This window comes from uncultured Bacteroides sp., from assembly GCF_910586915.1.
GTDB lineage: Bacteria > Bacteroidota > Bacteroidia > Bacteroidales > Bacteroidaceae > Bacteroides.
Window position 1 is genome coordinate 57672 of the sequence record NZ_CAJULN010000009.1, and the last position, 49612, is coordinate 107283.

Genomic DNA, 49612 nt, shown 5'->3' on the forward strand with positions numbered 1-49612 from the left:
TTTAAGGAAAAATGACTAAAGCAGATATTGTAAACGAGATTACAAAGAAAACTGGGATTGACAAACAGACAGTTCTTACAACAGTTGAAGCATTCATGGACGCTGTTAAAGATTCTTTGTCCAATGACGAGAACGTGTATTTACGCGGATTCGGTAGTTTCGTTGTAAAGAAAAGAGCGCAGAAAACCGCTCGTAATATTTCAAAGAACACTACTATTATTATCCCCGAGCACAATATTCCGGCTTTCAAACCGGCTAAGACATTTACAATTTCAGTAAAGAAATAATAAACAAGAGTATTAACCCATAAAATGTGAAGCTATGCCAAGCGGAAAAAAGAAAAAAAGACACAAAATGTCTACGCACAAGCGTAAAAAAAGACTGAGAAAGAACAGACATAAAAGCAAAAAATAATTTTTAAGTCTGATTCACACAGAAACAAAGAACAAACTTGCGAAGCCAATGTCTTTCAAGTTTGTTCTTTGTTTAAGTAGCTAACCCAAGATGAACAATTTGTCAATAATGTTGTTCATAGGAATAAGGTTCAATCAATAATAAGGAAACAAACCAGTGACAAGTGAATTAGTAGTTGACGTACAGCCCAAAGAGGTCTCCATTGCTCTTCTCGAAGACAAGAGTCTGGTGGAACTTCAAAGCGAAGGAAGAAACATTTCTTTTTCAGTGGGCAATATGTATTTGGGACGCATCAAGAAATTGATGCCCGGACTGAACGCCTGCTTCGTAGACGTCGGTTACGAGAAAGACGCTTTCCTTCATTATCTTGACCTGGGTCCTCAATTTAACTCACTCGAAAAGTTTGTAAAGCAGACTTTAAGCGACAAAAAGAGGCTGAACTCCATCAGCAAAGCAACCCTGCTTCCCGATCTTGACAAGGACGGCACTGTATCCAACACACTCAAGGTAGGACAAGAAGTTGTGGTGCAAATCGTAAAGGAACCTATCTCCACGAAGGGACCTCGACTGACGTCCGAAATATCATTTGCAGGACGCTATCTCGTGCTCATCCCTTTCAACGATAAAGTTTCCGTATCACAAAAAATTAAATCGAGCGAAGAACGCGCCCGCCTGAAACAACTGCTGATGAGCATCAAGCCGAAAAACTTCGGTGTAATCGTCCGCACAGTGGCCGAAGGCAAACGCGTAGCCGAACTCGACGGAGAGCTTAAAGTCCTGATCAAGCATTGGGAAGATGCAATGGCGAAAGTACAGAAAGCCACCAAGTATCCGACGTTGATTTATGAAGAAACCAGCCGCGCCGTAGGCTTGTTGCGCGACCTCTTCAACCCTTCTTTTGAAAATATTCACGTCAATGATGAGGCTGTGTACAATGAAATCAAAGACTATGTATCACTGATTGCACCCGAACGCGCCAACATCGTGAAACTATACAAAGGCCAACTTCCCATTTACGACAATTTCGGCATCACCAAGCAGATTAAATCATCGTTTGGAAAAACCATCTCTTACAAGAGCGGTGCTTATCTGATTATTGAGCACACAGAAGCACTTCACGTAGTGGATGTGAACAGTGGAAACCGCACCAAAAACGCCAACGGACAGGAAGGCAACGCACTCGAAGTAAATTTGGGGGCTGCCGACGAGCTGGCACGCCAACTGCGATTAAGAGATATGGGTGGTATCATCGTCGTAGACTTCATCGACATGAACGAAGCCGAAAACCGTCAGAAACTTTACGAACGGATGTGTGCCAATATGCAGAAAGACAGGGCACGGCATAACATTCTGCCGCTCAGCAAATTCGGGCTGATGCAGATTACACGCCAGCGTGTGCGTCCGGCAATGGATGTCAACACAAGTGAAATCTGCCCTACCTGCTTCGGCAAAGGCACTATCAAGTCGTCCATTCTCTTTACGGACACTTTGGAGAGTAAAATTGATTATCTGGTCAACAAACTGAAGATTAAGAAATTCTCGTTACACGTCCATCCATATGTGGCCGCTTATATCAATCAAGGACTCGTTTCCCTGAAACGGAAGTGGCAGATGAAATACGGATTAGGTATCAAGGTTATTCCAAGCCAAAAACTCGCATTTCTACAATATGTGTTCTATGATATACATGGAGAAGAAATCGACATGAAGGAGGAATTCGAAATCAAATAGACAGAAAAGGCGGCTCGTCAAAAAGAACAAGCCGCCTTTTTGTTTTTCATATCACCGCTTATCGGAACTTCTCTGCAGAACCCAACAAGAAATCATCCCTCATTCCTCGTAGAAACGAAACACTTGCGAAACACAAACGTATCTGCCAAAAAGTAATTAAGTAATCCGGAGATAAGCAATGCTGCAAAGTTGCACCATATCACACCCCATCCGAACATCTTCTCGAAAATCAGCAGGAATAGCATCTTCACTAAAAAAGCCACTACGGAAGAGAGGTTAAACACAAAGAAGCGAAGCCAAAAGTCACGCGTACACCTGCCGCTTATGCGGTCTTTCCATATCCAGCAATACGAACAGAGAAAGTTGCTCATCACTGCGAACTCGAACGAAATGATAGGTGAAACAACATAAACTCCCCAATATCCTTCGAAAAGGAAATGGGAACATATCCACAATACAAACGTATCGACTCCTGTGCCGAACAGACGGCTTACTACAAACTCTAAATAGGTACGCAAACTATCAATCCTCCTTTTTTTCGGGGTTATAGGGCTTTAACGGATCGCGTTCGGCAAGAATACGGCGGTCTACAAGGAATTGGCTGAGCCATGCTCCGAAAAGGAAAAGAGCAATCAGCAAACCGGCAATATCAAATACACCCAACGTTTGTCCGCCAACCGTATAGGAAATTGCAGACAAAGGAGTGTACATAAACACGGTATTGATAAGTATGACTACCAAACGGAATTCCGTAGGGCCGAAACTGCCGTAAGTCAATCTGAATTCGTCTTTAATAATCGTGGAAATATATGTATAAATGGAAAGCACGAGATATCCTGCCAACACCAACATGGCTACATCGAGCCTAAACATAGGAGAAATGCCTGCTCCGATGCACATGATGCAGATAGTCACCGCATCCAACGTATGGTCGATAAAAAAGCCGTAAATCGGGCGTTGCGTATGACGCACACGTGCCAACGTTCCGTCAAGGCTGTCGCCATACCAGTTTATCACCAGCCCTAATGATGAAATCCACAAATAATTCTTGTCAATATGAGCCAAAGCAAACCCCAGTCCGCAGACAACGGCACCCAGCAGCCCGATGTATGTCAACATATCCGAAGTCATCCACGACGGCTGTCTTTCCGCCAGCCATATCAATGCTTTTTTCTCCATTGCGTTAAGCAATGAAGTCTGTATTCTATTTGACGATTCTTTACCCATTCCTAAATTTTTCAGCAAAAGTATATCTTATTTCAACAAATGTGTACATATAGAGATGTCTTTTTGAGGCTATTTAACACTTAAAAGTATCATCAAGGAAAAATAATCCGAAATTTAGTCCATCCGTCGGAATATGTACGCAAGGAGAATGTACATCCGTGCCGCATCAGCACTTCACGGATAAAGATAAGTCCGATACCTTGTCCGTTGGGTTTGGTCGAAAAGAAAGGGCTGAATAATTTAGCTTCCGTTTCTTTGTTGATACCGCCGCCATTGTCCAATACTTCAATGATAGCGGGCGAAAGAGTACGGAAGATGATTTCGCCATCCGTTCCAATGCTTTCGGCAGAGTTTTTAATGATATTCACAAGCACTTGTTCCAACAGAACGGCGTCCAACATCACTTCTTTCAGGTTTTCATCCATTTCCATACGGAGCTTGATACGGCGGTCGTTGCACATTCCCTCCATAAAACGTGTGCAGGTGAGCACAAGATCGTTCAGGCAAACGGGCGATAGTGTAGGTTCGGGTATTTTCACCACATCGGCAAAGCGGGTGATAAACCGACTCATTGAAAAACAACGTTCGGTACAGATACGCATCACATCGCAGATGTCGCTCCGACCTTCTTCACAAGCAAGTGCCTGCTCCACGGTATCCAGTGTGGAAACGATGCCGGCAGTGGTGTTATTCACTTCATGCGCTATCATACGTATTACTTTTCCATAGGCTTTCTTTTCGGCTTTCATCACCTCGTCCGTCAGGCTTTCTATCAGAAAGAAAGGGTGCTGGAATCCACGGTCGATAAAAGAAGAGTGGACGCAACGATAGATATTGGAGTTGTTCAAGCGCACGGTTATTGTCTCTCCCTTCGGCACGCTTGCCAGTTCTGCCGCCAAAGGAGAGTCTATTTCTTTCAGAAACTTGCCCTTTACTTCGTCCTGGCGGACATCCAGCATTTTCAGTGCCATCGGGTTAAGTTGCGATAGATGTCCGTCGAGCGTAGTGATAATCACTCCCATTGGAGAGGCGTTAATCAGCAAATCAAGAAAGTGGTTCTGTTCGCGCAGGCGGAGACGTTCGTTCTTGAGTTGCTCCATCATACGGTTGAATACATTGACAAGGCGGTCGGCTTCGTATTGCCCTACCGGACTGAGACGACTGCTGAAATCCTGTTCGCGCAACAAATCCATACCGTTTCCTATGGTATTGAGCGGCTTTAGAAGTTTCCGGTAGAAAAAGACAAGATAGACAAGGATAAAAAGTATCAATCCCTGCCCCATGTAGAAAAAGGTAGGATTCAGTTGGCTGGAAAGGAACAGCAAAAGGCCGCCCAATGAAAGCAACAAAAAGACAAGTATGTAAAAAAATCCTTTTATACGCACGTTATACGGTAATGTTATATTTTTCAAGACGGCGATAAAGCGCGGCACGGCTGATGCCCAATGCGGTTGCCACCTGACTCAGATTTCCCCGACAGCGTTCGAGCGCTTGAAGGATGGTCTGCCGTTCCACCTCATCCAAAGTCATGCCTGCCAGCGATGTAGCGGTTCTTGCATCGTCGCGACGGATATACTGTGCATCGAAGTCGGACGCGTCAAGCATCGTTTTCCCACTTACCAAGATGGTGCGTTCTACGAGATTCTTCAGCTCACGAATGTTTCCGGGGAAAGGCAGACGGCTTAGAAACTGTAAGGACTCAGCAGTAAATTCTGTACGCGGCAATCCGTTCGCAGCAGCTTGGCAGTCGGCAAAATGACGTACCAGCAACGGAATGTCTTCGCGACGTTCGCGCAAAGAAGGCAATTGTACGGTTATCAGATTGATGCGGTAGAACAAATCTTCGCGGAAAGTACGCTCGTTTACCATCTGGCGCAAATCGGCATTCGTTGCAGAGACTACGCGAATGTCCGTTTTGCGGGGACGACTGTCGCCAAGCACTTCAAACGTCTGGTCTTGCAACACACGTAGCAGTTTCACTTGGCAGGAAGGGTCGAGGTCACCGATTTCATCTAAAAAGATAGTCCCTTTGTCTGCCATTTCAAAACGGCCTATGCGGTCGGAAGAGGCATCGGTAAAAGCCCCTTTCTTATGGCCAAACATTTCGCTCTCGAACAGGCTTTGGGAAATTCCACCTAAATTGACTTTGACAAACGGATGCTTTGCACGCCGGCTGTTCATATGAATAGCTTCGGCTATCAACTCCTTGCCTGTGCCGCTTTCGCCTGTAATCAGCACGGATGCATTGGTCTTTGCTATGCGGGCGACGGTATTCAGCACATCCGTCAGTGCTCGGCTGCGACCGATGATGTGAGTGCGGTCGAAAGCAGTGCTTTGTTCCTGTATTGCAGTACTTTCGGGAGCAGCAGAAAGCTGCAAAACGGTTTCGATACGCTGCAACAGGGCGGCATTGTTCCACGGTTTAGTAATAAAATCGAAAGCTCCCGCCTGCATTCCCTGTACAGCAAGCCGGATACTTCCCCAGGCAGTCATCAATATCACCGGAGTTTCGGGGCGGAATATCTTCACTTGCCTAAGCAGCGTCAACCCCTCTTCGCCCGTAGTGGAAAGGGTGAAGTTCATATCCATCAATATCAAATCGGGAGCTTCGGCACGCACTGCATCCATTGCTTCCCGAGGACCGGGAACTGCCTGCACCTCATATCCCGCCCGCTTGAGCATAAAGCTAAGCGATGAGCGCACAATACTATCGTCGTCAATTATCAGAATCATGTTGCAAAACTACAAAAAATAACAACTCTCTCTTCTTCGTTCTTCACTTTATTGATGTATAATCTCATCAAAATCAGCTTCCAACTCCGTATTGGTACGAAAATCCCAAAGCGTAAGGCTGCGAATCTGATAAAAGTAATACCAATAATAATATAGTTCGGAAATATGCTTCTGCCTTGCCGCATCTTTCGAATTTTGTGCATCGTTGAGGTCGAGTGTATTAATCTTACCTATCAGAAAGGTCTCAATGCTGGTTTTATAGCGTTGCTGGGCAATAAGGTCGGCTTCTTTGGCGATTGCCAACTGTTGTGCCTGATTGTTGAAATGCTCCACCAACAAAAAGATGTCCTGATTGAAATTCATCTGTTCCTGGCGGATTCTTGAAAGCACCACATCGCGGTTGCTCTTGGCTACGCGCACCTTGCCCCGCCGTTTGCCCCAGTCCAAAATAGGTATTTTAACACCCACCTGCACAATCTGGTTGTCTTGGAGATTCTCGTAAACGGTAGGGAAGTTACGGTTTTCTCCGGTATATCCCACGCTGGCAAAAAGGTCGATGCTGCGCAACTTGCCCCGCGCGGCAGCTACTTCATAATCAGCTTCCAACTGCCGGCGGCGGATATTCTGTGCAAATGAGTTGCGTTCGAGCGCTTTGCTCAGTACCTTATTATATTCCATCCCTCCGATGTCTACGGATTCGGGAATGACGGGGCGTAGCATTTCTTCCTCCCCCATCCCCAAGAAGGAGCGAAGTTGGAACATCTTGGCGTTAAGACCGCTCTCGGCTTCGGTCACGGCGGCTTTTGCATTCAAGGCAGAGAGTTTGAGTTGCAGAAGTTCGTTTTCGGAAATCTGTCCCATCTTCCGTTTGGCAAGTGCCACTTCGTAGAGATGGTCGGCGTTCTTGCGGTTCTGCCGGGCAGTGCTCAGATTCTCACGTGCCAGCAGCAAATTGAAGTAATAAGTGATGGTTCGCATCGTCACTCCTTCGGTAGCGGTAATAAAGGCTGCCTTTGCTTCGGCATAGCGCACCGGCTCAATACGTCTGTTCCACTTGATGTTGTTTACGCCAAAAATAGGTTGAACAAGTTTCAAGGTCACCGGCACGGACATAAACTGGCGACGACCGCCGGAACCGAGTTGTTTCAAATAGTCGAGCGAAGAGGTCAGAGAGAGTTTTCCTCCGGTCAGCCAAATGTTTTGGTCGATGGAAAGCTCTCCTGAAAGCCCCAACGCGCTGTTGCGGACAAAACTGTAGGAACCGTCAGCATTCTGATAAGAGCTGTACGACTTGTTGTAATTGGGCAATGTACCGGAAAGATTGACTTCGGGCAACAGGTCGGCACGGAAAGTACGATATTCCCAATAAGCAGTTTTCAATTCGTTCAAGGCAACCGCCGCATCGACCGATTGCAAACGTGCCAGCGTAATGGCTTCACTGAGGGTTATCTCCCTTTCTTTCCGTGTCTCTTCCGTTTGTGCCGGCAGTGCCGACGGAAGAGAGGAGATGGCTACGGTAAGGATTAACAATATCTTTTTCATGCTCATTCTACATTTATTTGGTACATATATGGAATTTGTATTTATTCATCGTGCAAGGCTTCGGCAGGAAGAGTACGGCTTATTCTGTAAGCAGGAATAAAAACTCCAAGCAAGACAACGGCGAGAATGACAACATAGACAATGAAGGAGACGGCTATATAATGTAGCCAGAAATTATTAATCCAAAGCGAAGGAACTAAAGAACCACGTTCATACCAGTTTCCTACCGACAGCCCGTATTGCAAATAAATCAGACAGCCGACCAACCAGGCAAACGAAGCCAATAAAGCAGCTTCACCCATCAACAGCCTACGTATGTTGCCGGGCGTTGCCCCATAGCTCAGCATGATTCCCACTTCCCCGCGGCGGCTATTGGTCTGAAGCCAAAAGGCACCGGTAACCCCTAACGCCAAATTGATAAGGAAGAAAAGAGCCAATATCAGATTCATCCGATATTTATTGGTGACACCCGAACGGTATTCCAGCATTTCCAACTGTTGCCGGTAATTAGAAACGTTACGGACATACAGATTGCCGGCTTTCAGATGACTGCTTGCCCATGTACGAAAATCATGCAGGAACAGTTGTTCGGAAACATCGGGACGCAGGCGAATCAGAAAATAACCGTCGCGCAATACATCTTCCGAACAAATGGATAGTTGCGGCTCGAAAAACGAATACATCCCCTGTTCGTAAGTGCGGAAACGTACTTTCCCTACCACCCCCTTTATCGGGCAGACGGTGGTATCCTCCGCATTGAAGTAGTTTTGATACAACCGCTTTCCGGTCAGCCTGCCCATCTTCGGCAACTCGTGTAAAAGGTCGGCAGACACTACAAGGTCATTGTTCTGATAGTCGGCTTCGTCCAACTCCTTCAATGTCTTTCCTTCATACGCCTTGAAACCAAATGTCTCAAAAAATCCGGTATGGGGTATAAAATAAGAGAGAGAGGCATTCAAAGAGAGTGTGTCGTACTTATAAGTATTGGAACAGCTTCCACCCGAACCCGGAAAGGCAAAAGTAACGAGCGGCGCCGCACTCCGCACACCTGGGTAATCACGCAATTTGTGCAGCATACGAAACATATTTTCCATTGTATGAAGAGAGTCCGACTCCTCTTCGCTATAACCGGGATCGGAGGAGGGCAAACTGCCGATAGAGGCAATCAGCAATCCGTCGGGGTCGTATCCTAAAGGCAACGCCCGGTTGTAACTTAATACAAAGAGAGGATCGGTGATGTACCAAGTCAAGACGGTAACCAATATCAGTTCGGCAAGCAACCATGCATTCCGCACTCTCCGCGCCCAAAGATTTTTTCGTATAAGTTTCAGCATCATAATCTAAATTTTTACATACTTATTTCTGTTCATTCAGCGATTCAACAATCGGATGGTTTAAGGCATTCCATGCAGGTATCAGTGCTGATATCAAATTCAGCAACAGGCAGAACAAGGCCGCCACTGCAAAGACCGTCGGAGCAAACAACATATCTACTCCCATTCCCAAATCCGCTCCTTCGGGTGGAATGAGGGGAAATGGTTCAAACAGGCTGAATATCGTATGTCCAGCCCAAGTCAGTACAATCCAAGCTATTATCAGCCCGAAAGCTGTCCCCAAGCCGGTAAGCAGCAGATTCTCGCCGATAATCTGCACCAGCAACCGGCTGCGGGAAGCTCCGAAGGCCTTGCATACTCCCAGGTCGGGCAACTGGCGTTGCACGCGGGCGGAAATCATACCACCCAAATTGAAAGCCGGAACGAATAGCAAGACCATGAAGACACCGACAAACGTCCATATGACCTTGCCCCAATCGATACTGGTATCTCTTTCATACCGAAACACTCTCTGCCAATAAGGTTCGGGCTGTTCCGTCAAATCCAACTTCCAGCCCTCACCCGTATCCGATGCATTGAATTTGCGGACAAGTTCCTGCACTTCGTCTCGCACATCGGCCGTGCTTGCCGACTCTTTCAGCAACAGATAAACACTATAATGTCCCAGGGCCCAGTGCATCCCTGCCTTATCATATCCGTCGCGGCAACTGTAAGGAAGATATACCTGCGCATAGGAGTCGGGCGTAAGAAAACTGCCGCTCCTTACCACTCCCGCCACTTTCACATCGGTATAGTCCAACAAGAAGGTTCGGCCTACCACCCCTTTGGCTGTCCCGAAAAGTTGTTGCGCATAAGTGTCGGTCAGTACTACATTGGGGAGGCCACTGCGGCGATCGGCTTCGGTAAACGGTTTTCCTTCGAGAAAGACCAAAGGAAAGACACGGAAAAAATGTTCGTCCGTATATCTTGCATACGTGGGCAGTTCTTCCTTGCCGTTTGTCACCCGTGCATAGCGCGTGCCGCTTACGCCCGTACACGCCTCCACACTCTTCAATGAATAAAACCATTCTTTCAACATTGCATAACTAACGCCGGAAGAATGCAACATATCTTCCTGTCTCATTTTCACGGACTTCACCACTAAGGTACGCATCCTGTTCGTCTCCGGATAAACAGGTGCCAAGCGTACATAATAGACAATGGCGATAATCATTGTCATGACGATGGAAGTCCCTGTTCCTACAATATAAAGCGTGCTGAAAAGCGGATGCTGTTTCAACAGATTCCACGCTTGTTTCCAATATACTCTGATAGTCATTGCTTTACTTTATTTGTTTTTAAATGATTATCCGTTATCTTTCTCCATCCGCCACACGCCGTTTTTTTAATACTAATAATCAAGCAGTTACAGCGCATATATGCGCTAAGTACAGGAGATATAGATGCTGGAGATAGGATATATAGATGCTGCAAGTAGGACATATATCCCGTAGAAATGGGATATATATGTGCTGCGATTCGGTGATACATCAGGCAAAAATGGCCGATAATCATCGCTTGCTATCATTATCTTTAAAATGGAGAATACCTGTGTTCATTGCACTTGCCGTCCGTCAAAGAAACGGATGGTACGTGAGGTCTGCTTCGCCTGTTCTTCGTTGTGGGTCACCATTACGATGGTACGCCCGTCTTCTTTGTTCAAGCGGTGAAGAAGTTCCATTACTTCGGCTCCCATCCTCGAGTCCAAGTTGCCCGTCGGTTCATCGGCAAGGATTATTTCCGGATTGCCGATAACGGCACGGGCGACAGCTACGCGCTGGCATTGACCGCCTGAAAGCTGTGCCGGAAAGTGGTTCATCCGGTGGCTCAGCCCCACCTTCTCAAGCACTTCGCGAGCCAGCCGCCGGCGTTCGCTGCCGCTGCAACGACGATAAAGCAGAGGTAACTCTACGTTGTCAATCACATTGAGCGAGTTTATCAGGTGAAAAGACTGAAAGACAAAGCCGAGTGTCTTGTTGCGAAACGCTGCCAGTTCTTTGTCTTTCATCCCTTCCGTACAGGTTCCGTTTATGGTGATTGTGCCCGTTGTAGGTTTGTCGAGCAGCCCCATCATGTTCAGCAAAGTAGATTTTCCGCATCCCGAAGGCCCCATCACACTCAAGAATTCGCCGCGCCTTACTATCAGATTCACATTCTCCAACGCTACAGTTTCAATCTCGTCTGTACGGTAAATTTTGGAAAGAGAGGTTAATGTTATCATAATTTGTTCGTATTTGGTCTATTTCAATTTCAGTTTGCCTTTATTCCGATAAGTACTCATATCGCTCACCACCACCCGGTCGCCCGGTTTCAGTCCGCTCACCACTTCTATGTAATCAAAGTTCGAATCGCCCAACTGTACTTTGCGCTTCACCAGTTCGCTCTCCGAATCGCAGACAAACAGTTCGTATTCGCCACGACCCACATAGAAAGAGCCGTTGGCAATGCGCATCACGTCCTCTTTTACGGCGTTCATCACGTAGACGTCCGTCTTCAATCCCGACCGCAGCCGGTGGTGGTTGTCCTCTTTCAACTGTATGCCGAACGAGATAACGCCATTCTTTGAAAGCGGCGTCACACTGCTGATGGTTCCTTCTAACTTATCGCCGCCCATCTTCACCAACGCCCTTCCGCCTGCCGACACACGGTCGCCATAGGTATCGGCAATCTCGCCCTCCACCTTGAAGTGGCTCAGGTCGGAGATAACCGCCACCTGTTCGCCTTGCGAAATCTGTGCGCCAATCTGATTATTAATATAGGTAAGGATAGCCTTGCGGGGAGAGCGGATTTGCGCATCTTCAAACGTACGCTTCATCTCGGCAAGACTCTTGCGGAAGATGTTGAAGTCGAGTTCCTGCACTTTCAGTTCGGCAGCCGCCACTTCCTGTTCGTTTTTATATCGCTGGCAGAGTTGTTCGTATTCCAACCGTGCCACATCATAGCTCAGTTCTGCCTGGCGCACTTTATCCGTTGTGCCTGCCCCGAGACTGTCAAGATAATGTTCGTTGCGCAGTTCCACTTTCATCCGGTCGAGCTTCATGGCAGATACTTTTATCTGCATCGCCATATCAGAAAGTTTGGTCTGGCTGTTGACGCGGAGCTGGTCGAGCTTATAGCGGCGCATCTGCTCTTCGTCCAGCAGTTTCCGATATTGCGTCTCCGTACTTTGGAGGTCGAGCTTGAGGATGGGTGTGCCTACGCCTACACTGTCGCCTCCTTTTTTGTAGATTTCAAGGATGCGCGAGTGGATGGGCGAATTGATGATTTCTTCGAAAGCGGGAACCACTCTTCCCGATGCGCCGATGCTGACTTCAATCACTCCTTTGTCTACCGTGGAGAGCACAAGGTCTTTTTCGGCCACTCCTGTCCGCGTCAGGGAGATAAGCACGCCGACAACTACGACTACCGCCACTCCCACAAGAGAGTAACGAATGATTTTCATGTTACGCTCTTTCTGACGAACTTGCTTGGGTATTTCTCTATCCATATACGATTGCTTCTAATTTTATCATACAAGTAGTTTATTCGGGAAACATTCATACCAAATCCGTGCCAAAAGCATAAACAACTGAAAACAAGGGAACAAAGAAAAAGAAAGGGTGTCCGATATCGGACACCCTGTACGAATTTGTCATCTACCCGCCGCAACAGCTTACCGCAGGCGCAACCTGTCTCCTATCTCGGGAACGTAGTCGGCGTCCTTGCGGTTCATCTTATACAAGCTACTGAGACGGATACCGTATTTCTGAGAAATGCCGTGCATGGAGTCGCCGTCTTTCACGATATACACGGTATGGGGCTTCGAAGCCCGTTTCTTTTTCGTTTTAAGATAGATGACATCCCCCGCACGTAGCGTATATTCACGGTGAAGGTCGTTGTACTTCACCAGTTTCTTCCAGCCGATGCCCAACTCCTTGCCCAAGTTCTGGAAGGTATCGCCGCTACGGGCAACGACATAGGCGATATCGTTGGCTATGTAAATGCGGTGGGGATTGAGCAGCCAGGGGTTCTTTTTCAGTTTGCGTTCGGAGTAAGCACCTTTACGGTCGTATTTATAGAGGTCGTAATCTTCGATAATCGTTATCAGACGGTTGGCGTATGAAGGGTCGGTAGCATAGCCCGCCTTTTTCAATCCGCGCGCCCAGCCTTTGTAATCGGTAATATCGAGCTTGAAGAGAAAAGCATAGCGCGCCCCGCTTCTGAGAAAGGCGGAATGGTCTTCGTATGAATCGCGCGGATGCTTGTAGGCACGGAAACATTCGTTGCGTGCATCGTCGTCGTGATGCACCGTACGTCCGCGCCAACTACTGCCGCATTTGATACCGAAATGATTATTGCTCTTTCGTGCCAGTTGGCTGTATCCGGCGCCACTTTCCAAAAGCCCTTGTGCCAGAGTGATACTGGCGGGAATCTTATGAAGTTTCATCTGTTCGACAGCCAAGTCGTTATACCTATTTATATATTCGATGTAACGGGCGTTCCGTTTCTGCGCCTGCACTCCTGCAGCAAAAAAGAATACGAGTATTAAAAAGAAAATCTTATGCAATCTGTTCTCCATTTTCATTCAAATGTGGATTATGGGGCACAAAAATCTGAAAAATAATTGGGATTATCAATCTCTTTCCTAACTTTGTGACATTTATTAATAGAAACAAATACCTCTACGCATATGAAAGACCTCATAATTACAGCAGTTATTAAAGTATATCAGTATGACGAATTGGATGAGGCCGACCGGGCACTCATGAAAGCCGCCACGGATGCAACAACACGCAGTTATGCTCCTTATTCACATTTTTCGGTAGGCGCTGCCGCACTGCTGGCCGACGGAACCGTAGTGACGGGAACCAATCAGGAAAACGCCGCTTATCCGTCGGGGCTTTGCGCGGAACGAACGACTCTGTTCTACGCCAACTCGCAATATCCCGAACAGCCGGTGGTTGCTCTCGCCATTGCCGCAAGAACGGAGAAGGACTTTATAGACTCGCCCATTCCGCCCTGCGGTGCTTGCCGCCAAGTGATTCTGGAGACGGAGAAACGATATGGGCAGCCCATCCGCATCTTGCTTTACGGCAAGACGTGCATCTACGAGATAAAGAGCATAGGCGATTTGTTGCCACTCTCCTTTGACGCTTCAGCCATGGAGGAATAACCATGCTGCAACAGTATCACACCAAACTGAAAGGAACGCTTGCACTCACGGATTCCTATGCGACTGAGACTGCTTTGCAGAAGGAAAAAGGACTTTACAAATTCATATGGGTACGCGACGGGAACATCACAGTCGACATAGACCATCAGGAGACGGCGCTCAACAAAGATGAAGTGATTTCACTGACTCCCCTGCAATATCTCGACTTCAAATCAATCGACGGAGAATACCTGACTTTGCTGTTCAACAGCAATTTCTACTGCATCTACGGCAACGACCATGAGGTATCGTGCAGCGGGTTCCTGTTCAACGGCTCGTCGCATCTTATCCGTTTCACGCTGAACGAAAACGAACGCAGTGAACTGAAGGCAATCGTCGCAGCACTGGCAAACGAGTTCACCGTTGCCGACAACTTGCAGGAAGAGATGCTGCGCATATTGCTGAAGCGGTTCATCATCCAATGTACGCGGATTGCGCGCAACCGCATGAATATCACCCGCGAAAAAGAGTCGGGGTTTGAGATTGTACGCCGATACTACAATCTCGTTGACGAGCATTACCGGAGGAAGAAGCAGGTGCAGGATTATGCGGATATGCTGCACAAGTCGCCCAAAACCCTGTCAAACATCTTTTCAGCCTGCAAACTGCCCTCCCCGCTCCGCGTGATTCACGAACGGGTGGAAGCAGAAGCCAAACGCCTCCTGCTCTACAGCAACAAAAGCGCCAAAGAGATTGCCGACATCTTAGGGTTTGAAGACCAGGCTTCTTTCAGCCGTTTCTTTAAAAATATGACCGGACAAAGTGCCTTACAGTTCAGGAATATATGTGCTAAGAACACATTGTAAATAGAAAAGGCTTTCAATCGTTGCATTGAAAGCCTTTTTTCATACAGCCAACCGCAATTCAAGAGTCAATCCACCCGCAACAAACTTCCTGTCGTCTAATAACAAACTTGTCCGCAACCAATAACCAACTTCCGATTTTCCAACAACAAACTATAAATGAAGCCTTTGTTTTTATAAACGAAGGCTTCATTTATAAAAACGAAAGTTGCATTTATATAAACGAAGGCTTCGTTTATAGATTGCAAACGGTGCAACAGAACTTTACCAGCCGTTGACCGGAACTTCTCCATCAATAGAAAAGAACTTTTCCCTTGACATTCTGTGCATCATTTGCGGTCGGTCGGGCCAGCGATTGCCGGCGGCTGACCGGGAGCATCCGAAGCGCTGAAAAAATATTTCCGCCAAGACTGTATGAGATTCCACCGGAAAGTGTTACCTTTGCGCCCGAATTGAAACCCTTATACATACTTACTCCAATGAGAATATCTAAGTAAGACAACACTTTTCTGTATAAACATCACTTTCTCAATATACTTTTTCCATCTCGTTAAGCATCACGGAATCCGTGTTGTTTAGTCGGTATTGTGTTTGTCCTCCCGCCTTTCCTGCGATTATCACTTACTTTTTTTTAAATCTTCACACCCCAAAAACAACAAGACAGCCATGCCTATAAGTATTCAACAAATCAGCTATATCCATCCGGACAAAGAAACACTGTTCGACAACCTCAACTTTGCCATCGGCAAAGGACAGAAATTAGGATTGGTCGGAAACAACGGCTGCGGCAAATCGACCTTGCTGCAAATCATTGCCGGACAATTATCACCGTCTTCCGGTGTCATCGTCCGGCCGGACGACCTTTATTACATTCCGCAGCATTTCGGACAATACGATTCGCTGACCATCGCCCAAGCCTTGCACATAGACACGAAGCAACAAGCACTGCACGCCATCTTGGCAGGAGACGCCTCAACGAAGAATTTCACACTCCTAAATGACGACTGGAACATCGAAGAACGCTCCGCAGCCGCCCTCGATTCGTGGGGAATAGGACGCTTCACACTCTCCTACCCGATGCATCTGCTCAGTGGTGGCGAAAAGACGCGTGTCTTTTTAGCGGGCATGGACATCCACGCCCCCTCTGCCATCCTTATGGACGAACCGACAAACCATCTCGACATTGCGGGCAGGCAGCGCTTGTATGATTGGGTGGAGAAGTACCGTTCGACTCTGTTGGTAGTGAGCCACGACCGTACGCTGCTCAATCTGCTTCCCGAAATCTGCGAACTGGAGAAGCATCAAATCATGTATTACGGCGGCAACTACGAATTCTACAAAGAGCAGAAAGCCTTGATGCAGGAAGCCCTGCAACAGCGCATCGAAGAAAAAGAGAAAGCCTTGCGCATAGCCCGTAAAGTAGCACGCGAAACGGCCGAGCGAAGGGACAAACAGAATGTGCGTGGCGAGAAAGCCAATATAAAAAGAGGAGTCCCACGCATCGTACTGAACGGATTGCAAAGCAAATCGGAGAAAAGCACCGGCAAACTGACCGCCGTCCATCAGGAGAAAGCCGAAAAGCTGACCGACGAACGCAACCGTCTCCGTGGTTCGCTCTCGCCAACGGCTACGCTAAAGACCGACTTCAACAGTTCTTCACTGCACACGGGCAAAACGTTAGTTACAGCCAAAGAGATAAACTTCGGTTATCCTGCCGATGCGGACGGCAACAACCTGCCGGAACAACGCCTTTGGCAGACTCCCGTCAGCTTCCAACTAAAGAGTGGCGACCGCCTCCGCATAGAAGGAACCAACGGCAGTGGAAAGACGACTCTGCTGAAAATCATCACCGGACAACTCCATCCGCAAGAGGGGACTCTCACACGGGCAGATTTCTCTTACGTCTATCTCAACCAGGAGTATTCCATCATCGACAACCGGAACAGTATTCTCGGACAGGCTTACGCTTTCAACAGCCGGAACCTGCCGGAACACGAGATAAAAATCATTCTGAACCGTTACCTGTTTCCCGCTTCCGAATGGGATAAATCCTGTAGGAAGTTAAGCGGCGGCGAGAAGATGCGGCTCGCTTTCTGCTGTCTGATGATTGGCAACAATACGCCGGATATGTTTATCCTGGACGAGCCGACTAACAATCTGGATATACAGAGCATTGAAATCATCACCAAGACTATCAAGAATTATACGGGTACGGTCGTTGCCATTTCGCACGATAACTATTTCATTCGGGAGATAGGTATCGGGCAATCCATCGCACTCAGTTAATCTGTTGATATTTTATCTGATAAAGTCTCAAATATCAATACGGTTTTTTATAACTTCGCAGCGCGAAGAAAAAGAATAAAAATAAAATGAGTCAAACAACGCAATCATGGTGGTTTGTCTTTTATAAAGACCAACTACTTCTTGAAAAGAAAGGGAACGGCACATTTGCCCTTCCTTGCGGAAAAATTCCGCCTATCGTTATCAAAGAAAAAACTACGGTACATACTATCACAACATTGGAGGGAAAGAATTGCAAATCTTTCTCTCTGCCCGCACCTATCGAAGAATCAGAGCGATATATAATGATCGGACTTCGTGCTTCTTATGAGTATCTCCCGTTGACTCATTACCAGACAGCAGGAAAAGCGCACGAGATTCTGCATTGGGACAGAAACAGCCAGTTCTGCTCTGCCTGCGGCACTCCTATGGAGCAGAAAGAGAACATCATGAAACGTTGCCCGAAGTGCGGAAGGGAAGTATATCCGTCCATTTCAACCGCAGTCCTCGTCTTGGTGAGAAAAGAAGATTCACTACTCCTGGTCCATGCCCGCAACTTCAAAGGAACATTCAACAGTCTCGTTGCCGGATTTTTGGAAACCGGAGAGACACTGGAAGAATGTGTAGCGCGTGAAGTGAAAGAGGAAACCGGACTGGACGTGAAGAATATCACTTATTTCGGCAATCAGCCTTGGCCGTATCCCAGCGGGTTGATGGTCGGTTTTATTGCAGATTATGCCGGAGGGGAAATAAAACTCCAGGATGAAGAATTAAGTTCGGGCGACTTCTACACAAGAGATAATTTGCCGGAACTTCCCCGAAAACTGAGCCTTGCACGGAAGATGATTGACTGGTGGATAGAAAGTAACAATGAATAATCCAAACATGGAAAACATTATCAAGCCGTTTACGTTCTGAATCTTAAATACTTTTTTAATCTATGTGAATTTTTTTATCGGAGAAAAGCCGTACTTTTGCAGGCAAAAGTAAAAACGACTTATACCGTGATTCACACACTGACTTCTCTACGTATATTTTTTGCCTTGATGGTATTCGGGGCTCATTGCTATGTTTTAGACTCCAGCTTTGATGCCCATTTCTTCAAAGAGGGGTTTGTCGGAGTGAGTTTCTTCTTCGTTCTTAGCGGATTTATCATTGCCTACAACTATCAGGAAAAACTACTGGTAAAAAGTACTGCCAAACGTACTTTTTGGATAGCACGCATTGCCCGTATCTACCCACTGCATCTGCTGACTCTCTTAATAGCCGTATGTATAGGAGGATACGTACAATACAGAGACACGGTGGACTGGCTCAAGCACTTTGTAGCTTCCACCTTCCTATTACAGCCTTTTTCCCGTCCGCCGACTATTTCTTTTCTTTCAACAGTCCTTCATGGAGTTTGGGATGCGAACAGTTATTCTATTTTTGTTTTCCGCTTGTTATCCCCTTTTTGAATAACAAACGAAATTTGCTTATCACTCTTTTTATCTGCCTTCTCCTTATGCTGGCAGGCATGTATATGACACCTGATGAACAAATCAAGGCATACTGGTATGTAAATCCGATAACCCGTCTGCCGGATTTTCTTGTGGGAGTTTTACTCTACCAGTTATACAAGTCGATACGCAATAAAAAGATTTCTTATTCTACCGGAACATTATTGGAAACAGGAGTGATCGCTTTCTTTCTTCTTTTCTATTTCAGTGCCGCATTTATTCCCAAAGTATATCGTTATTCCTGTTATTACTGGTTGCCCATCTCCTTATTGATACTCATTTTCGCTCTACAAAAAGGAGGTATTTCCCGGCTGTTGTCTAACCGTTTCTTAATTATAGGCGGAGAAATCAGTTACAGTTTCTACCTGATACATCTTTTCATCATACTTACATACTCTAAAATGGCAGCTCTTTATCAATGGCCTACACAATGGATGATAAGTGTTCCTATTATCCTTTATACCACTATTGCACTTAGCCTGTTATCCTACTATTATTTTGAAAAGCCCGCCAACAAATGGGTAAAACGAATATTCACTAAAAAACAATTATAAATCAACACCATGGAATTATCAACGAAAACACCACGAATTGAGGTAGTAGACGCTCTTAGAGGTTTTGCCGTTATGGCTATCCTCCTGGTACATAACCTGGAGCATTTTATTTTTCCGGTTTATCCGGAGTATTCTCCCAAGTGGCTAACCATTTTAGACAATGGAGTATTCAATGCAGTATTCTCTCTGTTTGCGGGAAAATCTTATGCCATATTCGCTCTGCTCTTTGGATTTACTTTCTATATTCAATCGCATAATCAGAAACTGAAAGGAAAAGATTTCGGTTATCGTTTTTTATGGAGAATGGTTTTACTGGTTGGATTCGCAACATTGAATGCAGTCTTTTTCCCGGCGGGAGACGTACTTCTTCTATTTGCAATAGTCGGCCTCATATTGTTCACCGTACGCAAATGGAGCGACAAAGCCATTTTGATTACTGCTATTATATTCTTGTTGCAACCTATTGAATGGTATCACTACATTGCCAGTCTTTTCAATCCTGCCTATACGTTACCCGACTTGAAAGTCGGAGCCATGTATGCCGAAGTAGCCGAATACACGAAAGGTGGAAACTTTTGGGATTTCTTTATAGGTAATATCACATTAGGACAGAAAGCCAGTTTGCTGTGGGCTGTTGGCGCCGGACGCTTCTTACAAACGGCCGGATTATTCCTGGTCGGTTTGTATATCGGACGCAAAGAATTATTCGTCACTACCGAATCTCATCTGAAATTCTGGATAAAAGCACTTATCATTGCGGCGATCAGTTTCGCTCCGCTCTACTCGCTGAAAGAACAGATTATGCAAAGTGACAGTAGCCTGATTCAAAATACAGTAGGCACCGCTTTTGATATGTGGCAAAAATTCGCGTTTACTATTGTACTGGTAGCTTCTTTCATCCTGCTTTACCAGAAAGACAAGTTCAAGAAAGCGGTTTCCAATTTACGTTTTTACGGAAAGATGAGTTTGACAAACTACATCTCCCAGTCTATCTTGGGAGCTATCATCTATTTCCCATTCGGATTCTACCTGGCTCCCTATTGCGGATATAGCATCAGCTTACTAATCGGTATTATTCTTCTTATACTGCAAGTACAGTTCTGCAAATGGTGGTTGTCCAAACATAAACAAGGGCCGCTGGAAACGATATGGCACAAATGGACTTGGATAGGAAACAAGAAATAACGGAGAGATACCTATAAAAATAAAGAAAGCAGGCCACGAAATACACTCAAACCACAAACGAACAATTTATGAATATGAAACTGAACGTATCACTCTAAAGCATCAACAAAACATGTGTATCCGCAGCCTGCGGGTTGAAATTGAGATGATGCCAATACAACAAGATTTCCCCAAGAATGATTAGAAAGTCGGCTTAAAGAATGCAAAGGAATCGAAAGAACTGTGCTAAACCGGGCTAAATGCCCAAAAACAGGGGAAATCAAGACGATACACAGATAAAAAGAAGCGCCCCTATACTCTTCAAAAAGACTATAGAAGCGCTATTTTATGATTGTCCTATTCTGAAACTATCAGCAGAAACTGAATCAGATGCCCAATGACTTCTTCACTGCTTCAATCTTTTCCATTGCGGCAGATTCGGCAGAAGCATAACAATTGCGGCAACCCATTTCGCCCTGAACTTCCATATAGAACTTAATCTTAGGTTCTGTACCTGAAGGACGGACAGAAACTTTGCTACCGTCTTCTGTGAAATACTGAAGAACGTTAGATGATTCCGGCATATCGATTGCAATTACATTTCCTTTGTCATCTGTCTGCTTCAAAGTCTTGTAGTCTTTGCTCAGGATTACTTTAGAACCACCCAATTCTTTCGGAGGATTGGCACGGAAGTTCTCCATCATAGCTTTGATTTCTTCAGCGCCGCTCTTACCCGGTTTCACAACGTTTACAGTAAATTCTTTAGAGAATCCGTATTCTACGTAGATGTCCAGCAACAATTGATACAGCGACTTGCCGTTATCTTTTGCCCATGCAGCAACTTCGGCAATCAAGCAGCAAGCTGATACGGCATCTTTATCGCGAACAAAGTCTTCGGCAAGGAAGCCGTAGCTCTCTTCACCGCCGCCGATGTATTTCTGTTTGCCTTCGCGCAGACGGATTTCACGTGCAATCCATTTGAAGCCGGTGTAGCAGTCGAGCATTTCGATGTTATTCTTATCGGCAATCTTCTTGATAAGCTCGGTAGTAACGATGGTCTTCACGCAGAATTCATTACCTTCAATCTTGCCCAATTGCTTGTACTGAGTCAGGATATAATAAAGGTACATCATACAAGTCTGGTTACCGTTGATAAGTACCCATTCACCTTTGTCGTCCTTGCAAGCAATACCCACACGGTCGGCATCCGGGTCGGAAGCCATAACGAGGTCGGCATCGATTTCCTTAGCCAAGTTCACAGCCATAGAGAGGGCTTCCGCATTTTCCGGATTCGGAGAGATGACAGTCGGAAAGTTACCGTCTTTAATCATCTGCTCGGGAACGGTGGATACGTTTTCAAATCCCCACATCTTCAATGCACGCGGAATCAACATCATACCTGTGCCATGAATCGGAGTATAAACAATCTTCATATCTTTGTGGCGAGCGATAGCTTCCGGATCGATAGAAACGGTTTTCACTTTATCCAAATACACCTTATCGACATCTTCACCGATAATCTGAATCAAATCGGGATTGCCCTCGAACTTGATGTCGGCAGCAGAAGCGATAGCGTTTACTTCGTCAATAATACCCTTATCATGCGGAGCCAGCACTTGCGCACCGTCGTCCCAATAAGCCTTGTAACCATTGTATTCTTTCGGATTGTGAGAAGCAGTCAGGATAATACCGCTCTGGCAACCGAGGTGGCGGATAGCAAAAGACATTTCCGGAGTGGGACGCATATCCTCAAACAGATACACTTTAATACCGTTGGCAGAGAATATATTGGCAGAAGTCTCCGCAAACAGGCGGCTGTTGTTACGGCAGTCGTGTCCGACTACAACGGAAATCTGCGGCAGGTCTTTGAAGTTCTTTTTCAGATAGTTGGAAAGTCCTTGTGTAGCAGCGCCTACCGTATAGATATTCATACGGTTGCTGCCTACGCCCATGATACCGCGCAAACCACCCGTACCAAATTCCAGGTCTTTGTAGAATGCTTCAATCAGTTCAGTTTTATCATCGTTCTCCAACATACGTTTCACTTCCGCCTGAGTTTCGGCGTCGTAAGCCGGGGTCAGCCATTTTTCAGCTTTCTCAGTGACCTGTTTAATAAGTTCCTGATTTTCCATTTCGATTGTTATTTATAGGGTTAATGAATTTATTGCTATATTTCTTAAGCACACAAATGTAAAATAATAAGTTTATAATTCCTATTTATTCCATTCTTATTTTACCAAATATCTGTCGCCGGTCTGTTTCACATATTCCTGCAAGAACTCTTTCGGATAACCGGGACGAACCACTCCAGCAGGTTGTCCGATGGCATTACGTTCAAACTGTCCGTCTTTCACACGCTTCACTATTCCATCATTATATTTCACAATCAAGAAAGTTCCTAATTGTTTCCATGTGTCGAAAGTACTTTGGGCAGTCATATTAGTGTAGTTTGTCAAGAATTCCACCGCTGCTTTTTTATCTTTCTGCAACAGTTTGGCTGCCATCTCTTCAATACCTTGCTGTGCGTTGTTGAAGGTTGTTTCCATCTCCTTCTGCGCTTCGCGCACATCGCCAATCATCAAGTCGTAGCGCGGATAAACCATATTAGCTACCCAGTTGAAAATCCAGAAAGCCGAATTCCAGGAGAAGGTAATATAATCGGCTCCGTCCACACGCGTATAACATACCGGCGCTTTTGTGGCACAACAATAGACGGGAGTAAATACTGCCATATTCGCATCGTCTACACCAAACCAAAGTACGCCTCCTATCGGGTCGGGCATATTAGCGCGCATTTGTGCAACAAATACAAAGCCGCTCTGTTGGGTAGAAATAGGTCGTTCGTTGAAGTATTCTTTTCCGTCCACCTCAAAGTTAAGGGGAGAAAGACGATAGGGAGTTTTGTAAGGACCTGCGCCGAAATCATTGGAAATATCAAGCGGAGTGCCTTCGTAATGGTCGCGCATCATATCCTTTATATCTTGTACGGAGAGCTTCTGTTTCGGTTTTACGAACAGGGGCATCGGAGTGTCTGTTTTTCCTTCGATATAAGGAAGATACTCTTTTCCATAGTCTGTGTATTTATTGAAAAAACTCCATACACGGGCTTCACAGAAACGGCGTGCACCGAAATCGAGGGGTGCATATGCACGCGAAAAACTGAAGTCTTTGTTCACTCCGTCGAAATAACCTTTCTCGCGTGCAAAAGAGATAACGTCGGGAGAATACATACAGTTTTCCTTGTCGTTCATGTCAAACTGATGGATACGGGCCTGGTTGGCATGAGCCGAAATACAATCGTCCGGCACACGTACAGCCACCCATACCGCTCCACGGATACCGGGACCTTTGCCAATCATCTCCATAATCCATATTTCGTTCGGGTCGGCGATGGTGAAAGATTCGCCACTGCTGTAATAGCCGTACCGTTGCACTAAGTCAGTCATTACCTTGATGGCTTCACGGGCAGTACGCGAACGCTGCAACGTGATATAAATCAGGCTTCCGTAGTCAATGATACCTGTAGAATCCGCCAATTCGGGACGACCGCCGAATGTCGTTTCACCAATCGTCAACTGATATTCATTCATATTTCCGGTCACGTTGTAAGTCTGCCGTGCCTGTTCGATTTCTCCCAAATATTTACCCGTATCCCATTCATATACTTTCATCATGGTTCCTTTCGGATAAGTAGCAGCCGGATAATGATAGAGTTCTCCGAACAGTCCATACGAATCGGCGGAATAGGAAACAATGGTCGAACCATCGGCAGAGGCGTTTTTGCCGACTATCAGATTAGTACAAGCGAAGGTATTCGCCACAGCCGCTACCAGTATGGCGGCACACAAAAGCATTCTTTTCTTTATCATATATAATTCACTTTTAATAATTACCACATAAAAGTTTCTTGGGATACGGTCTTATTTCCGCAATTATCGGTCACTGTAAACTCAACGGTATGCTGCCCGCCTTTCTTCACGTGCTTCGAGTCAAGTTTGCACTCCCAATAAGGTTTCACAATATTAGGCCGCCCGAAAAGTGCGTACTTTCCGTCAATCGTACCCCGATAGGAAGCAATACCAGCGCCTTCGTCTTTCAACCGATAGACAACCTTTCCGTTTCTTCCCCACTGATTTTTATTGACAGGAATGATTTCGGGCGGTATCGTATCAACGGCAACAGTGTAAGTCCCCAATTCACGTACAAACGCTTTCATACAACCATCCTGATACTTTCCGCCTACGCTATATTTTTTTCCTTTCACAGTTACGTGCACCATATAATATTTGGTAGTGTCCGCCATCGGTTTTCTGCGTAAACCGATACAGAGTTCGCATCCCGCATGAAGCGGAACAGGCTTATCGTTTATCTGATAAGTAAATGCTACCGCCCCGCTATCAGCCTTCACCTGATAGTTGAGAGGAACATCATCATACAACATCCCTTTCGGAACAACCAGACTCAATCCCGGTTCTTGCAAATAATTCGTCTTATCCCAAGCAAAAAAATACTTCTCCCGATAGTTCAACGGTTCAACCAGCTGATTCCGCCCACGGACGATAAAGCCATATTTGGAAGTATTGCCGAAAGCATCTTTCAGAGTGTACAAGAACCGATAATCCCGCTCTTCGTCAATCGTCACCAAACCACGATTATCATTCGACACTTTCAGCAGACGCAATGTACTGCCCGGGTCAAGAAAAGATTTCATATATTGCCCGCACGTCCAGGAATTTATCATTCTGTTTTCTTCCTGCGAAAAGCGGTCGACCGTACTGCGGAACACCTCATTGCCATCCACCGTAAGCACTACCGAATATACTCCATACCGGTTATTGGTGCCGTCCATATAGTCATACGCTTTGATACCCGTACCTATCACTCCCCATGCTTCTACCGACTGTTCACTGTTCGGAAGTATGGTTTTGGTTTCCTGTTTACCATCCACCACCCCTTTGCCCGGCTGCGGGAAAAACATAATACCCTCGGCTTTGGGGGCACGCGTATCTTTTATCTTTGATTTGAAGAAAGGCATCGGGTCGATATAATCCCCCGATTCGGTTTCAAACACATCCAAGTGAAGATGCGGGCCAAAAGAATAACCTGTATTCCCGCTCCACGCTATCTGCTGACCGCCTTTCACCGGATATTCGCCCGGTTCGGGAACAATCTCCACTTCCCAGCTTTCATTCTCATATTGAAGTTTTTTCACTCTTTCGGCAATAGGGGAAATAAAACCGTTCAAATGCCGGTTGATGGTAGAATAACCGTTATGATAACAAACATCGAGTACATATCCCGAACCGTTAGTGACGCGGATACGTGAAATATAACCGTCGGCAAGCGCACGGACAGGTTTGCCGATTGCTCCACCTGTCTTAAAATCCAACCCGCCGTGAAAGTGATTGGAGCGTATCTCTCCGAAATTTCCGCTCAAGGTAAGAGGAAAGTCAAAAGGTGACACAAAGGTAGCAGGCTTCTTTTCTTGTCCGTAAACTCCGATACAACAAATCAGCATCCAAACAGTGATACATTGTTTAATCATTCCATTCGCTTTTTACTCTCCGCAAATGTACGCTATTCCCACTAAATTACGAAATATCCGGATAGGAATGATGCTTATAAAAGCTCGTTAATAATTCTTTTTATTTTCAATTCCTCGCTTATTTAGAATCATTATGTCATTTATATTTGTACTTTTGCAGCCATTTTATTAATTACAAATTAAAATAGAGTGCTTAATGAGAATGTATGTAAAAGTAATGGCAGCGGTCATTGTATGTCTATTGGGTAGTGAAATATACCCTGTATTTGCAACTTCCCCTGCCACAGAAAGTCAAAGTTGGTTCAAAAAAAGGAAGAAAACCGAAGTAAAAGAAGAAAAAAATAAAAGTGACTACGAGAAATTGCTGGAAGGGAGTCAAACAACCTCAGGTATGTTTACCGTACATCAAAAGAAAAACGATTATTATTTTGAAATTCCCACCTCTCTTTTAAGACGTGATTTACTGGTAGTCAATAAACTGCAAAGAGTACCAGCCGAACTGAACGAAGCTGGTGTAAACCGTGGAGTGAATTACGAAAATCAGATGATTTGCATGGAATGGGACAAATCAAGCGGCAAACTGATGTTCCGCCAGCAACGTCCTCTGCCCCTGGCACCGCAAAATGATGCCATATACCGTTCGGTAAAGGATAATTTTATTTCACCACTCATTGCCGCATTCAAAATCGAGGCTGTCAACGCAGACTCTACGGCGTTGGTCATCAAGGTGAATGATATTTATGACGGTACGGAAACCAGCATCAACAATGTATTTACCAATATCAATTTAGGTACTTCAGCCATCAAGAACTTATCACGTATCCTTTCTATCAAATCTTTCTCAAATAACGTAGTGGCAACTTCCGAGTTGACTACCCGGGTGACAGAAGGAACTACCACTATATATGTAACAGTGGAAGCCAGCTCTTCTCTTCTTCTGTTGCCGGAGACACCAATGACGGGACGTCTCGACAATCAGAAAGTAGGATACTTCACTAACCCGTTGCTAAGTTTCAGCGATGCGCAACAAAGAACGGATAAAACGCAGTATATCACACGCTGGCGCATGGAACCCAAACCAGAAGAACGGGAAGCCTACCTGAAAGGCCAGATAGTAGAGCCAGCTAAACCAATCGTATTCTATATTGATAATTCGACTCCTTACCAGTGGCGCCCATATATCAAAAAAGGAATTGAAGACTGGCAGGTAGCTTTTGAAAAAGCCGGCTTCAAGAATGCGATTATTGCTAAGGAAGTGACAGATAGTATGCATATAGATATGGATGATGTCAATTACTCCGTAGTGACTTATGCTGCATCGGAAAAGAAAAACGCAATGGGACCTTCTCTGTTAGACCCGCGCTCGGGGGAAATACTGGAAGCTGACATTATGTGGTGGCACAATGTACTCTCCATGGTACGCGAATGGATTACAGTGCAGACAGGAACCGTTTGCCCGGAAGCCCGCAACGTACAGTTGCCCGATGCTTTGATGGGTGATGCCATCCGTTTCGTAGCCTGCCACGAAGTAGGTCACTCTTTGGGATTGCGCCATAACATGATGGGGTCATGGGCTTTCCCGACAGATTCGTTACGTTCGGAAGCCTTCACCTCCAGAATGAATTCTACAGCTTCGTCCATTATGGATTATGCACGTTTCAACTATGTCGCCCAGCCGGGAGACGGTGTGAAAGTGCTCTCTCCACATATCGGCCCTTATGATATGTTTGCTATCGAATACGGTTACCGTTGGTATGGAAAGAGTACGCCGGAAGAAGAGAAAGAACTTCTGTATGATTTCCTTAGCAAACATACAGATCGTCTCTACAAATACAGCGAAGCGCAAGATGTACGTGATGCCGTAGACCCGCGTGCACAGAACGAGGACTTAGGAGATGACCCCGTCCGTTCGTCTTTACTCGGTATCGAGAATCTGAAACGTATCGTGCCGCAAATTGTCCAATGGACTACCACCGGAGAAAAGGGACAGACGTATGAAGAAGCATCCCGCCTTTATTATGCCGTTATCAATCAGTGGAACAACTATCTGTATCACGTACTTGCCAATATCGGCGGTATCTACATCGAGAACACAACCGTAGGAGATGGTGTCAAGACTTATACATTCGTAGAAAAAGAGAAACAGCAGGCTTCACTGAAATTCCTGATGGACGAAGTACTGACTTACCCCAAATGGCTGTTTGACACAGAAGTGGGAGAATATACCTATCTGCTCCGCAATACGCCAATCGGTCCGCAGGAGAACGCCCCTACTCAGATATTAAAGAATGCCCAGGCTTATATTCTTTGGGATTTGCTTGGCAACAACCGTCTGATGCGTATGATAGAGAATGAATCCGTCAACGGAAAGAAAGCTTTTACCGTAGTGGAACTGATGGACGGACTGCACAAGAACATTTTCGGCGTTACCGAACGAGGAGGTATCCCCAACGTAATGGAACGTTCGTTGCAAAAGAACTTCCTGGATGCCTTACTTACCGCTGCCGCAGAACCGGAAGCTGTGAAAATCAACAAGAAGATTGCAGACGAGCATTTCTTGCTTGACCATGCCACTCCTTTCTGTAGCTGTCATGCAGCCGAACAACGTGCGCTCCGTCAAGGAGAACGAATGGGTGCTCCGCGTGTACTGAACTTCTACGGTAGCCAGCTCAACCGTATCTCAGATGCCATCTCCGTAAAACGCGGTGAGCTATTACGCATCAAGAAGTTATTGCAGAATCGTCTCGGAACATCCGATACGGCTACACGCTACCATTATGAAGATATGATTTTACGTATTAATACTGCATTGGGAATTAAGTAAACAATTCTATTAATTAAAAAAGATCTTACCATTAATGAGAATCAAATTTTTGTGCATTATTATATGCTTATTTGTGAATGCACTGGCTTTTGCCAGTGCAGCCAACCGTACTATTACCGGTGTCGTAATCTCCGGCGAAGACAATGAACCTCTAATCGGTGCTTCCGTTTATGTCCATGCAGACGATTTGAAGAAAGCCAGAGTATCACAGACTTCTTTAGGCACTATCACCGATATGGACGGCAAGTTCTCCATATCCATTCCGGAAAAGGTGACCCGCATTCATTGCAGTTATATCGGTTTTGAAGAACAGGTTGTTACATTGCAAGGAGACAAAAAGAGCTACCGCATCGTGCTTCAAGCATCGGCTCATGCGTTGGCAGACGTAGTGGTAACGGGTTATCAGACATTGGAACGCAGAAAACTGACTGCCGCCATCTCAAAGGTTGAATTATCAGATGCAATGGTAGGTGCCACCAAAAGCATCGACCAAGCATTGACTGGCCAAATCGCCGGTGTAGCGGTAACAAATACATCCGGTGCTCCGGGAGCTCCGGCAAAAATCCGCATTCGCGGTACCGCTTCATTGAATGGAACGCAAGACCCGTTGTGGGTATTGGACGGAATCCCTTTGGAAGGGACGGATATTCCTAAGATGGACTCCAACTCTTCTGACAATGACATCGTTAACATCGGGCAATCGTCCATTGCGGGAATCAGTCCTAACGACATCGAAAGCATCACCATCCTGAAAGATGCTGCCGCAACAGCCATTTATGGTGCCCGTGCTGCCAATGGGGTAATTGTAGTTACTACCAAACGCGGAAGAATCGGAAAGCCTGTTGTAAACTTCAATACCAAATTGACTTATTCTCCTAATTTGGATACTTCACGGCTCAACTTGCTGAACTCGGAAGAGAAAGTAAATCTGGAACTCCAAATGATGAAAGAACAACCCTTCGACTATGGAGGATGGGGATTCGTATTCTATCCTGTATATCCAGAAAAAGGTGGAGTAGTCAACATTCTACGAAAATATGAGCTGCTGGATACTTACAGACAAAACGGTTGGGAAGGACTTACCCCGGAAGTTCAGAATGAAATCAACCGATTGAAGAGTATTAATACCAACTGGAACGACATACTGTTCAGAGACGCATTTACTCAAGAGTATAATTTAAGTATCTCCGGAGGTAGTGAAAAAGTCACTTATTATAACTCTCTGGGCTATACCAAAGAGAACAGCAATGTGCCCGGCGTGAGTCTGAGCCGTTTCAATTTAACAAGCAAGACCAACTATCAACTCAACAAACTGCTTAAAATAGGTATTTCTATTTTCGCCAACAGACGTAAGAACCAAACCTTCATGACAGACTCTTACGGACTGACCAACCCTGTGTATTACTCACGTATAGCCAATCCCTATTTCGAACCTTTCGACAGCAATCATAACTATTTATATGACTATGATGTAACGGGCAGCGAAACAGATGAAAAGAGAGGGTTCAACATCTTTGAAGAGCGTCAAAACACCAGCAAAGAATCAATTAATACTGCCCTCAATTCCATCTTCGATGCAGAACTGCGATTCAACGATCAATGGAAACTGACCTCTCAAATCGGTATCCAATGGGAACAATTGTCGCAGGAGGAATATGTAGGCCTGAATAGCTTCAATATGCGTAATATGCGCGAAGACAATACCTACTATAAAGACGGAGTACGCACATATGTCATACCGGAAGGCGGAATGCTCAAGACAACCGGCGCCACTACCTCACAAATCACGTGGAAAATGCAAGGAGAATACAAGAATACATTTCGCGATATCCATGACATACAAATAATGGCAGGATCGGAAATCCGCAAGAACTGGTATGAGAACCATGCATCTACAGGATATGGATACGACCCAAAGACACTGAATTTCAGAAACCTGAATTTCAAGAACGAAACACAGGCCAACGAGAGCAGGTGGAAACTGAAGAATGAAATCAGAAGAGAGAATGCTTATGCTTCTTTCTTTGCAAACGGTTCATATTCATTGCTGAATCGTTACACATTGGGAGGAAGTATCCGTATGGACGGTTCCGACCTGTTCGGAGTAGATAAAAAATATCGTTTCCTGCCTATCTATTCGGCCAGTGGTTTATGGCGTTTATCCAACGAACCTTTCATCAACCAAAAATGGATTGACAATTTAGCCCTCCGGTTATCATATGGTATACAAGGCAACATCGACAAGAATACTTCACCGTTTTTAGTAGGAACTTACAAAAATACAAGTATTCTGCCGGGAGAAACATACGAAGATTATATTACCATCGACAGTGCGCCAAACAGCAAATTGCGCTGGGAAAAGACCACATCCTACAACATCGGACTGGATTTCGCTGTTCTGAACCAAGCCATCAACCTGAGTGTGGACTACTACTATAGAAAAGGTACCGACCTTATCGGCTATAAACTGTTACCGTTAGAAAACGGTTTTGAAAGCATGGCCATCAACTGGGCAAGTATGTCTAACAAAGGTATAGAAATCAATCTGCAAACCCGTAACATCACGACCAAAGATTTCTCTTGGTACACTTCCTTTAACTTTGCTTACAATCAGAATAAAGTGCTGAAAGTCATGACCCAAAAGAATCAAGTGACTCCGAGCCTGGAAGGATATCCGGTAGGTGCAATTTTTGTTTTAAAGACCAAAGGAATCAATCCGGAGACAGGACAAGTCATGATTGAAAATAAAAACGGCGAAGCGGTGACAGTAGAGGAGCTTTTCAAGATGACATCCAGTGGTAATAACGACGGACAATACAGCATAGGTGCAGAGACCGAAGAGATACGAGGATTCTACACCTATGCAGGAACGGCCGATGCTCCTTATACCGGTGGTTTTATGAATACATTCAACTATCGCAACTGGGAATTGAACCTAAATCTCTCCTACAACATAGGTGCAAAGGTGCAGACTACTCCTTCTTATTACATAGCCGACTTAGATCCGGGAATCAATATGAACAGGGATGTTTTGGACAGATGGACGCCCGAGAATAAAAACGGAACCTTCCCGGCGTTGGCAACGTATCATACAAACCCTGCCGACTACTACTTATTCGGCAGCCGAAGAGACCTCTATAAATCACTGGATATTTGGACGAAAGAATTAAGTTACATACGTTTGCAGAACATACGTCTTGCCTACCGTATGCCTGCGGAATGGCTGCAAAAAGTAAAGATTAACGGAGCAACAGTAGGTGTGGAAGCCCGCAATTTGTTTGTGTTCGGTTCAAGTTACAAAAACTATATGGACCCGGAATCCATGAGTAATCTCTACTCTACCCCTATTCCCAAATCGGTTACTTTCAATCTTAGTCTCAACTTCTAAAATAGGAAATGAATATGAAGAGAAAAATATATTTAGCTTTTACTTTGCTGGGAAGTATGTTATTGGCGTCCTGTGACAATTATCTGGATATTCAGCCGGTCGGTAAAGTAATACCCAATACTTTAGCAGAGTACAGGGCGTTGCTCACTACTGTTTACAACACCCGGCTCAACGACAAAGCCGTGACCGAATTGCGTACTGATATCGTACAAGTCACGGACAACAGCAGTTCGCAAAACACATACGGCGATATCCAAATCTGGAATGACCTCAACCCGAAAGCCGGAACAAGAGATTTCGTATGGGACAAATACTATACCAATATTTATTATGCCAATGCCATCATCGACAAAAAAGAAGCCATCACGGAAGGGAGCCAGGAAGGGATAAACCAGTTGGTGGGTGAAGCCTATTTACTAAGAGCATATATGCACTTTATCCTCGTAAACCTCTATGGACAACCCTATACCAAAGAAGGAGCACCCGATACGAAAGCCGTGCCCATTAAATGGAACCTTGACTTGGAAGGAGTCCCCACCCGGAATACGGTAAAAGAGGTATATGCCGCCATCCTCTCCGATATCGAGTCGGCGAGAAAGCTGATAAACCAAAAAGAATGGGAAAGCCAGTACTCCTACCGTTTCTCTACGCTTTCGGTCGATGCAATGGAAGCCCGCGTACGGCTTTATATGGGAGATTGGCAGAAAGCATACGAAGCTGCCGAACGTGTATTGGCAGTCAAGTCTTCATTGGAAGATTTAAACGCTCCGGATGCGAAACTTCCTAACGATTACCAGTCGGCAGAGATGATTACTGCCTATGAATTTTACAGTGATGACGTAACTACCGCTTTTATAATCACTCCTTCATTCGTGCAGAATTATGATGCAGATAAAGATTTACGTTTGAACAAATATTACAGCAAGAACGAAGACGACCAATATATATCTGCCAAGAGTGGAAATTCACAATACAATTGTACTTTCCGCAATGGGGAGATGTATTTAATAGCAGCCGAAGCTGCCGCTCATTTGAACCGGTTGCCGGAAGCACGCAAGCGATTGCTGCAATTAATGGAGAAACGCTATACACAAGAGGGATACATAGAAAAGCAGAATGTTGTAGAAACAATGACCTCAACCGCTCTGATAACGGAAATTTTAAACGAAAGAGCACTCGAACTTGCTATCGAAGGCCATCGCTGGTTTGACTTACGCCGCACAACCCGTCCAAGAATCCAGAAAGTAATCAACGGACAAAACTATGTGCTGGAACAGGATGACTCACGTTACACATTACGGATTCCGCAAACAGCCATTGATGCAAATCCCGGATTATTGAACTAAAAGTTCATTGCTCCTTCTCCACCCCCAAAAACAGTCGAAACTCCTCTTGCAAGCTCATTGGCAAGAGGAGTTTTTTACTTTCTTCCATACCTCTCCCCGCTTCTATCATCTTTATTTCCCAAACGTATTGCTATTCATTAAAAAAAATAATATCTTTGTAGGAGATACATAGAGAAAAACAACAAGGAACTACTTCCTTGTCAATAAAAGGTTGATTTTACCGAACCCTTTTATAGCAATATAAACTGAGTGGTACTCTATGGAAAAAGCATACGAACAAGCAACAGGACAGTAAATGTCTATAAACCACCACTCACTCTTTTATTCATCTCAACAAGCGGCATTCTGTTCTAAAAGACATCCCCTTACGAATAACAACGTAGGGGGATTTTCACCACGGAGTACACAGAGTCTCACAGCGTTTCTTCTTTAGGAAGTAAGGCCGTAATGACTGGTATCAACAACAATTAAGATGAGGTTATTTCAATCTCATATTCAGCTTGTTACAGCACATATATATGCTGTGCGCAGGACATATGGATGCTGGATGTAGGATATATAGATGCTGGAGACAGGACATATATGCGGTGGAAGTAGGATATATATGCGCTGCAAATCCCTCATACAGAGAGGGAAAGCAGCCGACAATCATTTAATTCACATGAATTAAAACTCTGTGAGGCTCTGTATCCTCTGTGCTGAAATCTTCGCCTGCCGGCAAGACTCGACCAATTCACTCATCACCTCTGCCACCGACTGCCGACGGGATATCATTGCCGACACTTGTCCTATTTCCAGTTCCCCCTCTTCCAAGTCGCCTTCGAACATTCCCTTCTTGGCACGCCCTTTTCCCAACAAAGTCTGCAATTCTTCGACAGAGGCTCCCCCGGCTTCCGCTTTCTCCACTGCATACCGGAAATTGTTTTTTACCAAACGTGTCGGAGACAGCTTCTTCAATAACAACTTGGTATCTCCCTCATCGAGACTCAGGCAATAATCCTTGAAGGCACGACTTGCAGAACTCTCCTCGGTCAAGGCGAAGCGAGTGCCTATCTGCACGCCCTCGGCTCCCAATATCATGGCGGCCAATATCCCCTCTCCCGTAGCGATACCGCCGGCAGCAATCAAAGGCAATGTTGTCGCTTGGCGTACGGCAGGAATCAGACAGAAAGTGGTGGTCTCTTCACGACCGTTATGTCCGCCGGCTTCAAAGCCTTCGGCTACCACGGCATCCACCCCCGCTTCTTCACACTTCACTGCAAAGCGGGAGGAAGAGACAACATGGACAACCGTGACTCCACGTTCTTTCAGCCACGCTGTCCACGTCTTCGGATTGCCGGCAGAAGTAAAGACTATCTTTACGCCCTCTTCCACCACCAAATTCATTATCTCTTCTATCTGAGGATACATCAAAGGGATATTCACGCCAAAAGGAAGGCGGGTAGCCGCGCGGCATTTACGGATGTGCTCGCGCAAAGTAGCGGGATGCATCGAACCTGCACCGAGCAGGCCCAAGCCGCCTGCATTACTCACTGCGGAAGCAAGCCGCCAACCACTGCACCATACCATCCCACCTTGAATGATGGGATACCGGATTCTCAAAAGAGAAGTTATTCTATTCATGATTCACAATTTATCAGTGCGCCGACAGAACACACTACATTCGTTTATGCTATATAAACGCCGTCAGTGGACAATTTGTTCGACAGGTTGGTTTAGCAATACAGTCGTTGAGTCTCCGTAAGTATGCAGAATGTTCAATGTACGGGCACGGTTATACCGGCCTCTTCTATTCCAGAAATCTTTTGTAAAGACAAGCATCAGGTCGAGCCCGCCGATAGCCGCGCCGTTGCCCGATGTGCCGCGTGCCCGCATCTGGTAGAAAGAATCTCTCCGCCAGGTATCTTTATCCACTCTTATCTTCTTCTGATAAACGGGGTCCCAATCAAAACGGGTATTTGTCTTATACGGCCTCAGGCTAAGCGTCGCTTTCGACTTGGGCAATACTTCGGGCAGCGATTCGTCGGGAAGCATCCACTTCTTCTCCTCTACCATCCGGGGAGTTCCCATCGTGCCACCGAAATCGATTGACTTGACTGCATCCATATTCAAATGCAATTCCCGGTCGCTTTCCAATAGCTTTTTCAGATGCAGTGAATCTTGCGCTGTCCATACCTGCGAATATGCAAGCAAGGTTGTGAAGCACAACGACACAGAAGCGAAAAAACGTTTTATCAATCCACTCATCTTCTTTATTCTTTCATTACCGCTCAACTCTCCATTGGGCGTAGCAAGTCCCTGTCAGCAGTAAAAAGACTACTGATACAAACAGATGTTCTTGTACGAATGTTCTTTGTTTCTTATTCCGGCAACAGTTGTTTTTTTATGTCACCACCAACGGTAGCCCGTCCCGCAAAGCGGTTCGTCATAACACGGGTCAATCGTCCACCGGGTTTTCGGATATTGGCGTCCTTCCCACCAGTTACGATAGCAGGCGACGGCTTTGAGCACCTCTTCGTCGGTCAGGAAATAGGTTGCTTCATAGTTCTCGGCATTCGCCAGCACCATTTTGCAACCCATCGACGGCGGTGTTCCCTGGCGGACATACTCAATCACCCAAAGCATACATTCGCCCAAACGGATTTTACCGTTGTTCGTGTTGTAGACCGACGGAAAAGAAGGGATAATTGTCAGGTCTTCCGCATACTCCAGAAGTTCGGGGATATCTTTTTCCGCAAAATGAGGCACTTCCACCACTCCTTTATCATTCTTCATCTTATAGGTTCCCGACTTCAACTGCTTCACAAAAAGAGCTACATCCGGATTATTGGAATTCATTTCTTCGCTGGCGCATCCACTGAGAGATGCAATCAGGCATAGTGCCATACACAGCATTACAAGTGTCTTTTTCATTTTCATAAGGATTAATACGTCATGCGAAGTCCGCAAAGTAGATTAAAATTAGTGGGCCGCTTGGTGCGCACCGTAGCCAGTTTGGAGTCCGTGCCGAAATGGTGAGAGATACCGGGTTCGGCAAAGAGCTCAAGTCGGTCGTTAATCTTATAGTTGAGTCCAATACCGGCGGTTACCGCCAGTTGTACGGGTTCTTCCTTGAAGCAATTGTCTGGTGCGCCGGCAATGCATTTGTCCGCTATTCCGCCCACAGTAGCATAAAGGTCAACCTTCTTGGCCTCCAACAGCAGTACATTCATCCGGACGGGGATACCTAAATAATGCAATTGCTGTCCTGCCGAACGGAGATTTGAGTAGAGAAGTCCGGTTTCTATTCCTAAATAATCATTCAGTTTCCGCTCTACCGTCACTCCTGCCGAAACGGGCATCTTGTAGGCACCGTCATCTGCCGGAAGTGCCGTGCCAAGTCGGGCTTTCACTGCCCAGCGACGTTTATTCGTCTCTTTTCCGGATACAACGGACGAAGCTGAAGCATCTTCTTGCACGGCAACGGATTCCCCATTGCCGTTTGCTGCCTGCCAAAAGACATTGCGCCTCCGGTTGGCATAACGGCTGCCAGCTGTGACAGCCGACGAAAAAGAGAACGACATGGAGAAAGAGATAGCGAGCGAATCCTCTTCCTCCACACGTTGCGACAACATACCGAACGATTTGGGAGCAGGTTTCGGCAAGACCGATTCCACCGGCAAGGGCAACTGATTGACCCGTATTCCGTCTCCATCCATCTGTCCTCCATTCGCCACGGCTATCTTGAAGGCCTCTTCCATCTCTTCTTTAGGAGAGAAATAGAGGAAAGTGGCGGATGAAGCAGCCAAAACGAGCAACACGGACGCAGCAGTCGCCACACGGAAAAGCAAAATCCGCCGGCGATGCTGGCAAGCCGCAGGAATATTCTGCGATAGTTCTTCCCAAAAGCCGTCGCGGACACTTATCTCCGCATCGGTGAGACGTGTGCGAAACAGGTCGGTTATTTCATCATTTTCTTTCTTCATAGTTCCTATATTCTTTTATTCTCTTTGCTAACAAATATTTGGCGCGATGCAACTGCGATGTAGACGAATGCTCTTTGATATGCAACATCTTGGCTATCTCTTTGTGCGACTTTTCTTCAAACACGTAAAGGTTGAAGACGGTTCGGCAACCATCGGGCAGCTCGGCAATAAAAGCCATCAGCCGCTCTTCGGAGATTCCGCTCCCTGCTCCTCCCGCCTCAGATATATCGGGTATGTCGGGAAGCTGCTCTTCGTGCACTACCAACTGACTGACCCGTTTCTCCCGCCTCAGATAATCGAGCGACTGAGTGACCATCACCCGGGTTATCCATGTGGCGAGCGACGATTCGCCCCGGAAGGAGAAGTTGGTAAAAATCTTGATGAAACCGTCGTGCAGTACATCGTGCGCCGCCTCCATATCGCCCGTGTAGCGAAAACATACCGCCAACATCTGTTTGGAATAGAGAGTGTAAAGTTCCTTTCGGGCTGAATCCTTTCCTGCCCGACAGCCCTTCACCAGTTCTATCTCGTTTTCCAAATCAATTACTTTTTTTTTTTTAAATCGAACGTATGTCTGCGTCGTTTTATCCTTTAGACGTAATAAGTGGGGAAATGCTGCAATGAATTTTGCAAAAAGAAGTTAAATATAAGAAATCACCACCTATTAAGACAGATTCCCACAGATTGGGTTAAATAAACTATCTGTGGAAATCTGTCTTAATAGGTGGTGAGAAAATCAGCAAGCCTTGAAGCTCATGTCCAGCCCTTTCACCGAATGGGTGAGAGCACCTACGGAGATAAAGTCGACACCGCATTCGGCATAGTCGCGGAGCGTATCAAAAGTGATACCGCCCGAAGATTCGGTTTCGTATCTGCCGGCTACCATCTCCACTGCCTTTTTGGTCATTTCGGGAGTGAAGTTGTCGAACATGATGCGGTCTACGCCACCGAGGTCAAGTACCTGTTGGAGTTCGTCGAAGTTGCGGACTTCTATTTCTATCTTGAGGTCTTTGCCCTTTTCTTTGCAGTACTCTTTGGCACGGGTGATGGCTTTGTCAATTCCTCCGGCAAAGTCCACGTGATTGTCTTTCAGAAGAATCATGTCGAACAGTCCGATGCGGTGGTTTACACCGCCGCCTATTTTCACTGCCATCTTTTCGAGGATGCGCAATCCCGGAGTGGTTTTACGTGTGTCCAACACGCGGGTATCGGTTCCTTCCAGTTGCTTTGCATATTTGCGAGTCATGGTGGCGATGCCGCTCATGCGTTGCATGACGTTGAGCATCAGCCGTTCGGTCTGTAGCAACGACTGCACCTTTCCTTCCACTACCATTGCAACGTCGCCCGGCTTCACATCCGTTCCGTCGTTGATAAACACTTCCACCTTCATAGAGGGGTCGAAACGGTTGAAGATTTCCTTAGCCACTTCGATACCTGCCAGCACGCCGGCTTCTTTGATAAGCAATTTTGATTTACCCATTGCCGTAGCGGGAATACACGACAGGGTGGTATGGTCGCCATCGCCTATATCTTCGGCAAAGGCGAGATCGATCAGTTTGTCGATAAGTTCTTTTTCCTTATTCATTGATTTTGTCAATTCTTATTTGGTGTATTAAATATTTGTCCTGTACTTTCTTCAAGAAGCAATTGACGCGAAAGTTCCCTTTTACAGTAGCCAACGTACCGATAACGAAACTCGACCCGTCCCGTTTGCCCTGATGGTTGACGTTGAATGCGCTGACTTTATTCTCCGTAAAGAATTCCTGCATTACGGCGGTGGTTTTCTGTTTGTCAGCATTCGTTGAGCGGCTCTGGAGCACTAAGTTTACCTTGTCCCCCATATACTTGCTCAGTTCTTGCGAACTTCCTTTTTTAAAGGCCGTAATCACTCCTGCCGGTATCTCCTGTGCCATCAGCAACGAGAGGGAAAGAAGCAAAGCGGTCATTCCTACGAGCACTCGTTTTTTCATAATTACAAGCTTTTAAATTGAGGTTTAAAGCATTAAACTCTCAACTAATGATAGGCAAAGGTAAGCATTTATTGCAGAATAACATAAAAAATGCCTATTTTTGTGCATTAATCAGAATTATATCAGGTATGAAGACAACCTTGCTCGTCGTAGGACGCACCGTAGAACAACATTATATTACAGCTATCAACGACTATATCCAGCGTACCAAACGCTATATCGCTTTCGACATGGAAGTGATTCCCGAACTGAAAAACACGAAGAGCCTGCCGATGGAGGTTCAGAAGGAGAAAGAAGGTGAGTTGATTCTGAAGGCTCTCCAGCCGGGCGATGTGGTGGTGCTGCTCGACGAGCACGGGAAGGAGATGCGTTCCATCGAGTTTGCCGACTACATGAAGCGGAAGATGAATACCGTCAACAAGCGGCTGGTCTTCATTATCGGAGGGCCTTACGGTTTCTCGGAAAAGGTGTATCAGACTGCGCACGAGAAGATTTCAATGTCGAAGATGACGTTCTCGCACCAGATGATACGGCTGATATTCGTGGAACAGATTTACCGGGCGATGACGATATTGAACGGAGGGCCGTATCATCACGAATAATAGATGCTTATATCCTGTTAAAAGAGCCGGTCCGTTTGGCTAATCTTAAATGGCGGTGTCAACACCCACCGCCATCTTACAACACATCATTCGCGATTCATCAGCCGATGTTCCGCCATCTGTTCGAACTTTGTTCCCGGACGTCCATAGTTGGCATACGGATAGATGGAAATACCGCCACGGGGAGTAAAGATTCCCGTTACTTCGATGTATTTGGGATTCATCAGTCCGATAAGATCCTTCATGATGATATTCACACAGTCTTCATGGAAAGCGCCGTGATTGCGGAAACTGAAAAGATACAGTTTCAAGCTCTTGCTTTCCACCATCTTCACATCGGGAATGTAACTGATGCGTATCTCCGCGAAGTCGGGCTGCCCGGTGATGGGACACAGACTTGTAAATTCGGGGCAGTTGAAACGTACCCAATAGTCATTCTCAGGATGCTTGTTGTCAAAGGCTTCCAATACTTCCGGAGCATAGTCTTGCTTATACTCGGTTTTTCTTCCCAATAAGGAAAGCTGGTCTTTCAATTCTGTCATTTGTTCTTGTTTACTACACCCTCTACAGAGATAAAAAACAGATTTCCGCCTGTTATGGTACGGCTCGTACGATAGTTTCAGCCATCTCATATAATGGAAACAGGAGTTTCATGCAATAGAAACTATAGTTTCAACCCATAGAAACTAAAGTTTCATGCAATGGAAACTGTAGTTTCAAGGCGTTGGAAACTTCAGTTCATACAAAGGAACCCACCGTTTCATGCAATGATGAAACCGGAATGATGCTTTATCTCTATATAAAAGGTATTATTGATTCTTACTTTTCAAATACTTTTCCAATCCTTCCCGTCGCAACGTACAGGCAGGACAATGCCCGCAACCATCTCCGCGGACCCCGTTATAGCACGTCAACGTTTCGTTGCGAATGAGCTCCAGCACCCCTAATTCGTCTGCCAGCGCCCATGTCTCTGCTTTGTCAATCCACATCAGAGGGGTATGAATCACGAACTGTTCGTCCATAGCGAGGTTGAGTGTGACGTTGAGAGACTTGATGAATGCATCGCGGCAATCGGGATAACCGCTGAAATCGGTTTGTGAAACTCCCGTTATCAGATGGTTGATACCCCGTTCGCGGGCATACACAGCTGCAATACTCAGGAAAAACAGATTGCGTCCGGGGACGAATGTGTTGGGCGCACTGTCTGCCGGCTTCTCCCGGTCCATCACTATGGTCGTATTGGTCAGCGAGTTTCGTCCCAACTGTCCGACGAAGGAGACATCCATCACCTCAAATTCCACTTCCGCCTTACGGGCTATGTCGCGTGCAAGCTCCACTTCTTGCTGGTGTTTCTGACCATACAGGAAACTCAAGGCATATACTTTCCTGAAGTTGCGCTTTGCCCAAAACAGGCAGGTGGTAGAGTCCTGTCCGCCACTGAACACAACCAATGCTGCTTCTCTGTTCATATTAAATATCTTTGATTTTGAGTACGTTGTAGGATATATCCGTGTCGTAGACATCGCTGCCGTCTATTTTCTTAATTGCCTTTACCACACGGATGGTCACGGGAAGAATCACCACCTCGTACATGGATTTCAGTATGATTTGCATTCCCATCATAACGAGCAGTTCCCTCCAGGCAATCATCCCGCCAAAAGCTACGGGAAAGAAGATAAACGAATCGGCAGTCTCTCCTACGACAGTCGACCAGATGGCACGGACGGAAAAGTTGCGCCCGCCACTGGCTATCTTCATCTTACTCATCACGTATGCATTGAGAAACGAACCTGTTAGGAAAGCCATCAGACTGGCGGCCACGATGCGGGGCGCCATACCGAATACAAAATTGAAGTGTTCTTCGCCTTCCCAGAAAGGGGCAGCCGGAATGGCTACGGCTATCAGCCCGAGAGCCACTACGAAGAAGTTCATCACAAAACCGCTCCAGATAATCAGGCGCGCTTTCTTGAATCCCCAAACTTCGGCAATGCAGTCATTGATTATATAAGAAATAGGAAAGACCAATAATCCGGCAGTCACCGTGAGGCTGCCTATCTGGATTACTTTCGTTTCAAGAAGATTGGCTGCAATGAGGCATACATTAAAAAGAATACCAAGCAGCATAAAAGGTACGGATACTTTTTCTTTCATAATTCCTGTTTTTTACGTGGTGTCCTAGAATACACGACCGCTATTCGCGGCATCGAATGTCTTTTTTTATTCTTTTCGGGTGCAAAGGTATAGGAAAAACCAGGATAAACCAATAATTGAATGAATAAAAAAGAATGAAAATTCTCTCTAATTGCGAAATCCTTTTCATGCGGCGGCGTGTTGTATGTCCATGTTTAACTAATAAAGACCAAATCATGGAACATCAATTTAAAAAAGACGTAAAAGAAGCAGCCATGCAGGCAAAAGAAAATGTCCGGCTGGCCAAACAGAGGGCTGAAGAAGCTATGGAAAGAGGTGCCGAAGCAAGTGCGCATTCGGGCGAAAGCCTGAAAAAGAAGGTGGAACACGCCGCACACGTTGCCCAGGAAAAAGCAACGGAAGCAACCAACGCCGTGAAAGAGAAAGCCGCCGAAGCACTTCACGCCGCACAGGAGACTGCCCAAAAGGCTAAACACAGGGTGGAAGAGCTGTTGGACTGACAATGGAAACGGGCGGTAGGCCGTAACTGATTCTCACTGCCAGTTGACACGGATTTTCACAGATTCATTGTTTGGATACTCAATCGTCGCATTCAATAATCTGTGAAAACCGGTGTCAACCGGCAGTGAGTTTTAACGCATCGCCCCCGCTCTCAGGAGAAATCTTTCAATTCTTCCTTCAGCCGCTTGCGGATAAAGAACAAACGGCTCTTCACCGTCCCCATAGGCAATCCTAACTTCTCGGCAATTTCTCTATATTTAAACCCGGCAACGAACATCTGAAAGGGTACTTTCATGTCGTCGGGAATGGAATGCAGGATGCGGTAGAGTTGCTTCATATCATAGGCAAACTCAAACTTGACGCCATCTTCGTCCTCAATCATGTATTGTTGAGCGGCGGGATAGGTATCGTCTATGAGATTCATTTCGCGAATGGTACGGCGGTAGTTGTTCACGAAAATATTGCGCATGAGGGTGTACATCCATCCTTTCAGATTTTTGGTATAGGTAAACTTCTCATGATTATCCAGTGCGTGCAATACACAATCCTGCACCAAATCGTTGGCGGAATCCCGGTTTGCCGTCAGTTTAAATGCAAAACGGTGCAAATCCGGTTGTATATCTAATATTCCTTGAGTAAATTCTGCTTTTCCCATCGGCGTATTTCTTTTATCTGATTAGTACGGTACAAAGATCCGCTCTTTTAGAACGAATATAAATAGCAATTCTTCCGGTTAGTTTGGCTATTTTTCCTTTGGGCTTCCCAATCGTCTCTTTTTGGGGTGCTCTTCCTGTGGTTCTGCCTGCCCGTAGCCGATATGCTCTACACATCAATGGGGGTAAAAGTTTGAAGCCGCCTCCAAACTGCTGTTTGAAGACGGCTTCTGCTATAAAATTTATAAAGGACTATGTGCAATTAGAATCTATTAGAACTTATAATTCAAGCTCACACCAAACACCTTATTGGTACGGCTATAAACGTCTTTATCCATCAAAGCCATCGGTTCATCCAACTGACGTGGATTTGTTTTCGTATAATCACTATATTTAGTCCAAAAATAGGCTACATCCAAACTCAATGCTTGGTTAAAATTAATACGACCACCCAAACCTATCGAATAAGAATCGCAAGAAAAGCTTGTATCTGTTTGGAAAGCGTCACTTAAACCATAATCAGTTTTCTGATAACCACCACTCACGGTAAACAGTTTATTAATATCCCACTCTACACCGGCTAAATATTCATGTGTACCATGTTTCAATGTTTTCTGTTTACCTTCGGCCATACCTGCATTCTTATCATCAAAGAAGTGATATTCGAATGAAGCCCGGAGAGAAGGTAAAAACTCATAACCTGCTGCAACCGAAAGCATAGAAGGGATATCATTAGGCGTATTCACACCATTTTTATAGGGTAACATAAATTCCATAGCTGCATCTGGAGCAGTCAACTCATGAGTGTCATTTTCAATATTCATATTAGCTTTGAACTCGTATTTGGCTGCCAAATTCAACTTACCGAATTTAGCGTCTACACCAATAATCGGTGTCAGCCCCCACCCTGTCTGGTCACAATCCAACTCTAATTTTGTATCGTTCAATTTCTGAAGCATAGGTCCTGATTGTTGTTGTGCCAACTGCTGCGCCTGTTCCAAAGTCAAATCAGGACGAGCATTCATTATTTGTTGCACAATAGCAGCACCAATCTGTTGAGCCACACCATCTTTCAAAGCTATATTCAAATAACCTTTATAACCACCTGTAAAGTAATTCATGCGAGCACCGGCAAAAACCGAGAAGTGTTCATTAATCTTATAACTGGCTCCTAACTGAAAACCATAGATGTACTGACGACCTTCCATCGCCGAATTAATATTGTACATATTAGGCTTCAACATATCACTCTCTTTGTTTACTAAACCAATAGCAGCCGCATCAAACATTGGCAACCCACTGTTGAAAGAAGCTTTTCCGCCACCACCCACTATAGCGAAACTACCAGAAAAAGCCCAGTCACCTTTCTTATAAACAGCGTGTAGGGAAGGAATAACAGGAGCCGATGCTTTTCCCTCATAATTACGCACGGAAGTCTGTCCATCCATAGTCCATAAAGGGCTTGTTGCAGCAATATTACGTGTCTGATACGCACTTTGGATAGTTAATGATACTTGTAAACCGTCTTTGGGAAGAAAAGCTAATCCGGCAGGATTACTATATACTCCATCAATATCAATGGAAGCGCCACGGGCTATCATACGCAGAAAGGCAGCATTCTGATTCGTATTTGTCAGATAATCTCCGGCAAAAGTTGGAATTGAAACGATTAACATTACAAGTCCAATCAAGAAATTTTTTCTCATCTAAATCTTTTTTAAATTATTTCGGGCGCAAAGATACAACATTACTGCACAACAGAGATACAAATGTGCATTTATTTTCATCCATCCGCCCATTTTAATTGAGAAAACAAACTGTTTCTAATGAAACAATCTACAAAAGACTCACATATTCTTTTGATAAAAGCACCTATTTATAATAAAGGTTTGACTGGGAAATCAGCCTCCCTCCTCCCTAATTTCGACGTTTTTTCTTGGCAGCTCCAATCAGAATATGTAATATTGCAGCTATAAAACATTCAGCTTATGATACTGGATTATATCTACCATAGCGGCTTCGCCCTTAAAACAGAGGATGTGACCGTCATTATTGATTTCTACAAAGATTCTTCCGAAGCGGAACATAACCGGGGAATCGTACATGATCATCTTCTGCAAAGACCGGGCAAATTGTACGTATTGGCTACCCACTTCCATCCCGACCATTTCAACCGCGAGATTCTGACGTGGAAAAAGCAACGTCCCGACATTCGATATGTTTTCTCCAAAGATATTCTGAAATCGCACCGTGCCACAGCCGAAGATGCTTTCTATATTAAGAAAGGAGAGACATACGAGGATGATGCTATCCGCATCGACGCGTTCGGTTCGACGGATGTCGGCAGTTCATTCCTGATTCATCTGCAAGACCGCCGTATCTTCCACGCCGGCGACCTGAACAACTGGCACTGGAGCGAAGAGTCTACCGAAGCAGAAATACGAAAAGCCAACGGAGACTTCCTCGCAGAAGTTAAATATCTGAAAGAAAAAGCACCCGACATTGATTTGACACTGTTTCCGGTAGACCGGAGGATGGGAAAAGATTATATGAAAGGGGCAAAACAGTTCATCGAACAAATAAAAACCACTATATTTGTGCCCATGCACTTCAGCGAAGATTACGAAGGCGGCAACGCTTTTCAACGTTTTGCAGAAGATGCAGGATGCCGCTTTATCAGCATCACCCGCCGGGGCGAAAGTTTTGAAATTACCAAATAAACACATTATAATTATGAATAAATTTACAATTCTGTTTCTTACGTTATTCCTTGCATTGCCGGTGGCAATGAAAGCTAATTCTACAAAAGACAAAAAAGACGATACGAGGTATCTTGCAGGAGCCGTTCCCGAAGTAGACGGTAAAGTGGTCTTCTCTAAAGAATTCCAGATTCCCGGAATGAGCCAGGCACAAATTTATAATACAATCATGAAGTGGATGGACGAACGGCTTAAAGAGAACAAAAACCAGGAAAGCCGCATCGTTTTCTCCGACGAAGCCAAAGGTACGATTGCAGGCATCGGAGAAGAATGGATTGTATTCAGCTCAAGCGCACTGTCTTTAGACCGTACATTAATCAACTATCAAATTACTACTACCTGCAAACCCGGAAATTGCCTGATAGAAGTTGAAAAGATACGCTTCACCTACCGCGATACTGAAAAATACAAAGCGGAAGAATGGGTTACCGACAAATATGCGCTCAACAAAGACAAAACCAAACTGATACGCGGATTGGCCAAATGGCGCAGAAAAACGGTGGATTTCGCAGATGACATATTTATGGATGCTGCCGTAGCCTTCGGAGCGCAGGATACACGTCCGAGAGCAGAGATAAAGAAGAAGGAAGAAGAGCAAAAAGTTCCGTCAATCGTCGCTGCCGAAGGACCTATCGTGATTGGTGGTTCAGAAGAAAAAGTTCCTGCCGCAACTCTTACTCCTGCCTTTCCTGCCGGTAAGGCTTCAACAGATATGCCGGGTTACACGGAAGTCAATCTGAAACAGATTCCGGGTGAAGTTTACGCATTAATGGGAAGCGGGAAATTAGTTATCAGCATCGGCAAGGATGAATTTAATATGACAAACATGACTGCCAATGCCGGTGGTGCATTGGGTTACCAGTCGGGCAAAGCTGTAGCTTATTGTACGCTTTCACCCGAACAGCCTTACGACGCGATAGAAAAAGCAGACAGCTACACGCTGAAACTCTACGCCCCGAACCAAACAGTTCCCTCGGCTGTTATCGAATGTAAGAAACTGGCGTCACAAACTACTCCGCAAGCCGGACAACCCCGTACATATGTCGGAGAGATTGTGAAACTCTTAATGAAATAACAAGAAAGATTGTGACTATGGAAATAAAAAGTAAATTCGACCATTTTAATATCAACGTAACCAACCTCGAACGAAGCATCGCTTTTTATGAAAAAGCACTTGGTCTGAAAGAGCATCACCGGAAAGAAGCCTCCGACGGTTCGTTCACTTTGGTTTATCTGACAGACAACGAGACCGGCTTTCTCTTGGAACTGACATATCTGAAAGATCACACAGTTCCGTATGAACTGGGCGAGAATGAAAGCCACCTCTGCTTTCGGATAGCTGGTGATTATGATGCAATCAGGGCTTACCACAAAGAAATGGGTTGCGTATGTTTTGAAAATACCGCAATGGGACTCTATTTCATCAACGACCCGGACGACTATTGGATTGAAATACTTCCACAGAAATAACCGAAAGCGTATAAAGTACGTACCCTAATACAACATTCCCCCTGCGACACATAGCTGTAACAGGGGGAATATTTTTTATTATCACAAATATTATTTCTTATGCCGATTTGCTCTTTTTCTGCGAATATCGGCTTTCATCTTCGCTGCTCCCGAACCATGCTGCCCACGAATATAGGTTGCCTTCTTCGCTTTCGTTTTTACCTTTTCCTCCTCTTTGGGTTTATCTTTCTTGCCTTTAAAGACGATTCCACCCATGATTGCTTCTTCTATACTCATACAATATAAATTATTAATATTCACATTTCCAACGGCAAAGATAATTCTTTTCTACGGATTTATTTATCTTTGCACACTAAAACAATACATAACTGTCAATGGCAACAACAATTCTTTCTGCAGAAAAGGACCCGATGGGAAGCGCAATTTCCGATTATTTCAATCATCGCAGGACGGACCGCTTACGAGTGTTTTCTCCTCAATTTGAAGAAGATGAAATCCCTGTCAAAGAACTGTTCCGTAGTTTCCAATCCATGCCTGTATTAGAACGTACCGCTCTGCAAATGGCTACAGGGCGTATATTGGATGTAGGTGCAGGAAGCGGCTGCCATGCGTTAGCGCTTCAGGAAATGGGGAAAGAGGTATGCGCCATCGATATTTCTCCGCTATCCGTCGAAGTCATGAGACAACGGGGGGTCAATGATGCCTGTCTCATCAATCTTTTTGATGAAACATTCACCGATACATTCGATTCTATCCTGATGCTGATGAACGGCTCGGGAATTATAGGAAAGTTAAGTAATATGCCGAATTTCTTTCAACGGATGAAACGTATCCTTCGTCCCGGAGGATATATATTGATGGATTCCAGCGATCTTCGTTATCTTTTTGAAGAGGAGGACGGCAGCATCGTTATCGACTTAGCCGGCGATTATTACGGGGAAATTGATTTTCAGATGCAATATAAGCAGGTGAAAGGAGATGTATTCAATTGGTTATATGTCGATTTTCAGACACTTAGCCTATATGCTTCCGAATGCGGATTCAAAGCCGAACTGATAAAAGAAGGTAAACATTACGATTATCTGGCAAAGCTCAGTCTTGCCTGAATAATCCCATATAAACATAGTGACGCTACCCCGATAAGATAGCGTCACTATGTTTATATACTAAAATTCACTAAAAACACCTGTTTCATTTTAGCATTTCATCAATCATCTACACAAGGGAAGCAAACTCTTCCTCATTATACAAACGGGTTAGTTTGACAATTTTTCCTTCTTTATCTATCAGCACATTTCTTGTTATTCCAGACTCGCGCAAAGCATATTTTGCGAAAATATCAGCCCCCGGATCTAATCCCAACGGATAGGTAACTCCTGTAGATTTGGCAAAGGCAAGTACTTTATCAAGCGGCTCGTCACGGTCGATACCTATCAATGCAAAATCTGCATTATCTTTATGTTTCAACCAAATATCTTTTTCTATAAATGGCATTTCTTTCCGACATACCCCACACCAACTTGCAGTAAACTGCAACATCACTACTCTCCCCCGCAGAGAAGACAAGCCAATCTGCTCGCCATCGGTCAAGGTAATTGTAAAATCCGGAGCCATCTCCCCTACCCGCACAATATATCCTGTACTATCCGCTTCAACAGCCAATGTTTCCGAAGCAATATCCACACTATCCGATACAGTTTCCACACTTGCCGTACCCTTCTTCTGACCGGAACAAGCCAATACACTTATGGCCAAAAACGCCATACCACATACATTTACAATTTTCTTTCTCATCTTCTTATAATCATTAGTAATGACTGCAAATATAGAAAAAGCACATGATGTATTTGCATTTTTAAAATAAATTCATACCTTTCCTCTAAAAAGAAAAATCTCCCGCTCTTATATTCGTATGTAACTTACT

The 49612-nt window shown here is 45.3% G+C and carries 42 protein-coding genes and 2 pseudogenes; 17 read left to right on the forward strand and 27 right to left on the reverse strand.

The window, feature by feature from the left end:
* The first annotated feature begins 11 nt into the window (after positions 1-11).
* Together QZ331_RS05555 and QZ331_RS05560 are read left to right on the forward strand one after the other, a co-directional pair.
* The gene (locus QZ331_RS05555) at positions 12-287 is read left to right on the forward strand and encodes an HU family DNA-binding protein (protein ID WP_004300646.1); all 276 of its coding nucleotides are present in this window, start codon (positions 12-14) and stop codon (positions 285-287) included.
* 283 nt (positions 288-570) lie between these two features.
* The gene (locus tag QZ331_RS05560; RefSeq protein WP_294628784.1) at positions 571-2145 is read left to right on the forward strand and encodes an Rne/Rng family ribonuclease; all 1575 of its coding nucleotides are present in this window, start codon (positions 571-573) and stop codon (positions 2143-2145) included.
* A gap of 92 nt (positions 2146-2237) precedes the next feature.
* Here QZ331_RS05560 and QZ331_RS05565 read toward each other — a convergent pair whose 3' ends face one another.
* The 10 genes from QZ331_RS05565 to QZ331_RS05610 form a co-directional block, all read right to left on the reverse strand.
* Positions 2238-2663, reverse strand: coding sequence for a GtrA family protein (locus tag QZ331_RS05565; RefSeq protein ID WP_294628786.1), 426 nt, complete (start codon positions 2661-2663; stop codon positions 2238-2240).
* A 4-nt stretch (positions 2664-2667) separates the two neighbouring features.
* On the reverse strand, positions 2668-3372 hold the full coding sequence (locus tag QZ331_RS05570; RefSeq protein ID WP_294628787.1) for a CDP-alcohol phosphatidyltransferase family protein: 705 nt from the start codon (positions 3370-3372) through the stop codon (positions 2668-2670).
* Positions 3373-3464: 92 nt separating this feature from the next.
* Complete coding sequence (locus tag QZ331_RS05575) at positions 3465-4757, reverse strand: ATP-binding protein (protein WP_294628788.1); 1293 nt, start codon at positions 4755-4757, stop codon at positions 3465-3467.
* A 1-nt stretch (position 4758) separates the two neighbouring features.
* Positions 4759-6105: a sigma-54 dependent transcriptional regulator gene (locus QZ331_RS05580; RefSeq protein ID WP_294628790.1), complete on the reverse strand. Its 1347-nt coding sequence runs from the start codon at positions 6103-6105 to the stop codon at positions 4759-4761.
* A gap of 48 nt (positions 6106-6153) precedes the next feature.
* On the reverse strand, positions 6154-7647 hold the full coding sequence (locus tag QZ331_RS05585; RefSeq protein WP_294628792.1) for a TolC family protein: 1494 nt from the start codon (positions 7645-7647) through the stop codon (positions 6154-6156).
* 41 nt (positions 7648-7688) lie between these two features.
* The gene (locus QZ331_RS05590; protein WP_294628794.1) at positions 7689-8984 is read right to left on the reverse strand and encodes an FtsX-like permease family protein; all 1296 of its coding nucleotides are present in this window, start codon (positions 8982-8984) and stop codon (positions 7689-7691) included.
* Between the two features lie 19 nt (positions 8985-9003).
* Positions 9004-10299: an ABC transporter permease gene (locus QZ331_RS05595; RefSeq protein ID WP_294628796.1), complete on the reverse strand. Its 1296-nt coding sequence runs from the start codon at positions 10297-10299 to the stop codon at positions 9004-9006.
* 276 nt (positions 10300-10575) lie between these two features.
* Positions 10576-11241 carry an ABC transporter ATP-binding protein gene (locus tag QZ331_RS05600; protein ID WP_294628798.1) on the reverse strand — a complete coding sequence of 222 codons (666 nt, stop codon included), beginning with the start codon at positions 11239-11241 and terminating at the stop codon, positions 10576-10578.
* 18 nt (positions 11242-11259) lie between these two features.
* Positions 11260-12507: an efflux RND transporter periplasmic adaptor subunit gene (locus QZ331_RS05605; RefSeq protein WP_294628799.1), complete on the reverse strand. Its 1248-nt coding sequence runs from the start codon at positions 12505-12507 to the stop codon at positions 11260-11262.
* A 165-nt stretch (positions 12508-12672) separates the two neighbouring features.
* A complete protein-coding gene (locus QZ331_RS05610) occupies positions 12673-13578 on the reverse strand; it encodes a glucosaminidase domain-containing protein (RefSeq protein ID WP_294628801.1) in 906 nt (301 codons plus the stop codon).
* A gap of 111 nt (positions 13579-13689) precedes the next feature.
* Between QZ331_RS05610 and cdd the strand changes: the two genes are divergently transcribed.
* The 6 genes and pseudogenes from cdd to QZ331_RS05640 all read left to right on the forward strand — a co-directional run bounded on the left by cdd (position 13690) and on the right by QZ331_RS05640 (position 20535).
* Positions 13690-14172, forward strand: coding sequence for a cytidine deaminase (cdd, locus tag QZ331_RS05615; RefSeq protein WP_294628803.1), 483 nt, complete (start codon positions 13690-13692; stop codon positions 14170-14172).
* Between the two features lie 2 nt (positions 14173-14174).
* Complete coding sequence (locus tag QZ331_RS05620; protein WP_294628805.1) at positions 14175-15017, forward strand: helix-turn-helix domain-containing protein; 843 nt, start codon at positions 14175-14177, stop codon at positions 15015-15017.
* A 663-nt stretch (positions 15018-15680) separates the two neighbouring features.
* The gene (locus tag QZ331_RS05625) at positions 15681-17300 is read left to right on the forward strand and encodes an ABC-F family ATP-binding cassette domain-containing protein (RefSeq protein ID WP_294628806.1); all 1620 of its coding nucleotides are present in this window, start codon (positions 15681-15683) and stop codon (positions 17298-17300) included.
* 80 nt (positions 17301-17380) lie between these two features.
* Positions 17381-18175, forward strand: a pseudogene (gene nudC / locus QZ331_RS05630) (NAD(+) diphosphatase); the annotation flags it as partial.
* A 126-nt stretch (positions 18176-18301) separates the two neighbouring features.
* Positions 18302-19350, forward strand: a pseudogene (locus QZ331_RS05635) (acyltransferase).
* 9 nt (positions 19351-19359) lie between these two features.
* On the forward strand, positions 19360-20535 hold the full coding sequence (locus QZ331_RS05640) for a DUF418 domain-containing protein (protein ID WP_294628808.1): 1176 nt from the start codon (positions 19360-19362) through the stop codon (positions 20533-20535).
* 365 nt (positions 20536-20900) lie between these two features.
* Here the strand turns inward: QZ331_RS05640 and QZ331_RS05645 are convergent, their stop codons facing one another.
* The 3 genes from QZ331_RS05645 to QZ331_RS05655 all read right to left on the reverse strand — a co-directional run bounded on the left by QZ331_RS05645 (position 20901) and on the right by QZ331_RS05655 (position 26059).
* On the reverse strand, positions 20901-22646 hold the full coding sequence (locus QZ331_RS05645) for a phospho-sugar mutase (protein ID WP_294628810.1): 1746 nt from the start codon (positions 22644-22646) through the stop codon (positions 20901-20903).
* 96 nt (positions 22647-22742) lie between these two features.
* The gene (locus tag QZ331_RS05650) at positions 22743-24383 is read right to left on the reverse strand and encodes a C69 family dipeptidase (protein WP_294628812.1); all 1641 of its coding nucleotides are present in this window, start codon (positions 24381-24383) and stop codon (positions 22743-22745) included.
* Positions 24384-24403: 20 nt separating this feature from the next.
* Complete coding sequence (locus QZ331_RS05655; RefSeq protein ID WP_294628814.1) at positions 24404-26059, reverse strand: M23 family metallopeptidase; 1656 nt, start codon at positions 26057-26059, stop codon at positions 24404-24406.
* 196 nt (positions 26060-26255) lie between these two features.
* Between QZ331_RS05655 and QZ331_RS05660 the strand changes: the two genes are divergently transcribed.
* Genes QZ331_RS05660 through QZ331_RS05670 form a run of 3 tightly spaced genes read left to right on the forward strand, consistent with a single transcriptional unit; the run spans position 26256 to position 33617 of the window.
* Positions 26256-28883 (forward strand): zinc-dependent metalloprotease, encoded by a 2628-nt coding sequence (locus tag QZ331_RS05660; protein WP_294628816.1) that lies wholly within the window; start codon positions 26256-26258, stop codon positions 28881-28883.
* A 34-nt stretch (positions 28884-28917) separates the two neighbouring features.
* Positions 28918-32271: a SusC/RagA family TonB-linked outer membrane protein gene (locus QZ331_RS05665; protein ID WP_294628818.1), complete on the forward strand. Its 3354-nt coding sequence runs from the start codon at positions 28918-28920 to the stop codon at positions 32269-32271.
* 14 nt (positions 32272-32285) lie between these two features.
* Positions 32286-33617: a RagB/SusD family nutrient uptake outer membrane protein gene (locus QZ331_RS05670; RefSeq protein WP_294628819.1), complete on the forward strand. Its 1332-nt coding sequence runs from the start codon at positions 32286-32288 to the stop codon at positions 33615-33617.
* 666 nt (positions 33618-34283) lie between these two features.
* Here the strand turns inward: QZ331_RS05670 and QZ331_RS05675 are convergent.
* The 7 genes from QZ331_RS05675 to QZ331_RS05705 all read right to left on the reverse strand — a co-directional run bounded on the left by QZ331_RS05675 (position 34284) and on the right by QZ331_RS05705 (position 39552).
* Positions 34284-35240, reverse strand: a complete 957-nt coding sequence (locus QZ331_RS05675; protein ID WP_294628820.1) for a nitronate monooxygenase — start codon at positions 35238-35240, stop codon at positions 34284-34286.
* 63 nt (positions 35241-35303) lie between these two features.
* Positions 35304-35864 carry a DUF4858 domain-containing protein gene (locus QZ331_RS05680; protein ID WP_294628822.1) on the reverse strand — a complete coding sequence of 187 codons (561 nt, stop codon included), beginning with the start codon at positions 35862-35864 and terminating at the stop codon, positions 35304-35306.
* A 141-nt stretch (positions 35865-36005) separates the two neighbouring features.
* Positions 36006-36530 carry a DUF4943 family protein gene (locus tag QZ331_RS05685; RefSeq protein WP_294628824.1) on the reverse strand — a complete coding sequence of 175 codons (525 nt, stop codon included), beginning with the start codon at positions 36528-36530 and terminating at the stop codon, positions 36006-36008.
* Positions 36531-36541: 11 nt separating this feature from the next.
* On the reverse strand, positions 36542-37582 hold the full coding sequence (locus QZ331_RS05690; protein ID WP_294628826.1) for an outer membrane beta-barrel protein: 1041 nt from the start codon (positions 37580-37582) through the stop codon (positions 36542-36544).
* A complete protein-coding gene (locus QZ331_RS05695; protein ID WP_294628828.1) occupies positions 37566-38120 on the reverse strand; it encodes a sigma-70 family RNA polymerase sigma factor in 555 nt (184 codons plus the stop codon). The genes QZ331_RS05690 and QZ331_RS05695 overlap by 17 nt, the downstream gene beginning before the upstream one ends.
* A 198-nt stretch (positions 38121-38318) precedes the next feature.
* Complete coding sequence (gene nadC, locus QZ331_RS05700; protein WP_294628830.1) at positions 38319-39167, reverse strand: carboxylating nicotinate-nucleotide diphosphorylase; 849 nt, start codon at positions 39165-39167, stop codon at positions 38319-38321.
* Positions 39160-39552 carry a DUF4783 domain-containing protein gene (locus QZ331_RS05705; protein ID WP_294628831.1) on the reverse strand — a complete coding sequence of 131 codons (393 nt, stop codon included), beginning with the start codon at positions 39550-39552 and terminating at the stop codon, positions 39160-39162. Before QZ331_RS05705 ends, nadC begins: the two co-directional genes overlap by 8 nt.
* Before the next feature lie 128 nt (positions 39553-39680).
* Here QZ331_RS05705 and rlmH point away from each other — a divergent pair, with 128 nt between their 5' ends.
* Positions 39681-40154 (forward strand): 23S rRNA (pseudouridine(1915)-N(3))-methyltransferase RlmH, encoded by a 474-nt coding sequence (gene rlmH, locus QZ331_RS05710; RefSeq protein ID WP_294628833.1) that lies wholly within the window; start codon positions 39681-39683, stop codon positions 40152-40154.
* An 86-nt stretch (positions 40155-40240) separates the two neighbouring features.
* On the opposite strand, the gene queF is transcribed toward rlmH, so the two are convergent.
* The 3 genes from queF to QZ331_RS05725 form a co-directional block, all read right to left on the reverse strand.
* The gene (gene queF / locus QZ331_RS05715) at positions 40241-40696 is read right to left on the reverse strand and encodes a preQ(1) synthase (RefSeq protein ID WP_294628835.1); all 456 of its coding nucleotides are present in this window, start codon (positions 40694-40696) and stop codon (positions 40241-40243) included.
* Between the two features lie 267 nt (positions 40697-40963).
* The gene (queC, locus tag QZ331_RS05720; RefSeq protein WP_294628836.1) at positions 40964-41623 is read right to left on the reverse strand and encodes a 7-cyano-7-deazaguanine synthase QueC; all 660 of its coding nucleotides are present in this window, start codon (positions 41621-41623) and stop codon (positions 40964-40966) included.
* Position 41624: 1 nt separating this feature from the next.
* Complete coding sequence (locus QZ331_RS05725; RefSeq protein WP_294628838.1) at positions 41625-42305, reverse strand: queuosine precursor transporter; 681 nt, start codon at positions 42303-42305, stop codon at positions 41625-41627.
* Positions 42306-42520: 215 nt separating this feature from the next.
* On the opposite strand from QZ331_RS05725, the gene QZ331_RS05730 reads away from it, so the two are divergent.
* Positions 42521-42805: a hypothetical protein gene (locus tag QZ331_RS05730; RefSeq protein ID WP_294628840.1), complete on the forward strand. Its 285-nt coding sequence runs from the start codon at positions 42521-42523 to the stop codon at positions 42803-42805.
* A gap of 152 nt (positions 42806-42957) precedes the next feature.
* On the opposite strand, the gene QZ331_RS05735 is transcribed toward QZ331_RS05730, so the two are convergent.
* Positions 42958-43461, reverse strand: coding sequence for an RNA polymerase sigma factor (locus tag QZ331_RS05735; protein ID WP_294628842.1), 504 nt, complete (start codon positions 43459-43461; stop codon positions 42958-42960).
* 270 nt (positions 43462-43731) lie between these two features.
* The gene (locus tag QZ331_RS05740; protein WP_294628843.1) at positions 43732-45165 is read right to left on the reverse strand and encodes a porin; all 1434 of its coding nucleotides are present in this window, start codon (positions 45163-45165) and stop codon (positions 43732-43734) included.
* A 282-nt stretch (positions 45166-45447) separates the two neighbouring features.
* On the opposite strand from QZ331_RS05740, the gene QZ331_RS05745 reads away from it, so the two are divergent.
* Genes QZ331_RS05745 through QZ331_RS05755 form a run of 3 tightly spaced genes read left to right on the forward strand, consistent with a single transcriptional unit; the run spans position 45448 to position 47688 of the window.
* Complete coding sequence (locus QZ331_RS05745) at positions 45448-46179, forward strand: MBL fold metallo-hydrolase (RefSeq protein ID WP_294628844.1); 732 nt, start codon at positions 45448-45450, stop codon at positions 46177-46179.
* A 13-nt stretch (positions 46180-46192) separates the two neighbouring features.
* A complete protein-coding gene (locus QZ331_RS05750; protein WP_294628845.1) occupies positions 46193-47293 on the forward strand; it encodes a DUF4468 domain-containing protein in 1101 nt (366 codons plus the stop codon).
* 17 nt (positions 47294-47310) lie between these two features.
* On the forward strand, positions 47311-47688 hold the full coding sequence (locus QZ331_RS05755) for a VOC family protein (protein ID WP_294628846.1): 378 nt from the start codon (positions 47311-47313) through the stop codon (positions 47686-47688).
* 90 nt (positions 47689-47778) lie between these two features.
* Here the strand turns inward: QZ331_RS05755 and QZ331_RS05760 are convergent, their stop codons facing one another.
* Entirely contained in the window at positions 47779-47964 is a 186-nt protein-coding gene (locus tag QZ331_RS05760; protein WP_294628847.1) for a hypothetical protein, read from the reverse strand.
* A gap of 98 nt (positions 47965-48062) precedes the next feature.
* Here QZ331_RS05760 and QZ331_RS05765 point away from each other — a divergent pair, with 98 nt between their 5' ends.
* Positions 48063-48794 carry a methyltransferase domain-containing protein gene (locus QZ331_RS05765; RefSeq protein ID WP_294628848.1) on the forward strand — a complete coding sequence of 244 codons (732 nt, stop codon included), beginning with the start codon at positions 48063-48065 and terminating at the stop codon, positions 48792-48794.
* 109 nt (positions 48795-48903) lie between these two features.
* On the opposite strand, the gene QZ331_RS05770 is transcribed toward QZ331_RS05765, so the two are convergent.
* Positions 48904-49482 (reverse strand): TlpA disulfide reductase family protein, encoded by a 579-nt coding sequence (locus QZ331_RS05770; protein WP_294628849.1) that lies wholly within the window; start codon positions 49480-49482, stop codon positions 48904-48906.
* Positions 49483-49612: the final 130 nt, after the last annotated feature.

Coding starts and splice junctions, on each gene's coding strand:
- QZ331_RS05570 (WP_294628787.1), bottom strand. CDS start 3,372: ATGGGTAAAGAATCGTCAAATAGAATACAGACTTCATTGCTTAACGCA.
- QZ331_RS05655 (WP_294628814.1), bottom strand. CDS start 26,059: ATGATTAAACAATGTATCACTGTTTGGATGCTGATTTGTTGTATCGGA.
- QZ331_RS05590 (WP_294628794.1), bottom strand. CDS start 8,984: ATGATGCTGAAACTTATACGAAAAAATCTTTGGGCGCGGAGAGTGCGG.
- QZ331_RS05640 (WP_294628808.1), top strand. CDS start 19,360: ATGGAATTATCAACGAAAACACCACGAATTGAGGTAGTAGACGCTCTT.
- QZ331_RS05690 (WP_294628826.1), bottom strand. CDS start 37,582: ATGAAGAAAGAAAATGATGAAATAACCGACCTGTTTCGCACACGTCTC.
- QZ331_RS05660 (WP_294628816.1), top strand. CDS start 26,256: ATGAGAATGTATGTAAAAGTAATGGCAGCGGTCATTGTATGTCTATTG.
- QZ331_RS05725 (WP_294628838.1), bottom strand. CDS start 42,305: ATGAAAGAAAAAGTATCCGTACCTTTTATGCTGCTTGGTATTCTTTTT.
- rlmH (WP_294628833.1), top strand. CDS start 39,681: ATGAAGACAACCTTGCTCGTCGTAGGACGCACCGTAGAACAACATTAT.
- QZ331_RS05765 (WP_294628848.1), top strand. CDS start 48,063: ATGGCAACAACAATTCTTTCTGCAGAAAAGGACCCGATGGGAAGCGCA.
- QZ331_RS05605 (WP_294628799.1), bottom strand. CDS start 12,507: ATGGATAGAGAAATACCCAAGCAAGTTCGTCAGAAAGAGCGTAACATG.
- QZ331_RS05705 (WP_294628831.1), bottom strand. CDS start 39,552: ATGAAAAAACGAGTGCTCGTAGGAATGACCGCTTTGCTTCTTTCCCTC.
- QZ331_RS05760 (WP_294628847.1), bottom strand. CDS start 47,964: ATGAGTATAGAAGAAGCAATCATGGGTGGAATCGTCTTTAAAGGCAAG.
- queC (WP_294628836.1), bottom strand. CDS start 41,623: ATGAACAGAGAAGCAGCATTGGTTGTGTTCAGTGGCGGACAGGACTCT.
- QZ331_RS05755 (WP_294628846.1), top strand. CDS start 47,311: ATGGAAATAAAAAGTAAATTCGACCATTTTAATATCAACGTAACCAAC.
- QZ331_RS05620 (WP_294628805.1), top strand. CDS start 14,175: ATGCTGCAACAGTATCACACCAAACTGAAAGGAACGCTTGCACTCACG.
- QZ331_RS05770 (WP_294628849.1), bottom strand. CDS start 49,482: ATGAGAAAGAAAATTGTAAATGTATGTGGTATGGCGTTTTTGGCCATA.
- QZ331_RS05675 (WP_294628820.1), bottom strand. CDS start 35,240: ATGAATAGAATAACTTCTCTTTTGAGAATCCGGTATCCCATCATTCAA.
- QZ331_RS05600 (WP_294628798.1), bottom strand. CDS start 11,241: ATGATAACATTAACCTCTCTTTCCAAAATTTACCGTACAGACGAGATT.
- queF (WP_294628835.1), bottom strand. CDS start 40,696: ATGACAGAATTGAAAGACCAGCTTTCCTTATTGGGAAGAAAAACCGAG.
- QZ331_RS05610 (WP_294628801.1), bottom strand. CDS start 13,578: ATGGAGAACAGATTGCATAAGATTTTCTTTTTAATACTCGTATTCTTT.
- QZ331_RS05645 (WP_294628810.1), bottom strand. CDS start 22,646: ATGGAAAATCAGGAACTTATTAAACAGGTCACTGAGAAAGCTGAAAAA.
- cdd (WP_294628803.1), top strand. CDS start 13,690: ATGAAAGACCTCATAATTACAGCAGTTATTAAAGTATATCAGTATGAC.
- QZ331_RS05650 (WP_294628812.1), bottom strand. CDS start 24,383: ATGATAAAGAAAAGAATGCTTTTGTGTGCCGCCATACTGGTAGCGGCT.
- QZ331_RS05685 (WP_294628824.1), bottom strand. CDS start 36,530: ATGAAAAAGACACTTGTAATGCTGTGTATGGCACTATGCCTGATTGCA.
- QZ331_RS05730 (WP_294628840.1), top strand. CDS start 42,521: ATGGAACATCAATTTAAAAAAGACGTAAAAGAAGCAGCCATGCAGGCA.
- QZ331_RS05595 (WP_294628796.1), bottom strand. CDS start 10,299: ATGACTATCAGAGTATATTGGAAACAAGCGTGGAATCTGTTGAAACAG.
- QZ331_RS05740 (WP_294628843.1), bottom strand. CDS start 45,165: ATGAGAAAAAATTTCTTGATTGGACTTGTAATGTTAATCGTTTCAATT.
- QZ331_RS05680 (WP_294628822.1), bottom strand. CDS start 35,864: ATGAGTGGATTGATAAAACGTTTTTTCGCTTCTGTGTCGTTGTGCTTC.
- QZ331_RS05670 (WP_294628819.1), top strand. CDS start 32,286: ATGAAGAGAAAAATATATTTAGCTTTTACTTTGCTGGGAAGTATGTTA.
- QZ331_RS05665 (WP_294628818.1), top strand. CDS start 28,918: ATGAGAATCAAATTTTTGTGCATTATTATATGCTTATTTGTGAATGCA.
- QZ331_RS05750 (WP_294628845.1), top strand. CDS start 46,193: ATGAATAAATTTACAATTCTGTTTCTTACGTTATTCCTTGCATTGCCG.
- QZ331_RS05585 (WP_294628792.1), bottom strand. CDS start 7,647: ATGAAAAAGATATTGTTAATCCTTACCGTAGCCATCTCCTCTCTTCCG.
- nadC (WP_294628830.1), bottom strand. CDS start 39,167: ATGAATAAGGAAAAAGAACTTATCGACAAACTGATCGATCTCGCCTTT.
- QZ331_RS05735 (WP_294628842.1), bottom strand. CDS start 43,461: ATGGGAAAAGCAGAATTTACTCAAGGAATATTAGATATACAACCGGAT.
- QZ331_RS05555 (WP_004300646.1), top strand. CDS start 12: ATGACTAAAGCAGATATTGTAAACGAGATTACAAAGAAAACTGGGATT.
- QZ331_RS05580 (WP_294628790.1), bottom strand. CDS start 6,105: ATGATTCTGATAATTGACGACGATAGTATTGTGCGCTCATCGCTTAGC.
- QZ331_RS05745 (WP_294628844.1), top strand. CDS start 45,448: ATGATACTGGATTATATCTACCATAGCGGCTTCGCCCTTAAAACAGAG.
- QZ331_RS05625 (WP_294628806.1), top strand. CDS start 15,681: ATGCCTATAAGTATTCAACAAATCAGCTATATCCATCCGGACAAAGAA.